54 protein-coding genes (1 of these 54 running past the window's edge) are annotated in these 57,671 nt (G+C 55.3%); 27 read left to right on the top strand and 27 right to left on the bottom strand.

Annotated features, from left to right (window positions below; genetic code table 11):
- A partial coding sequence (locus RO22_RS25385; RefSeq protein ID WP_411906771.1) for an IS3 family transposase occupies positions 1 to 66 on the top strand: 66 nt, incomplete at its 5' end.
- Between the two features lie 320 nt (positions 67 to 386).
- On the opposite strand, the gene RO22_RS23895 is transcribed toward RO22_RS25385, so the two are convergent.
- Genes RO22_RS23895 through RO22_RS18285 form a run of 4 tightly spaced genes read right to left on the bottom strand, consistent with a single transcriptional unit; the run spans position 387 to position 4,064 of the window.
- Positions 387 to 1,154, bottom strand: coding sequence for a GntR family transcriptional regulator (locus tag RO22_RS23895; protein WP_009286024.1), 768 nt, complete (start codon positions 1,152 to 1,154; stop codon positions 387 to 389).
- Positions 1,151 to 2,656 (bottom strand): tripartite tricarboxylate transporter permease, encoded by a 1,506-nt coding sequence (locus tag RO22_RS18275; protein ID WP_035537878.1) that lies wholly within the window; start codon positions 2,654 to 2,656, stop codon positions 1,151 to 1,153. The genes RO22_RS23895 and RO22_RS18275 overlap by 4 nt, the downstream gene beginning before the upstream one ends.
- Before the next feature lie 8 nt (positions 2,657 to 2,664).
- Entirely contained in the window at positions 2,665 to 3,141 is a 477-nt protein-coding gene (locus RO22_RS18280; protein WP_039857435.1) for a tripartite tricarboxylate transporter TctB family protein, read from the bottom strand.
- A complete protein-coding gene (locus RO22_RS18285) occupies positions 3,138 to 4,064 on the bottom strand; it encodes a tripartite tricarboxylate transporter substrate binding protein (protein WP_041159008.1) in 927 nt (308 codons plus the stop codon). Before RO22_RS18285 ends, RO22_RS18280 begins: the two co-directional genes overlap by 4 nt.
- A gap of 119 nt (positions 4,065 to 4,183) precedes the next feature.
- Here RO22_RS18285 and RO22_RS18290 point away from each other — a divergent pair, with 119 nt between their 5' ends.
- On the top strand, positions 4,184 to 6,634 hold the full coding sequence (locus RO22_RS18290; protein WP_152618921.1) for a DUF3604 domain-containing protein: 2,451 nt from the start codon (positions 4,184 to 4,186) through the stop codon (positions 6,632 to 6,634).
- 427 nt (positions 6,635 to 7,061) lie between these two features.
- Here the strand turns inward: RO22_RS18290 and katG are convergent, their stop codons facing one another.
- The 6 genes from katG to RO22_RS18320 all read right to left on the bottom strand — a co-directional run bounded on the left by katG (position 7,062) and on the right by RO22_RS18320 (position 14,493).
- Positions 7,062 to 9,215: a catalase/peroxidase HPI gene (gene katG / locus RO22_RS18295; RefSeq protein ID WP_041159009.1), complete on the bottom strand. Its 2,154-nt coding sequence runs from the start codon at positions 9,213 to 9,215 to the stop codon at positions 7,062 to 7,064.
- 273 nt (positions 9,216 to 9,488) lie between these two features.
- A complete protein-coding gene (locus RO22_RS18300) occupies positions 9,489 to 10,493 on the bottom strand; it encodes an aldo/keto reductase (protein WP_041159010.1) in 1,005 nt (334 codons plus the stop codon).
- Between the two features lie 28 nt (positions 10,494 to 10,521).
- The gene (locus RO22_RS18305; RefSeq protein WP_041159011.1) at positions 10,522 to 12,288 is read right to left on the bottom strand and encodes an ABC transporter transmembrane domain-containing protein; all 1,767 of its coding nucleotides are present in this window, start codon (positions 12,286 to 12,288) and stop codon (positions 10,522 to 10,524) included.
- Positions 12,289 to 12,468: 180 nt separating this feature from the next.
- Positions 12,469 to 13,269: a molybdopterin-binding protein gene (locus RO22_RS18310; protein ID WP_051051784.1), complete on the bottom strand. Its 801-nt coding sequence runs from the start codon at positions 13,267 to 13,269 to the stop codon at positions 12,469 to 12,471.
- Positions 13,262 to 14,143 (bottom strand): cytochrome b/b6 domain-containing protein, encoded by an 882-nt coding sequence (locus tag RO22_RS18315; protein WP_052475685.1) that lies wholly within the window; start codon positions 14,141 to 14,143, stop codon positions 13,262 to 13,264. The genes RO22_RS18310 and RO22_RS18315 overlap by 8 nt, the downstream gene beginning before the upstream one ends.
- Positions 14,144 to 14,208: 65 nt before the next feature.
- Positions 14,209 to 14,493, bottom strand: a complete 285-nt coding sequence (locus tag RO22_RS18320; RefSeq protein WP_052475686.1) for a pentapeptide MXKDX repeat protein — start codon at positions 14,491 to 14,493, stop codon at positions 14,209 to 14,211.
- A gap of 175 nt (positions 14,494 to 14,668) precedes the next feature.
- Between RO22_RS18320 and RO22_RS18325 the strand changes: the two genes are divergently transcribed.
- Positions 14,669 to 15,385 (top strand): response regulator transcription factor, encoded by a 717-nt coding sequence (locus RO22_RS18325; RefSeq protein ID WP_052475687.1) that lies wholly within the window; start codon positions 14,669 to 14,671, stop codon positions 15,383 to 15,385.
- A complete protein-coding gene (locus RO22_RS18330; RefSeq protein WP_041159012.1) occupies positions 15,382 to 16,893 on the top strand; it encodes a sensor histidine kinase in 1,512 nt (503 codons plus the stop codon). The genes RO22_RS18325 and RO22_RS18330 overlap by 4 nt, the downstream gene beginning before the upstream one ends.
- Positions 16,894 to 17,107: 214 nt before the next feature.
- On the opposite strand, the gene RO22_RS18335 is transcribed toward RO22_RS18330, so the two are convergent.
- The gene (locus tag RO22_RS18335; protein WP_027958301.1) at positions 17,108 to 18,550 is read right to left on the bottom strand and encodes an NAD(P)(+) transhydrogenase (Re/Si-specific) subunit beta; all 1,443 of its coding nucleotides are present in this window, start codon (positions 18,548 to 18,550) and stop codon (positions 17,108 to 17,110) included.
- A 16-nt stretch (positions 18,551 to 18,566) separates the two neighbouring features.
- Entirely contained in the window at positions 18,567 to 20,138 is a 1,572-nt protein-coding gene (locus tag RO22_RS18340; RefSeq protein WP_041159013.1) for a Re/Si-specific NAD(P)(+) transhydrogenase subunit alpha, read from the bottom strand.
- A 407-nt stretch (positions 20,139 to 20,545) separates the two neighbouring features.
- Here RO22_RS18340 and pqqA point away from each other — a divergent pair, with 407 nt between their 5' ends.
- The 5 genes from pqqA (at position 20,546) to pqqE (ending at position 23,980) form a co-directional block, all read left to right on the top strand.
- The gene (gene pqqA / locus RO22_RS24280; RefSeq protein WP_009722990.1) at positions 20,546 to 20,617 is read left to right on the top strand and encodes a pyrroloquinoline quinone precursor peptide PqqA; all 72 of its coding nucleotides are present in this window, start codon (positions 20,546 to 20,548) and stop codon (positions 20,615 to 20,617) included.
- A gap of 78 nt (positions 20,618 to 20,695) precedes the next feature.
- Positions 20,696 to 21,619 (top strand): pyrroloquinoline quinone biosynthesis protein PqqB, encoded by a 924-nt coding sequence (gene pqqB, locus RO22_RS18345; protein ID WP_041159014.1) that lies wholly within the window; start codon positions 20,696 to 20,698, stop codon positions 21,617 to 21,619.
- Positions 21,620 to 21,647: 28 nt separating this feature from the next.
- Complete coding sequence (pqqC, locus tag RO22_RS18350) at positions 21,648 to 22,451, top strand: pyrroloquinoline-quinone synthase PqqC (RefSeq protein ID WP_041159015.1); 804 nt, start codon at positions 21,648 to 21,650, stop codon at positions 22,449 to 22,451.
- Between the two features lie 16 nt (positions 22,452 to 22,467).
- A complete protein-coding gene (gene pqqD / locus RO22_RS18355) occupies positions 22,468 to 22,752 on the top strand; it encodes a pyrroloquinoline quinone biosynthesis peptide chaperone PqqD (protein ID WP_041159016.1) in 285 nt (94 codons plus the stop codon).
- On the top strand, positions 22,745 to 23,980 hold the full coding sequence (gene pqqE, locus RO22_RS18360; protein WP_052475688.1) for a pyrroloquinoline quinone biosynthesis protein PqqE: 1,236 nt from the start codon (positions 22,745 to 22,747) through the stop codon (positions 23,978 to 23,980). Before pqqD ends, pqqE begins: the two co-directional genes overlap by 8 nt.
- Before the next feature lie 24 nt (positions 23,981 to 24,004).
- Here pqqE and RO22_RS18365 read toward each other — a convergent pair whose 3' ends face one another.
- The 3 genes from RO22_RS18365 to RO22_RS18375 all read right to left on the bottom strand — a co-directional run bounded on the left by RO22_RS18365 (position 24,005) and on the right by RO22_RS18375 (position 27,267).
- Positions 24,005 to 24,601, bottom strand: a complete 597-nt coding sequence (locus RO22_RS18365) for a rhodanese-like domain-containing protein (protein WP_052475689.1) — start codon at positions 24,599 to 24,601, stop codon at positions 24,005 to 24,007.
- Between the two features lie 7 nt (positions 24,602 to 24,608).
- On the bottom strand, positions 24,609 to 25,295 hold the full coding sequence (locus tag RO22_RS18370) for a pentapeptide repeat-containing protein (protein WP_052475690.1): 687 nt from the start codon (positions 25,293 to 25,295) through the stop codon (positions 24,609 to 24,611).
- A gap of 70 nt (positions 25,296 to 25,365) precedes the next feature.
- Positions 25,366 to 27,267: a methanol/ethanol family PQQ-dependent dehydrogenase gene (locus tag RO22_RS18375; RefSeq protein ID WP_041159017.1), complete on the bottom strand. Its 1,902-nt coding sequence runs from the start codon at positions 27,265 to 27,267 to the stop codon at positions 25,366 to 25,368.
- A gap of 386 nt (positions 27,268 to 27,653) precedes the next feature.
- Here RO22_RS18375 and pedF point away from each other — a divergent pair, with 386 nt between their 5' ends.
- The 7 genes from pedF (at position 27,654) to RO22_RS18410 (ending at position 36,745) form a co-directional block, all read left to right on the top strand.
- Positions 27,654 to 28,058 carry a cytochrome c-550 PedF gene (gene pedF / locus RO22_RS18380; protein ID WP_041159109.1) on the top strand — a complete coding sequence of 135 codons (405 nt, stop codon included), beginning with the start codon at positions 27,654 to 27,656 and terminating at the stop codon, positions 28,056 to 28,058.
- Between the two features lie 20 nt (positions 28,059 to 28,078).
- Complete coding sequence (locus RO22_RS18385) at positions 28,079 to 28,906, top strand: quinoprotein dehydrogenase-associated SoxYZ-like carrier (RefSeq protein ID WP_052475691.1); 828 nt, start codon at positions 28,079 to 28,081, stop codon at positions 28,904 to 28,906.
- The gene (locus RO22_RS18390) at positions 28,903 to 29,847 is read left to right on the top strand and encodes a quinoprotein relay system zinc metallohydrolase 1 (RefSeq protein ID WP_041159018.1); all 945 of its coding nucleotides are present in this window, start codon (positions 28,903 to 28,905) and stop codon (positions 29,845 to 29,847) included. Before RO22_RS18385 ends, RO22_RS18390 begins: the two co-directional genes overlap by 4 nt.
- Positions 29,848 to 29,860: 13 nt before the next feature.
- A complete protein-coding gene (locus RO22_RS18395; RefSeq protein WP_041159019.1) occupies positions 29,861 to 31,636 on the top strand; it encodes an alpha/beta hydrolase family protein in 1,776 nt (591 codons plus the stop codon).
- Positions 31,637 to 31,732: 96 nt separating this feature from the next.
- Positions 31,733 to 32,896, top strand: coding sequence for an alcohol dehydrogenase-like regulatory protein ErcA (gene ercA / locus RO22_RS18400; protein ID WP_041159020.1), 1,164 nt, complete (start codon positions 31,733 to 31,735; stop codon positions 32,894 to 32,896).
- Positions 32,893 to 34,590, top strand: a complete 1,698-nt coding sequence (locus tag RO22_RS18405) for a NahK/ErcS family hybrid sensor histidine kinase/response regulator (protein WP_041159021.1) — start codon at positions 32,893 to 32,895, stop codon at positions 34,588 to 34,590. The genes ercA and RO22_RS18405 overlap by 4 nt, the downstream gene beginning before the upstream one ends.
- Complete coding sequence (locus tag RO22_RS18410) at positions 34,583 to 36,745, top strand: insulinase family protein (RefSeq protein WP_052475692.1); 2,163 nt, start codon at positions 34,583 to 34,585, stop codon at positions 36,743 to 36,745. Before RO22_RS18405 ends, RO22_RS18410 begins: the two co-directional genes overlap by 8 nt.
- A gap of 6 nt (positions 36,746 to 36,751) precedes the next feature.
- On the opposite strand, the gene RO22_RS18415 is transcribed toward RO22_RS18410, so the two are convergent.
- Complete coding sequence (locus tag RO22_RS18415; RefSeq protein WP_041159022.1) at positions 36,752 to 37,414, bottom strand: response regulator; 663 nt, start codon at positions 37,412 to 37,414, stop codon at positions 36,752 to 36,754.
- A gap of 105 nt (positions 37,415 to 37,519) precedes the next feature.
- The gene (locus RO22_RS18420; RefSeq protein WP_041159023.1) at positions 37,520 to 38,473 is read right to left on the bottom strand and encodes a LysR family transcriptional regulator; all 954 of its coding nucleotides are present in this window, start codon (positions 38,471 to 38,473) and stop codon (positions 37,520 to 37,522) included.
- A 163-nt stretch (positions 38,474 to 38,636) separates the two neighbouring features.
- Here RO22_RS18420 and speB point away from each other — a divergent pair, with 163 nt between their 5' ends.
- Positions 38,637 to 39,539, top strand: coding sequence for an agmatinase (speB, locus tag RO22_RS18425; protein ID WP_041159024.1), 903 nt, complete (start codon positions 38,637 to 38,639; stop codon positions 39,537 to 39,539).
- Between the two features lie 69 nt (positions 39,540 to 39,608).
- Here the strand turns inward: speB and RO22_RS18430 are convergent, their stop codons facing one another.
- Positions 39,609 to 40,232 carry a hypothetical protein gene (locus RO22_RS18430; RefSeq protein ID WP_041159025.1) on the bottom strand — a complete coding sequence of 208 codons (624 nt, stop codon included), beginning with the start codon at positions 40,230 to 40,232 and terminating at the stop codon, positions 39,609 to 39,611.
- A gap of 338 nt (positions 40,233 to 40,570) precedes the next feature.
- On the bottom strand, positions 40,571 to 41,845 hold the full coding sequence (locus RO22_RS18435; protein ID WP_041159026.1) for an O-acetylhomoserine aminocarboxypropyltransferase/cysteine synthase family protein: 1,275 nt from the start codon (positions 41,843 to 41,845) through the stop codon (positions 40,571 to 40,573).
- A 382-nt stretch (positions 41,846 to 42,227) separates the two neighbouring features.
- Here RO22_RS18435 and RO22_RS18440 point away from each other — a divergent pair, with 382 nt between their 5' ends.
- Positions 42,228 to 43,217 (top strand): HipA domain-containing protein, encoded by a 990-nt coding sequence (locus tag RO22_RS18440; protein WP_022521509.1) that lies wholly within the window; start codon positions 42,228 to 42,230, stop codon positions 43,215 to 43,217.
- 1 nt (position 43,218) lies between these two features.
- On the top strand, positions 43,219 to 43,959 hold the full coding sequence (locus tag RO22_RS18445; protein WP_022521508.1) for an HIRAN domain-containing protein: 741 nt from the start codon (positions 43,219 to 43,221) through the stop codon (positions 43,957 to 43,959).
- Positions 43,960 to 44,051: 92 nt separating this feature from the next.
- On the opposite strand, the gene folE2 is transcribed toward RO22_RS18445, so the two are convergent.
- The 6 genes from folE2 to RO22_RS18475 form a co-directional block, all read right to left on the bottom strand.
- On the bottom strand, positions 44,052 to 44,954 hold the full coding sequence (gene folE2, locus RO22_RS18450; RefSeq protein ID WP_041159027.1) for a GTP cyclohydrolase FolE2: 903 nt from the start codon (positions 44,952 to 44,954) through the stop codon (positions 44,052 to 44,054).
- Positions 44,951 to 46,066 (bottom strand): CobW family GTP-binding protein, encoded by a 1,116-nt coding sequence (locus tag RO22_RS18455; RefSeq protein WP_041159028.1) that lies wholly within the window; start codon positions 46,064 to 46,066, stop codon positions 44,951 to 44,953. Before RO22_RS18455 ends, folE2 begins: the two co-directional genes overlap by 4 nt.
- A 6-nt stretch (positions 46,067 to 46,072) precedes the next feature.
- Positions 46,073 to 46,552 carry an RNA polymerase-binding protein DksA gene (gene dksA, locus RO22_RS18460; RefSeq protein WP_084625482.1) on the bottom strand — a complete coding sequence of 160 codons (480 nt, stop codon included), beginning with the start codon at positions 46,550 to 46,552 and terminating at the stop codon, positions 46,073 to 46,075.
- A 123-nt stretch (positions 46,553 to 46,675) separates the two neighbouring features.
- Positions 46,676 to 47,338, bottom strand: coding sequence for a DUF1826 domain-containing protein (locus RO22_RS18465; protein ID WP_235270529.1), 663 nt, complete (start codon positions 47,336 to 47,338; stop codon positions 46,676 to 46,678).
- Positions 47,339 to 47,411: 73 nt separating this feature from the next.
- On the bottom strand, positions 47,412 to 48,245 hold the full coding sequence (locus RO22_RS18470) for a metal ABC transporter permease (protein ID WP_022521503.1): 834 nt from the start codon (positions 48,243 to 48,245) through the stop codon (positions 47,412 to 47,414).
- Positions 48,235 to 48,981: a metal ABC transporter ATP-binding protein gene (locus tag RO22_RS18475; protein ID WP_022521502.1), complete on the bottom strand. Its 747-nt coding sequence runs from the start codon at positions 48,979 to 48,981 to the stop codon at positions 48,235 to 48,237. The genes RO22_RS18470 and RO22_RS18475 overlap by 11 nt, the downstream gene beginning before the upstream one ends.
- 118 nt (positions 48,982 to 49,099) lie before the next feature.
- Between RO22_RS18475 and RO22_RS18480 the strand changes: the two genes are divergently transcribed.
- Positions 49,100 to 50,161, top strand: coding sequence for a zinc ABC transporter substrate-binding protein (locus RO22_RS18480; RefSeq protein WP_041159029.1), 1,062 nt, complete (start codon positions 49,100 to 49,102; stop codon positions 50,159 to 50,161).
- Here the strand turns inward: RO22_RS18480 and RO22_RS18485 are convergent.
- Both RO22_RS18485 and RO22_RS18490 read right to left on the bottom strand, forming a co-directional pair.
- Positions 50,158 to 50,802, bottom strand: coding sequence for a hypothetical protein (locus RO22_RS18485; RefSeq protein WP_041159030.1), 645 nt, complete (start codon positions 50,800 to 50,802; stop codon positions 50,158 to 50,160). The genes RO22_RS18480 and RO22_RS18485 overlap by 4 nt on opposite strands.
- 303 nt (positions 50,803 to 51,105) lie before the next feature.
- Positions 51,106 to 52,503: a PLP-dependent aminotransferase family protein gene (locus RO22_RS18490; protein ID WP_022521499.1), complete on the bottom strand. Its 1,398-nt coding sequence runs from the start codon at positions 52,501 to 52,503 to the stop codon at positions 51,106 to 51,108.
- A 359-nt stretch (positions 52,504 to 52,862) separates the two neighbouring features.
- Here RO22_RS18490 and RO22_RS18495 point away from each other — a divergent pair, with 359 nt between their 5' ends.
- The 7 genes in view from RO22_RS18495 to RO22_RS18525 are tightly spaced (at most 41 nt apart) and all read left to right on the top strand, a layout consistent with a single transcriptional unit that may run on beyond the window.
- Positions 52,863 to 53,345: an MSMEG_0572/Sll0783 family nitrogen starvation response protein gene (locus tag RO22_RS18495; RefSeq protein ID WP_022521498.1), complete on the top strand. Its 483-nt coding sequence runs from the start codon at positions 52,863 to 52,865 to the stop codon at positions 53,343 to 53,345.
- Between the two features lie 14 nt (positions 53,346 to 53,359).
- Entirely contained in the window at positions 53,360 to 54,352 is a 993-nt protein-coding gene (locus tag RO22_RS18500; RefSeq protein WP_235270530.1) for a Nit6803 family nitrilase, read from the top strand.
- Positions 54,345 to 55,439 carry an MSMEG_0568 family radical SAM protein gene (locus RO22_RS18505; RefSeq protein ID WP_041159031.1) on the top strand — a complete coding sequence of 365 codons (1,095 nt, stop codon included), beginning with the start codon at positions 54,345 to 54,347 and terminating at the stop codon, positions 55,437 to 55,439. The genes RO22_RS18500 and RO22_RS18505 overlap by 8 nt, the downstream gene beginning before the upstream one ends.
- Positions 55,440 to 55,472: 33 nt before the next feature.
- Complete coding sequence (locus tag RO22_RS18510) at positions 55,473 to 56,081, top strand: MSMEG_0567/Sll0786 family nitrogen starvation N-acetyltransferase (RefSeq protein WP_041159032.1); 609 nt, start codon at positions 55,473 to 55,475, stop codon at positions 56,079 to 56,081.
- On the top strand, positions 56,078 to 57,079 hold the full coding sequence (locus RO22_RS18515; RefSeq protein ID WP_041159033.1) for a sll0787 family AIR synthase-like protein: 1,002 nt from the start codon (positions 56,078 to 56,080) through the stop codon (positions 57,077 to 57,079). Before RO22_RS18510 ends, RO22_RS18515 begins: the two co-directional genes overlap by 4 nt.
- 2 nt (positions 57,080 to 57,081) lie before the next feature.
- Positions 57,082 to 57,366, top strand: coding sequence for an MSMEG_0570 family nitrogen starvation response protein (locus tag RO22_RS18520; protein WP_041159034.1), 285 nt, complete (start codon positions 57,082 to 57,084; stop codon positions 57,364 to 57,366).
- A 41-nt stretch (positions 57,367 to 57,407) separates the two neighbouring features.
- Positions 57,408 to 57,671 carry the beginning of an MSMEG_0569 family flavin-dependent oxidoreductase gene (locus RO22_RS18525; protein ID WP_041159035.1) on the top strand. Its footprint extends 1,020 nt past the window's final position, so the window shows 264 of its 1,284 coding nt (coding positions 1-264); it begins with the start codon at positions 57,408 to 57,410; its stop codon lies off the right edge, out of view.

Consider the following 57,671-nt stretch of genomic DNA (forward strand, 5'->3'; position numbering starts at 1 on the left):
CGGATTAAGACCAAATTAAAAGGCCTGAGTCCGGTGCAGTACCGAAATCAGGCCTTGGCTGCTTAGTTTTTCACTGTCCAAGTTTATGGGGTCAGTTCAGCTTGGGTGCCTTTTAGCTTAAAGTTCGTAAACTTTCGTGACCAATATGCAAAAGTATATAGAGAGTTTCACTGGCATAGCATTCATACCGCCGAACTTAGTTCACCTCCCTGTAAAAGATCACGCTGCTCATGCCATAGCTCCTTAATGAAGCCCCTGCTCTGTTTCGCCCAAGAAACCTATGATCTGCTCTTCGCTGAAAAGCCTGTTCATTATGTTCAACCCCTTTGTGAGCATGATTGAACTCTTAAGTGTGGCGCCCATCAAGTTGGGGCTATTCAGTGCTTTTAAATTTCTAATATTAACAAGTCAGAAGGTGCATAGATATCCTGATAGTAGAACGGGCTACCATCGCCTAGTGATGTACAGGCTGTTACACAGAATGTCGCGTTATCAGGCCGCATTTCAAACAAAGCAGCATGACGGAGAGAGAGGTGGTTTATTGCAATGAGCGTATTTGCTTGATGAGAGCGTTGCCCCAAAAATGCTTCAAGGCAGATGCGAAGATTGACGCCTTCTAATTCACTCAATTCAATATCATCTATATTTATCAGTCTCTGCGGTAAGTACATTTCTGCACCAAGGTTGATGTTATCACCAGTGAGACGTCGACGAATGACAACGTAAGGCCCGGGGCCCAAGTGTTCGCTCCAGGGGCCACGTTCATTGGTGCGGAGTACCTCGACCTTGACCTGTGTCAGGCGTAGTGGACGATTTGTGGCGGCAACACGGAAGCGGAAATGCCAAATATTAGGGCCTAGCGGTTCTGCATCCGCTATGCGAGTGCCGTCTCCGCGTCGACGCACGATTAACCCCAGATCCTGCAACTGACCCAGTGCGCTTTGCACTGTGCCGAGTGAAAGCTCAAGGCTTCTCGCCAGCTCGCTTTCTGATGGTAACCGTTCTCCAGGCTTGACCTTTCCTTCCCGTATAGCTGCCATCAAAGCTAGCCGCAGTGCAGTACGCTTGGTTTCTTGTGGATTGCGGTGACGCTCTTCTTTTAGTTTCTGTATTAATAAAGAGCACAGGGCAGCATCCTGATTTTTTTTAGTCATGCCGATTTGTTACTCTCCTTTTGGCTTCGCCATATTGCACGTGAAAGAACGGCGATTGTAAGTAGCAAGAATACTAGTGCTAATGGGCTCGCCAGAATTGAGATCCCTTCTACTTGATGAAGCAAGAGAGCTTGGCGTAAAGAAGTTTCAAACATTCCTCCTAATAGAAAACCGATGACAGTGCACACAATTGAAATTCGCGCACGAGTAAAAAGAATACCTAGACCCGCAAAAGCTAACATTACACCGACGTCCCAAAGCGATTGGGTCGGAAGGTAAATACCAAAGATACAAAACATGAGCACTGGCGGCAAAATCAGGCGACGTGGATAACGAGCAAACTGCACCCATAGTGATAAACCCGCCCGGCCAATTATAAGGTGGAAAATATTCGCCAAAATCATGGAGGCGAAGAGTCCATAAATAAGCTCCCCATGCATGCTCAGCATGAAAGGCCCCGGTACAACACCATGCATAACTAGGGCGCCAACAAGTAATGCTGCCGCGATATTGCCAGGAATGCCAAGTGCGATTGTTGGAATCAGGTTAGAACCAACCACAGCGCTATTGGCGCTTTCTGTAGCAATGATACCCTCGGGCTCTCCTTTACCAAAGTTATCGCCGTTTTTGGAAGCACGTTTAGCGGCTGAGTAAGATAGAAAAGAGGCTAAGGTTACGCCTAGCCCTGGTAGCATCCCAACAAGAGAGCCAGTCAATGCCCCTCGGATTAGCGTGCGCCAGTAAGAGAAAAATTCACGTGCAGAAACAGATCGGCCTGCTTTCGTATCAGCTTGATTCGAGGCGAAGTCATCTTTTTCACGCCGGGTGATGAGATCAGAAAGCTGAATAACCACAGATGAGAGTGCAAGCGCGCCGATTGCCAAAGCTGACAGTGAGAGGCCATCTTCTAATTTAAGTTGACCAAATGTGAAGCGAGAAGTGGAGGCAACGGGGTCAAGGCCTATCGTTGAGAGTAGAATACCAAAGAAGATACCTATTCCACTTTTTAAGGGTGAATCTCCTGCAATTCCAGCAATTAATGCAAATGAGAATAACAATACAGCTGTATATTCTACTGGCCCAAACTGCAATGCGAAGGCGGCAAAAGGCACAACAAGGACGATGAGTAGTAAATCAGAAATCGTATCGCCGGTAACCGATGAAAAAAGCGAGAATTTCATTGCACGAAAAGCTTCTCCGCGCTTAGCCATAGGGTAGCCATCCCAGGCCGTTGCTGCTGCCTCGGGTGAGCCGGGAGAATTTAACAGAATAGCCGGAATGGCCCCACCGGATGTCCCTCCTTTATTGACTCCTACTAGGAAAGCAATGGCAGCTAACGGGGACATGTAAAAGGTTATCGGTATCAGTACCGCCATGGCGGTTACGCTGCCGAGTCCAGGCAAAACACCAATCACAATGCCTAAGGCAATTCCTAAAGCGATGAACAGTAAATTCATCGGCTCTAACGCTGCTGCGAATGCCTGTAAGATAATATCTAACATGGATGACCTCAGGGCAGTTGAATATAAAAGGCATGCCATGCGAGTTGCTGAAGGGCCAGCGGCAGTAATATTGAGCCTAGTGCGCATCGGATTAAATAGCGGCGCTGGCCAGCTAATACGATGCCCGTAAAACATGATACGGCGGCGGTGACGACGAATCCTACATACATGAGTAACAACATTGTGGCAATGGCCCACGCAAGCCAAGCGAGAGTTTCTAGCAATATACGGGAGCCGTTATGAGGAATTCGTCGGAGCGCCCAGTGGCGATTCTTAAACATTAGCATCGCGCCAAATAGCCCAATGAAAATGCAAGCCAGTTTAGGAAAAAAACCAGGAGAAAGCTGGCTGTGATACGTGGTCGTTTCCACACCGACTGGAATCAGCAAGAAAATAACAAACAGCGCGAAGCTGACGGTAATTGCACCTATTAAAAAATCGAAACGATCAGAAGCATCTTGTGTACAAGTTTTCTGATCTATCATGGCGCAGTCTCCTCATAAATGGCTGCCAAATCTTCATTAATGGTCATTAGTTCTGCCGTTAATTGGCTTCCAGTTAGATCCGCTAAAGGAAAACCGAGCGTGTTCATCATTAAGTCATTGAAGGCTTCGGAATGAGCGGCGGTAATAGCAGCCTCTGTTAACTTGGCGCGCAATTCTTCTGACAATCCGGCTGGAGCCCATATAGTCGCGCCTCCAGGCATGGAAACACCATATCTTTCTTGCATGGTTGGCACTTCGGGCATCGTTTCCTGAGGGGCTGCTGTCATGGAGAGAACAACATTCATTTGATCTAAGTAACGGTTATGGGCCCCGCCAGACCATGCAAAATTCACCTTATTCCCTAACAAAAAGGGAACCATTTCACCGCCGCCTTTAGTTGGCACTGCTACCCAAACAACCTGTTCACGCATGGCAATGTAATCAACAAAGGCGCGCGAGATTGAGTTCTGATCAGCATAACTCATGCTTTGTGCAGCAGAGAGTGCAAGCAAGTCTTCGAACGTTTCAATGCCTGAGCTCTTAGACGTAACGATTGCCTGGGGAAGGTCTGTAACCCTAATTATGGGGTCAAAACTACTCAGCGAATAGTTCACGTTTTCAGCAATAGGGGGCCACAGGACGGTAGACTCTGGCGCAAATAATAATGTATAGCCATCCGCTATAGCACGAGATGCAGCGGTCGTGCCGATCTTTCCGCCTGCGCCAGGCTGGGTTCTGACAAGCACATTTATATTCAATTCATTACCCAGTTCTTCGGCAAAAACACGCGCCATGGTCTCCATAGATCCCCCTGCCTGATAGGGAACAATGAGCGTGATCGGTTTTTCTGGATAGTCGGCCAGAGCAGCAAAGGGCAGAGACATCATAGTGAGAATGAAAATTGTTTTAACAAGCTTACGCATCTCAGTACTCCTGTTTATCGTGTTATTACTATGAAGTTTTGTGCGAATTTTAACCAACCTCATAGCCGGTGAAGCATAAATTGACGCCGAATGGGCATTTTTTGCTACGCGGAGTTGGCGTGAGTGTGCTGACTTATTGTTATTACTTCACAGTAATAGAAGGCTTTGCGGGCATATGTCAACAAAAATTTGCTATTCTGACTTTTTTATCCCTATATTACTATGTAGTTTTAATTGGACTCAAAACAACTCATCAAAGGTTCCCCATGCCAAGAAGACTCGATATAGACCCTGAAATGATAGGTGAATCTAAGCTCCTAACGACACCGGGCACTGATCCTGCCTTGTTTGGCACCGCGGTGATGAGTGGGCCTGAACATGTTGAAGTGCGTAGCTACCAAACTTTTCGTATTCAATACACGACTGGCAAGCTGGGCCTGGACGATACAGGCGCGATACGCTTGGCCCTTAGGTTAATCTCAGACGCTGGGTCACTACAGACGACCGACCCAACCGCTCCAAATTACGTTACGGCGCGCTCATCCGGTGATGGACAGCTGTTTCTAAAATATGACCGTAACGGGGGACAGCGTCCATGGAATGAAACCCTTACGATTTACCAGCGAGGCGGCTACCTCAAACCTGGTGAGACGATTGAGATTGTGCTGGGCGACACGACTGAAGGTTCTCCTGGTCTCTTAATGTCGACCTTCTATGAAGGCGCAAGGGTTATCCGCGTAATGGCAGACGTGCAGGCTACGGGCAATTTTATTCCGTTGCCTGATACTCATTTGGCGTTCACGGTTGGAGCAGGACCAGCGCATCGGTATTTAGCAATTTTGCCGACGCGCCGACGCTTAAACGACATCTTCTGCCTTGGATTAAAAGCCGAGGACCTTTGGGGCAACCCGACATCAAAAGGCAGTACACGCTTTGCTATTGAAAGCTCGTTACCCGTCGAAGGCCTTCCGAGTGTCATTGATTTCGCTTCAGCCAGTGGAGCGATGCGCATTGAACCTCTGCGAGTAGCCGCAGAAGAGGGGATATTGAGGATTTGGCTTACTGCTGAAGACGGAACCGTTGTAGAAGCTGGGCCGATGCAGGTTCTTACTGATGGGCCAGCACATTTCTGGGGGGATCTACACGGGCAGACCGGTGAGACCGTCGGCACCAACTCCATAGAGCACTATTTTGATTTCGCTCGAAACAAGTCGTTTCTGGACGTGACAGCCCACCAGGCTAATGATTTCCAAATTAAACCGGCTTTCTGGAAAAAGCTCAATCATTTGACAGAAACATTGAATGAACCCGGTGTTTTTACTGTGTTACCAGGTTACGAGTGGTCTGGCAATACAGCAGTGGGTGGCGATCATAACGTCTTTTTTAGAAAGGAAGGGGCGAGAATATATCGCTGTTCTCACGCATTGGTTGCGGAGCATGATGACCTTGACACTGATGCACATACACTGACTGACCTTTATAACAGGCTTCATGACGAGCCAGTGGACTCCGTCATGTATGCCCATGTTGGAGGCCGCTATGCCAATATTCATTTCGATCACGATCCCCGGTTAGAAGCAGCGGTGGAGGTACACTCTGCGTGGGGTAGTTTCGAATGGATATTAACCGATGGTTTCCCTATGCGTCGTCGAGTTGGGGTCGTTGCGAATTCTGATGGACATAAAGGTCGCCCCGGTGCCTCTTATCCAGGCGCTTCATTTTTCGGTGCCTATGGCGGCTTGACTTGCTTTCTGATGAAAGAAAATACACGTGATGCTGTCTTTGAAGCGATTCTCCGTCGCCATACCTACGGCACCTCGGGCCCGCGTGTAGCCATAGACATTAAGGCAGAGCTGACCGCTGGTGGAACACTGTTTCACCGCAACCCTATCGCTGAGCCTGATTGTGCAACCGAAAAAGTCTTTGTCTGCACTATGGGTGATATTGTGCAAATAACGGACAAAAAGGTGAAAGTTTCAGTATCAGTGGACGCCCCCGTCGGTATTGAAAGCATTGAATTGCGTCGAGGCACAAGCACGGTTGCCCTATGGCGTGGTTACGAAGACAAAAACCTTGGTAATCGTTTGCGTCTCATGTGGTCAGGCGCAGAATATCGTGGCCGTGGCCGTAATACTCGCTGGCAGGGGCGAATATTAATCAATGGTGGTTGTATAGAAAGGTTTTCACCAGTAAATCGCTTAAACCCTGAGCAAACCTTAGAACAAGTCGGGTCAAAAAGTGTGATTTTCAATACGATTACCACTGGCAATCGGATGGGATGTGATATTTGGCTTGAAGAAGAGAGCTCTGAAGTTGAGGTGACAACCAATCATGGTGCGCTTTCACTTACACTTAAAGAGATGGATGGCAAACCGGTAATAATGAGTGCAGGAGGGCTTGAGCGGAAATTAATAGCCCAGCGGCTACCTGCAGGCGGATTAGCTACTTCAGCGCACTTTCAAAAAGAAATAGAGATCGAAGAAGACGGTGATACCCCAGTTTGGCTTTGCGTTAACTTGGAGGACGGTAACCAGGCTTGGACTTCCCCTATATATTTGTTCCAAAAATAATTGCCATGGCTGCGTCGAAACCAGGCGCGGCTTATGCATTTATGTCAGCATCTCCCCCTCTGTAGGCGGCTATCCTGAGGGATGGTAGGAGAAGTTGTATCAGCGGGCTTAGCTAAAAAATGGCAACCAAGGTCAGCATAATGGAGTTTTACACAGGCATGCCACGTGAGATGGAAGCGCATAGAATCCGGCCCGTTATCGGTAAGGCTATGATCGCGTAACGATGTTTGCCCTCTAAAAATGGGGAATTACCCTGGCTACTTTGTTTGTAAAAACGCCTTTTCCTTTTTGTTGCATCAGAAATTCTGAGTTAGCTTAAACCCGGCATAAAAGGGCTATTGTTAATTCAAAACACCACTATTATTCGCAAAAAAACCCCGCATCCGAGGATGCGGGGTTCGCTTGCTTTCAATAAATTTCGATATATTTAAGCGATGTCAAAGCGATCCGCGTTCATCACTTTCGTCCAGGCGGCGACGAAGTCTTTGACAAACTTCTCGTCGTTATCATCCTGGGCGTAGACTTCCGCGTAGGAGCGCAGCAGCGAGTTAGAACCGAACACCAGGTCAACGCGGGTAGCCGTCCACTTCACAGCATCTGTTTGACGGTCGCGGATCTCATAGGCATTTTTGCCCACCGGCTTCCAAGTGTTGCCCATGTCGGTCAGGTTGACGAAGAAGTCGTTGGTCAACTGGCCTTCACGGTCGGTGAATACGCCGTGCTTGGTGCCACCATAGTTGGTGCCGAGTACACGCATACCGCCAAGTAGCACGACCATTTCCGGCCCTGTCAGCCCCATCAGCTGAGCGCGATCCAGCAACAGCTCTTCCGGCTTCACTACATAGTCTTTCTTCTGCCAGTTGCGGAAACCGTCAGCCAGCGGCTCTAGCGGCTCAAACGATTCACCGTCGGTCATCTCGGCAGAAGCATCGCCACGCCCTTTCAGGAAGGGTACGCGAACGTCGTAGCCTGCGGCTTTGGCGGCTTTCTCAATGGCGAAACTACCGGCCAGAACGATCACGTCGGCAAGGCTTGCGCCGGTGTCGGCAGAAATCTTCTCGTAAACTGCTAATACGCTGGCGAGACGCGCAGGCTCGTTGCCTTCCCAGTCTTTCTGAGGCGCTAAACGAATGCGGGCACCGTTGGCGCCGCCACGCATGTCAGAGCCGCGGTAAGTGCGAGCACTGTCCCAGGCGGTGCTGACCATGTCACTGATGCTCAGGCCGGCTTCGGCGATTTTCTGCTTAACCACTTCTTCGCTGTAGTCGGTGCTACCAGCCGGAATAGGATCCTGCCAGATCAAGTCTTCAGCGGGCACTTCCGGGCCGATGTAGCGCGATTTCGGGCCTAGGTCACGGTGGGTCAGTTTGAACCATGCTTTAGCGAACGTTTGCTTGAAGTACTCCGGATCCGCCATGAATTTTTCACAAATGGCGCGGTAGGTCGGATCCATTTTCATGGCCATATCCGCATCGGTCATGATCGGATTGTGACGGATAGAGGGGTCGCTGGCGTCAACCGGCTTGTCCTCTTCCTTAATGTTTACCGGCTCCCACTGGTGAGCGCCTGCGGGGCTCTTACGCAGCTCCCACTCGTAGCCGAACAGCAGATCGAAATAGCCCATGTCGAACTGCGTTGGATTGGTTGTCCAGGCGCCTTCAATGCCAGATGTCACGGCATTACTCGCTTTGCCACCCATGGTTGGGTTGCCCCAGCCCAAACCCTGATTTTCAACGTCCGACGCTTCGGGCTCAGCACTCAGTGCTGCCGCGTCACCGTTACCGTGACACTTACCCACGGTGTGGCCACCGGCGGTAAGCGCTGCGGTCTCTTCGTCGTTCATCGCCATACGAGCGAAGGTTTCGCGTATCTGCTGGCCGGTCTTCAGCGGGTCGGGCACACCATTAACACCTTCAGGGTTAACGTAAATAAGACCCATCTGAACCGCAGCTAGCGGATTTTCCATGGTTTCCGGCTTTTCAACGTCCGCGTAGCGCTCGTCGGAAGGTGCCAGCCACTCTTTCTCATCGCCCCAGTAGATATCTTTTTCCGGGTGCCAGATATCCTCGCGACCAAACGAGAAGCCGTAGGCAGGCAGTCCCATTGATTCGTAGGCAACAGTACCGGCTAGAATCATCAGGTCGGCCCAGCTGATCTTGTTGCCATACTTTTTCTTGATCGGCCACAGCAGACGGCGCGCTTTATCAAGACTAACGTTATCCGGCCAGGAGTTGAGTGGTGCAAAACGCTGACTACCGGTACCGCCGCCACCGCGGCCGTCGGCCAGACGATAAGTACCCGCAGAGTGCCACGCCATTCGGATCATTAGACCGCCGTAGTGGCCCCAATCGGCAGGCCACCAGGCTTGGCTGTCGGTCATCAGCGCGTGAACATCTTGCTTGAGCGCGTCAAAATCGAGCTTTCTAACCTCTTCCCGATAGTCAAAATCAGCATCCATCGGGTTCGTTTTGCGGTCATGCTGGTGCAAGATATCCAGGTTAATTCCTTCCGGCCACCAGTCTTTGTTAGACGTGCCCGTGGAGGTATTACCACCATGCATTACAGGACATTTACCACTCATAGCTCTCTCCCTCTAACTTCATTGTGTCTTAACAGCTTTTGTCTTGGTTGCGTTCGTCTTGGGTATGTTGAAAAGAGCGGCTACCAAGTCGACTGACGGTGAGCCCCCTAACGCTTACGATAGTGCTAACGCTCTGCTCGTAGCGCAGTATAAGGACGCTTCACTCACTTGGTACTGTTTTAAAGCAGATCCCTCATAGGCACAATTTGCTTTTTGTGACTACTCTAATAGTTTTTATCCATCACTGCTGTTTGTACCCGCTGCTTAACTCTGCTAACGGGTGAACTCTTCGGTGTCGATATCCGCTTGCTGCACCTCGCTGTAGCGAGCCCCTGCGACCTGCTCTGGCGTCATCATGGCATCCAACTGCTGCACTGTGGTGACATCGAGGTGCAGCGTTTCCGCGGCTAAATTTTCGCGCATGTGGTCAGCGGAGCGAGTGCCGGGAATGGGGATAATATCGCCGCCTTTGGCTTTCAGCCACGCCAGTGCCAGCTGCCCCGGCGTGACGCTTAAGGCCTGCGCCAGCGACGCAAGGCGTTCAAATAGTTTTAGATTATGCGGGTAGTTTTCGGCGCTGAAGCGCGGCATATTACGGCGCATATCGCCCTCTTCGAGACGCGAGGGATCTTGAATGGCACCGGTTAAGAAGCCTCGTCCCAGAGGGCTAAACGCGACCAGGGCTGCTCCCACCTCGCGGCACGCATCGATCAGGGCGATTTCCGGGTTGCGCGTCCACAGCGAGTATTCCGACTGCACCGCGGCAATGGGATATTCGGTGACCGCGCCCCGCAACGTTAGCGCAGAGACTTCAGATAACCCCACGCCACCAATCTTGCCTTCTTCCACCAGGCGCCCCAGCGCACCCACGCTCTCTTCAATGGGGACTTGGCGATCCAAGCGGTGCAGGTAGTAGAGATCTAAATGGTCGGTACGCAGGCGCGCAAGGCTCGCTTCGCACTGTTTTCGCAGGGTTTCCGGGCGGCCATCAATGACCCGCTTGCCTGACTCAGGGTCCATCGCCATGCCGCATTTACTGGCCAGAAAGAGTTGGTGCCGCTTGCCCTCCAGGGCGCGCCCGACCACTTTCTCATTGGCCGTGGCGCCATACAGCGTGGCGGTATCGAAGTGGCGATAGCCCATATCAAAGGCCTCATCCAGCGCCCGTAGGGCTGCGCTTTCCGGCACGATGCTGCCGTAACCGTGGGAGAGATTCATACAGCCCAGACCAATCGAAGGGGCATTTACGGCATTAAGGCGCTGAAAGAAGCTCGACATCGGTATTCCCATCATTAAAAGAATCGTTTTATAACGTTTCACCGCCAAACTGCAACGCGGCTAAATGACGATAGAGCGCGCTGGTGGTGAGCAATTCCGCGTGAGTGCCCGCCGCTACCAGTTTCCCACCATCAAGCACCAGTAAGCGGTCAGCGGCGATGACAGTCGCCAGCCGATGGGCGATCACGATGCTGGTGCGCCCGACCATCAGCCGATCCAGCGCGTGCTGCACCAGCCGCTCACTCTCCGCATCCAAGGCGCTGGTGGCTTCATCCAACAGCAGTACCGCAGGATTTTTGAGCAGCGCCCGAGCAATAGCGAGCCGCTGACGCTGGCCTCCGGAGAGCTGCACACCACCGGGGCCTAGGGGCGTGTCAAAGCCTTGGGGCAGCGCATCGATAAAGTCGAGGGCGCTGGCATCCTGAGCGGCAATGCGTAATCTATCGATATCAGCCTCAGGATCACCATAGCGAAGATTCTCGGCCACAGAGCCGCTAAACAGCACCGGCTCCTGCGCCACTAACCCCATGGCACTGCGTAAGGCGGCAAGATCTAGCGTACGGACATCCCTATCATCCAAGGTAATGCGCCCCTGGCTGGGGTCATAAAAGCGTAGCAGCAGCGCCAACAGCGTGCTTTTACCTGCCCCGGAAGGCCCCACCACCGCTACTCGTTCTCCCGGCTTGATATGTAGATCAAACCCGTTCAGCGCTGGGGTTTCCCGACCAGGGTAGGTAAAGGTGACGTTCTCCAGGGTAATCTCACCACGCGAAGGGCTTGGCAGGCTCTGCGGATTTACCGGCGACTGGATAGCGGGCTGGGTATCGAGCAGCTCCAATAAGCGCTCGGCAGCGCCTGCCGCACGCTGTACATCCCCTGCCACCTCGGCCAGGGTGGCAATGGCCCCTGCTGCCAGCACGGCGTAAAAGATAAACGCCGATAGCTCGCCCGCACTCATGGTTCCGTTTAGCACCGCCTGACCGCCCTGCCAGAGCATTAAGCCAACCGCGGTAAACACCACCAGCATGGCGATACCGGTTAACCAGGCGCGCTGCTGGGTGCGCTCTACAGCGCTGCCAAAGGCCTGTTCAACCCGCTGGCCGTAGTGGCTTTTATCCATCGCCTCGTGGGTAAATGCCTGAAGCGTTTTAATACCGCTCAGCGCCTCCTCAGCATAGCGACCTAGTTCGGCCACGCGATCCTGACTGGTGCGCGAAAGCCGCCGCACCCGGCGGCCGTACCACACGATGGGCAGCAGAGTGGCGGGGATACCTATCAGCACCATTGCCGAGAGCCACGGTTGAGTGACCAGCATTAGCACCACGGCGCCCACCAGCATGACCAGATTACGCAGCGCCAGCGAGACTGAAGAGCCAAACAGGCTCTGTAGCACACTGGTATCGGCGGTTAATCGTGAGGCAATCTCTCCGGCGGCACGGCCGTCGCTTGCGCTCTCGAAAAAGCTGGGTTCTAAGGTGAGTAAATGATCAAACACTCGCTGGCGAAGGTCGGCAGCCAGGCGCTCGCCAATCCAGGTCACTTGGTAGTAGCGCAGTGCGGAGGCAAACGCCAGCACGGCCACTACCACCAGCATCAGAGCCAGTGTTTGCGCTAGCGCCTGCGCATCCGCGTCCAGAAAACCGCGGTCGATGATTAAGCGCAGCCCATTACCCAGCAGTAGCACGCTTCCCGATGCCATGAGTAGCGCTAGGCCAGCCAGAGCCAACCGCGTGCGGTAGGGGCGCAGTAGACCCAACAAACGCAGCAGCACTCGGGGATTGGGGCGTTGATTCATAGTAGCGATTGCTCAATACATAAGGGGGTATTCGACCATAGCAGGAGTAGCAGTACCCTGCACAGAATCTAGTCGGCCCAGCCGTCGAGCGGAAGTATCGGGACCTCAGGCAACAGATAGCATGTTAAAGATTGTACGACGAGCCTAAAGTGAAGCCCTCAAGCGCTCGGCGGTCATCGCCTAGATGCCCGCCCACCAGTCATACCCCCTATCCTCCCAATATCCTCCCTTGCCGCCGTGGAGCTGTTTGAAGCTTTCCACCAGTTCGACGCGCATCACGTACTTGGCCTGCTTGTAACCCAACTGACGCTCGGCGCGCAGACGGATCGGCGCCCCATTGGCCACCGGTAGCGGTTCGCCGTTGAGATCGTAGGCAAGCAGCGTCTGCGGATGATACGCCTCGATCATGTCGAGGCTCTCGTAATACAGATCCGACCCACCGTAGGTGTGATCTGCACAGTGAAAAACCACGAAGCGCGCGGTATCTGCCGGACGCACCCGATCAAGCAGATCCGCCAGAGGAACGCCGGTCCACTGCCCGATACAGCTCCAACCCTCGACGCAATCGTGACGAGTGATCTGGGTTCGTGAGGCCATTTCCCGAAGCGCCAGCAATGACAGCGTCATCGGCTCTTCGACCAGACCGTCGATGGTCAGACGCCAGTCGGCGAATCCATTCTCGACCCAGGCACGATAGTAATCCTCCTGCGGGTTGGTGGTGCCATTGGGACGAAACACCGGCGCGATCTGACTCTCGTCGAACTCCTTGGCGAGTGCCTGGCGCGAGGCGATCAGACGCTGGGCCTTGTAAGAGAGTTGCTCGACGTTACTCAGCGCCGCGCGCACGGGCGCGCTTTCCGACAGTCGATCGCAACCGGTGAGGAAGGTGCCAGCCCCCAACGCGCACAGGCCACCCAGTAGTCGCCGTCGAGCGCGGTCAGGCGCTGGTGATGTCGAGAGTCTGGTGTTTGAGTCAGTCATGCCTAGGCTCCGATCCGTCATGCGCTTCTACCTGGATACGGTAGCGACCGCTTACCATCGAGCGCAGGTTGTTGAAAACGCCGGATACCAGTACCAGCGCGATGTGCACGATGAAAAAGCCAATGAGGGCTGTTGCACAGAGAAAATGAAAGGTGCGAGCACTCTGTCGTCCGCCGAAAAGTTCGGTGAGCCACGGCCAGGCGGCGTTGACACTGGGTGCCATGGTCAGCCCCGACAGAATCATGACTGGCAGCAACCCGAACAGCACCAGAAGATAGGTCAGCTTCTGGATACCGTTGTAGTCAGCTTCGTGATGAAAACGCAGCCGCGCATGATCAAGTAGCGTCCGCGGAATGTTCTTCAACTGCACCCACGTTGGAAACAGCGCCCGTCGTCGTTGGGGCACCAGCAGGGTATAGAGCAGATACGCGACAACCAGCGGCACGAAGATCCACGCAGCCAGAAAATGCCAGTTGCGCCCCATCGTCAGCCACTTGTCCCCCGGCAGCGTCGCCCAGCGGGGGAAGGCCCGTTCGCGTAGCTGGCCGTTGTCATCGGAAAGCCCCAGTACACCGGTGGTGTCAAACGCCTGCCCAGCGATGCGAACCACGCCCATGCGCTCGCCATCTTCGGCGGTGCGCGCATGTATCGCGATGAAAGGGTTGGCGAAATCGGATTGCTCCCCCCAATAAAGCGCGGGGTGTGCATTGAATATCTGCAAACCGCTCATCAGCAACACGATCAGGCAGACGAGATTCGTCCAATGCCACAGACGAGTCGCTACCGTATGTCGTTTGATCACTCGTGTGGCCGGCGCACCGGGCACATTACCGGTCGAGTCACTATCGATCGTAGCTTTGACAGACTCAGACATGATATTGACCTCGAAACGAAAGCGTCCGGCAAACCAGACAGCGCCTGGTTGCCGGACCGCAACTTTTAGTTGGCATGCTCCATGGAGTCGCTGCTCATTTCGTCATGGCTCATGCTATCGTCGTGGCTCATGCCATCGTCGTGGCTCATACCATCGTCGTGGCTCATGCCATCATCGTGGCTCATGCCATCATCGTGGCTCATGCCATCATCGTGGCTCATGCCGTCCTGACTCATCGAGTCCTGGGACATATTGTCGGTCTGGGCACTGGCGAGCGTGGTGAAGGCAAGGCCGCCGCTCAGCAGTACAGCACTCAAGGCGAGTAGATATTTGGGTGTCGTGCGGGTCATGATTCTCTCCTGATTTATCTAGGCAAACCGTGTCCGGTCCGACACGGCTTGCCCAAGATAAACAGGAATTGCAGCTCAATCATCACGGAATCATAACGTTCGGTGATAACGTTTCCGTGATGATTGACGAGGTACACTGGGCTAGGATTCACAGCTCACTTAAAGGAGAACCGATATGTCGTGCCCGATACTTTGCGTCGAGGACGATCCCGATATCGGTCGGCTATTAACGAGCATTCTCGTACAGGCGGGCCATCAGCCGACCTGGGTTTCGACCGGGGAAGAAGCCTTGCATCGATGGCGGAATGCCTCGCTCGTCGTTCTTGATCTGATGTTACCGGGCATCGACGGTCTCGCCGTGTGTCGAGACATTCGCACTCACGACGCCACCATTCCGATCATCATGCTGACGGCGCTCGCCGGAACGCGGGACGTGGTCGTCGGTCTGGAAATCGGTGCCGACGACTACATCACCAAGCCATTCGACACCGACATCCTATTGGCGAGAATCCAAGCGCTTCTGCGTCGTCGAAAGGCGATGGAGGCGCGTACGTCGTCGACGCTTATGAAGATAAAGGCGCTGGAGATCGACATCGACGGCTACAGCGTCAAATTCGACGGAAACATGATTCAACTCACGACCCGGGAGTTCGCCCTACTGGTGTTCTTTGCCCGCCACCCTGGTAAGGGATTTTCCCGCAGCGAGTTGCTCGATGCCGTATGGGGCCCGGAATTCGACGGCTTTGATCACACCGTCAATACGCACATCAATCGGTTGCGCAGCAAGATAGAGCCAGACCCGGCACAGCCCGAGTACATTCTCACCGTATGGGGCACCGGTTACCGGTTCACCGACGCCCCGGCATCAGCCTCCGACGAGAACGCCCCATGAGCCTCGGCCAATCGCTGCGCAGAACCTACCGCAGCCTGTTCGCGCGCATCGTGTTCGTCTATCTGGTGAGCATGATCGCACTCTCCACCACGACCACGCTGGTGGCGGTCGATCAGTTCAACCAGTTGGGACGCGAATGGCTGCAGCGCAATGAGATCGACATGGCCCATCACCTGACCCGCGTACTGCAGGATTCGCTCGACGACGGCGTCGACGCCCCCTCGACTCGAGCGGCCGTAGAGCAGGTCATGACCATCAATCCGGCGCTCTCGCTCTACGCGCTCGACACCGACGGAACGGTGGTTGGCGCTTACGACCCCGACCGCTGTGGACTCGGCCGCCGGATCGACCGGGGTGCTATCGACGAACTGCTTTCCGACATGCCCATGCTGCCGGTCTACGCAGACATGCCCTGCCGGGGCGACGAGGGCGTTTTTTCGGTTGCCCCGATCACCTACGGCCCACAGCAGCAATCGGGCTATCTGATGGTGCAACTGGAGGCGAACACAGACGTCTCGATGGCCAACATCTGGCAAACGAGCAGCATCTCGCGCACGCTGCTCATCGCAGGCTGCGTGGCGTTGGCATTGACGCTGGCGGTGGGGCTGGCCCTCTTCGCTTTTCTGACGCGACGCTTTTCCCGGCTGACCCGCACCGTCCAACACTTTGCCGAGGGCGATTACCGGCAGCGCAGTCCCGAGTCGATCGACGACGAAATCGGCCGGGTCGGGCGTGCCTTCAACGACATGGCGGCCACCATCGAAGCCCAGGTCGAGGCGCTGCACGATACCGACCGCCAGCGTCGGGAACTCATCGCCAACCTGTCCCACGAATTCCGTACGCCGATGACCTCTCTGTTGGGCTACGCCAAGCAGTTGGATCGCAGGCCTCTCGACGATGAAACACGCAGCGGTCTGGATGCCATTCGCGCCAACGTGGAGCGACTGGCCCAGTTGGCCGACCAGCTCTCTCAGATGTCTCGCGCCAATATCGCTGGCCGACCGCTATGCCCAAGCACGTTCTCCTTCGCCGAACTGGCCAACGACATTCTAGGTAAATTTCACCCTCGCGCGCTGGAGAAAGGCATCGAGCTTCGTGTGGAAAACCAGGCGGCGATAGCCGAGGTCTCCGCCGACATCGAACTGATCGATCACGCGCTGACCAATATGGTCGACAATGCCATCACCGCCACCAACACCGGCGGCACGGTCTCGATCCGGATTCTCGAGTTCGACGATACCCGACTCAAGATCGGAGTCAGAGATACCGGTGTCGGCATCCCCGAAAAAGAAATCCCCCTTATCTCACAGCGCTTCTATCGCACCACGATTGGACGTGAGCGGGGTGAAGGCACCGGGCTGGGACTCGCTATCGTCTCCGAAGTGCTGAAGCGCCACGAGTCCCAACTCGTCATCGAGAGCAAACCGGGAAAAGGCACCTGTATCTGGTTCACGCTGCCGAAGACGATACTCGATGAGAGAGCAATCCGCCATCGCCGCCTGGGCTGACGAGTAGGCACTCATCTCGCCCGCTATGCGGTTAATACGCTGGAGGAAACGCGACATGGACGCTGAACTGATCGGCATCGATTCATGGGCAGTCGCGCAACTAAAAAGCCCGCGATTGCTCGCGGGCTCAGTACTTAATGGCTCTTAGTAACCTAGCGTCTAGCTAAGTTGCATGGGTAGCCAAGTTGCATGGATAGCTAAAAGTTGCAAAGGCCTAATCAATCAACGGCAGCAGTGTATTCAGGCTATCCCGGGCATCGCCATAAAACATCCGCGTGTTCTCTTTGAAGAACAGCGGGTTTTCGATACCGGAGTAGCCGGTGCCCTGGCCGCGTTTACTGACAAACACCTGCTTGGCTTCCCATACCTTCAATACCGGCATACCAGCGATGGGGCTATTGGGGTCTTCCTCGGCCGCAGGGTTCACAATGTCGTTGGAGCCAATCACGATCACCACGTCGGTGGTGGCGAAATCGTCGTTGATTTCATCCATTTCCAACACGATATCGTAAGGCACCTTGGCTTCTGCCAGCAGTACGTTCATATGCCCTGGCAAGCGACCCGCGACCGGGTGGATACCGAAGCGCACGGTCTTGCCCGCTGCACGCAGCTTACGCACTAGGTCGCTCACTGCGCTTTGCGCCTGAGCCACCGCCATGCCGTAGCCCGGCACGATAATCACGCTATCGGCATCGTTCAGGGCGCTCGCTACACCACCAGCGTCAATCGCCACCTGCTCGCCTTCGATCTCCGCCGCTGGCCCAGTGCTTCCGCCAAAGCCGCCTAGGATCACATTGACGAAGTTGCGGTTCATCGCCTTACACATAATGTAAGAAAGAATCGCACCGGAGGAGCCCACCAGCGCACCGGTGACAATCAGCAGGTCGTTGGAGAGCGTAAAGCCGACCGCCGCCGCCGCCCAGCCGGAGTAGCTGTTAAGCATGGAGACCACCACCGGCATATCGGCACCGCCAATACCCATAATCAGATGGTAGCCAATAAAGAATGCCAGCGCTGCGAGCACTAGCAGCGTCCAGAAGCCTGCGCCGTTGAGGTACAAAATCGCCAATAGCAGTGACAGCACGGCCGCCCCGGCGTTGAGCAAATGGCCGCCGGGCAGTTGGCGTGGTTTACCGTCGACTTTACCTGCCAGCTTGCCAAACGCTATTACCGAGCCGGTGAAGGTCACCGCGCCGATAAAGATGGCGAAAACCACCTCAATTTGCAGAAAGGTAAGTTCGTCTGGGGCCTTGGTGGCCACCAGCGCGGCAAAAGCGGAAAACTCCTGTGCGGCGCCATCCACTGCCTGCGCCGCCATGACTCGGCGGCGCTCTAAGTCCGCGCTCCAGGCCACAAACACCGCGGCTAAACCGACAAAGCTGTGCAGCGCCGCCACTAGCTGGGGCATTTCGGTCATCTCGACCTTGCCCGCTACGTACACGCCGATGCCTGCCCCAATCACCATCATCGGAATCAGCCACCAGTAGCCGCCAATACCCGGGCCTAAAGCGGTAAAGAACACCGCCACCGCCATGCCCACAATGCCGTACCACACGGCTCGTTTGGCTTTTTCTTGGTTACTCAGGCCGCCCAGCGACAGAATAAACAGCACACTCGCCGCGATTGCCGCGGCAGATACGAATCCTTGTCCTAACATATCGTCTCTCCGCCGCTTAAGATTTTTGGAACATGGCCAGCATCCGGCGTGTCACCAGGAAGCCACCCACAATATTGATTGACGCGATCAGCACCGAAATCGCCGCTAATATGCCCACGATCACGCTACTCGTGCCAATCTGCAAAATAGCACCGAGAATAATGATGCCCGAGATCGCGTTAGTCACCGCCATTAAAGGCGTATGCAGCGAATGACTCACGTTCCAAATCACCTGGAAGCCGATAAAGCAGGCCAGCACAAAGACAATAAAATGCTGCATAAATGAGGTCGGCGCCACCTGGCCAAGCAGCAGCATGAGCGCACCGCCGACAGCCAGCAATCCGATTTGACGCTTGGTTTGCGCCTTGAACGCCGCATGCTCGGCGGCTTTTTTCTCCTCCGGCGTGGGCTCCTTCTCTTTCTTTTTCGGCTTGGCCGCGCCAATCGCTTTCACTTTAGGGGGCGGCGGCGGGAAGGTGATTTCGCCACCGTGAGTCACCGTAGCGCCACGAATCACGTCATCTTCCATATTATGATTGATCACGCCGTCTTTCTCGGGCGTCAGATCGGTCAACATATGGCGGATATTGGTGGCGTAGAGAAGCGATGATTGCGTTGCCATGCGCGAGGGGAAGTCGGTGTAGCCGATCACCACCACGCCATTATCCGACACCACCCGCTCGTCTGGCTTGGTGAGATCGCAATTGCCGCCTTTCTCAGCCGCTAAGTCGATCACCACCGAGCCTGGCTTCATGGCCTCGACCATATCTTCCAACCACAGCTTAGGTGCGGGCTTGCCGGGAATCAGCGCGGTGGTAATCACGATGTCCACATCGGCCGCCTGCTCGCGGAAACACTCAAGTTGCTTTTCGCGGAACTCCGGGCTTGAGGGCGAGGCGTAGCCACCGCTTTCGGAACCGTCCTGGCTATCTTCGAAATCGAGGAACAGAAACTCCGCGCCCATGGATTCGATTTGTTCAGAGACCTCGGGGCGTACGTCAAAGGCGCGCACTACGGCGCCCAGGCTGGTGGCCGTGCCGATCGCCGCCAATCCCGCCACGCCAGCGCCAATGACCAACACCTTGGCCGGGGGCACTTTACCTGCCGCCGTTACCTGGCCAGTGAAGAAGCGGCCAAAGTTGTTGCCCGCCTCTATCACCGCCCGGTAGCCGGCGATATTGGCCATGGAGGAGAGCGCGTCCATTTTCTGCGCCCGTGAAATACGCGGCACCATATCCATAGCAATAACGGTGGCGCCCTGGGCCTTGCACTTCTCGAGCAGCGCTTCGTTTTGCGCTGGCCAGAAGAAGGCAATCAAGGTTTGGCCTTCCCGCAGCCGCTCGGCCTCTTCATCAGAGGGCTCTCGAACTTTAATGACCACCTCAGCGTCGTTCCAGAGCGCATCAGCCCCGTCCACGACGGTAACGCCTGCATCACGATAAGTGTCGTCATTAAAGCCCGCTGCCAAGCCAGCGCCGGTTTCTACCAAGCACTCGTGGCCCAGTTTTTGGATCTGCTTCGCGCTCTCAGGGGTCAGCGCGACGCGCGCTTCCCCCCGGGCACTCTCTTTCGGTGCGCCTATTTTCACTCGCTTTCTCCTTTGTTTTTTTCTGCTGTTACCTTCCTACAGTTACCTTACTACAGCGCCGCCACACAGCAGGTAAGCACTGCCCATTTTCGACCTTCGTCATAAACGCCTGTTAGCAGTCTAGGATCTAACGGGGCGGCTGCCAGATACTATTCAACCTTTGATTCAACTGGGTTGTTTAACTACAACATGGGCTGGTTGAGGCTTCAAGCCCCACCGAAAAGAGCGAGAAAACTACTTCCAAAGTACCGCAGGCAGTTGTCTTTACCTGTGCTTAACTGAAGAAGCGGGTATGGCAATAACGCTGAACCGCTGATAGTACCTGCATCAACACAGGTAGTAACACTTGTAACGACAGTTGCAATACCACTCACGACAACATACTTAACAACGCAGGAGAGTTCCTTATGTGGACGAAACCGACCTATCAAGATATGCGCCTTGGCTTTGAAGTAACGCTCTATATCTCTACCCGCTAAGTCGTGCCCCCTGTCTATATCAGCTCGCTCATACTAGGCAGGGGCTTTCACCGCAACACCAACTTAAGAGGCCAGCCTATGCAGGTGATAGTTCTTGGGGCTGCCGCAGGGGGCGGTTTTCCTCAGTGGAATTGCAACTGCCCGAACTGCTTCCACGCTCGCCAAGGCAGCGGCGACCATCAATCACGCACTCAGTCATCCATTGCGTTAAGCGTTGATGGCAAACAGTGGCTGCTATGCAACGCCTCCCCTGACATTCGCGCCCAGCTCAACGCCAACCCGGAATTATGGCCAAACGAACTGCGTGGCAGCGGTATTCGTGGCGTGCTGCTGGTGGATGCCCAGATCGACCACGTCACCGGGCTACTTTCCCTAAGAGAGGGCTGTCCGCTGGATGTATGGTGCACGCCCAATGTACATGACGATTTATCTACTGGGTTTCCACTGTTCCCAATGTTGGAGCACTGGGGCGGGCTGCGCTGGCAGCCGGTTAGCTTGAAAGAGCATCAGGAGGTTGTCGAGTTTTCGATTTCCTTCCTGCCGGATATCGCACTTACCGCCTTTGCGCTACACAGCAATGCCCCGCCCTACTCACCACGGCGCGGAGCTACTTCCTGTGGCGATAATTTAGGGCTGTATATGGTCGACCGCCGCAGCGGTAAGTCGCTGTGCTACGCCCCAGGACTTGGCAACCCCACGCCACTGGCCATGCGCTTCTTACACGCTGCCGATGTGGTGATGGTGGACGGCACCCTGTGGGAAGACGACGAAATGCAGGCACTAGGCGTTGGCACCTCAACAGGCCAACAGATGGGACACCTCGCGCTCAATGGCAGCGGCGGCATGTATGAGCTACTTAAAGAACTACCCTGCAGTACGCGGCGCATTTTAATTCATATCAACAACACCAACCCGATTTTAGACCGCACCAGCGAGGCGGCACAAACACTTCAAGACGCAGGCATCGAAACGGCTTACGACGGTATGAAACTTACGCTATAGCCCTATCGCCAATATTAGGAGATTGATCATGGCGCTAACCGCGATAACACCCTGCGCTGCTGCCACCCCGCTCAATCGGGAGGCGTTCCGTGAAGCGCTGATGAGTAAAGGGCAGTACTACCATCTTAACCACCCCTTTCAGCAGGCGATGGCCAACGGAGAACTTAGCCGAGAACAGTTGCAGGGCTGGGTGGCTAACCGCTTTTACTACCAACTGATGATTCCCCAAAAAGACGCCGCGCTACTGGCCAACTGCCCGGATGCAGCCACCCGCAGGCGATGGGTACAGCGTCTGTTAGACCACGACGGCCACGCTGATGATGAAGGTGGGATTGAAGCCTGGCTGGCCCTCGGTGAAGCCGTGGGATTACACCGCCATACGCTGCTTTCCCAGGAGCGCGTGTTACCCGGTGTGCGCTTTGCGGTGGATGCCTACCGCCACTTTGTAGCCCAAGCCCCCTGGCAGGAGGCCGCGATCTCATCGCTTACCGAGCTGTTTGCTCCGCTAGCCCACCAAAACCGCCTGGACACCTGGCCCCAGCACTACCCGTGGATTAACGAGCAGGGCTATCGCTACTTTCGTAAGCGCCTCAGCGAAGCCCGCCGGGACGTTGAGCACGGGCTGGAAATCGCCTTAAGCGTGTGTACAACGGTGGCGCTGCAGCAGCGTGCGCTGGACATCCTGCAATTCAAGCTCGATGTGCTGTGGAGCATGTTGGATGCGATGACCATGGCCTATCAGTTAGACCGCCCGCCTTACCACACCGTCACCCGTGAAGCGGTATATCACCGTGGGCTTGAGCACTCACTTTACTCGACCTTGATTGACTAGCGCCGGGGAATTCAACATGGCACAGCAAGACATTTACCAACTGCGACGCGGCTGGCGGTTACAGTGGGAGGCCATTCAGGGTTGCCACGTCATTCTTTACCCCGAAGGTATGGTCAAACTCAGCACGACTGCCGGAGCGATTCTTGAACAGGTCGATGGCCGCCAATCCGTCGCTGACATTATCGCCACCCTACAGCGGCGATATCCAGGCGCCGAGACCTTAGCAGACGATGTCGTGCAGTTTATTGAAGAAGCCCGCAGCAACGGCTGGCTGACCGTGAAGGAGGTGCACTGTGGTTAATGGTAATACGGTTAATCAAAACAAAGCGAATCCAACCGCCGAAGCTATCTCACCGCCCTTATGGCTGCTGGCAGAACTTACCTACCGCTGCCCGCTGCAGTGTGCCTACTGCTCTAACCCGCTGGCATTTACCCGCTACCAAAACGAGCTGGATACCGAAGCGTGGCTTAGCGTGCTGCGTCAGGCGCGGGCCATGGGGTCGGCTCAGTTGGGCTTTTCCGGCGGCGAACCGCTGATTCGCCAAGATCTGGAAGCGCTCGTCAGCGAAGCACGCAAGCTAGGCTTTTATACCAACCTGCTGACCTCTGGCGTGGGCCTTACTGCTCAGCGGGTAGACGCTCTGGCAGAGGCAGGACTGGATCATATTCAGATTAGCCTGCAGGCTGCCGACCCCGAACTGGCCCAGGCGCTGGCCGGCTCTACCAAGGCCCATGCCAACAAGCTGGCCATGGCCAAAGCGGTCAAGGCCGCTGGCTACCCTATGGTATTGAACGTGGTGCTGCATCGGCACAATATCGATCAAATTGGCGAGCTGATAGCCCTCTGCGATGAGCTAGGCGCGGATGCGGTTGAACTGGCCAACTGCCAGTATTACGGCTGGGCATTTTTAAATCGCCAAGCGTTGATGCCTACCCGTGAACAGTTGGTACATGCCGAAGAGGAAACCAACCGCTGGCGGGAAACACTGGCGGCACGGGGCCGCGATATGTCGTTGCTGTTTGTAGTACCAGACTACTTTGAGCAAGCGCCTAAAGCGTGCATGGGCGGCTGGGGCAGCATCTTTATGACCGTTGCTCCGGATGGTGCCGTGTTGCCCTGCCATAGCGCCAGGGAGCTGCCGATGGCATTTCCCAACGTAAAAGAGACATCGCTGCAGGACATTTGGTACCAAAGCGATGCCTTTAACCGTTTTCGCGGCACTCAGTGGATGCCCACGCTCTGCCAGCAGTGTGACGAGCGCGATAAAGACCATGGCGGCTGCCGTTGCCAGGCTTATTTGTTAACCGGCGATATGAACGCCACTGACCCGGTGTGCCAGCACTCCCCCCAGCATGGGTTGCTAGAGAGCCTTATCACAGAAAACGCCCAAAGCAAGCCTGAGCAGGCGACCCTAATTCCCCGCAATGCCCGCCAATCAAAGCAGTTGCAAACAAGGCAGTTACAGAGCCAGGATGGTTCAGCGGAGCCTTCGCCCCGCCAAACGCCCGAGCTGATTTATCGGCAATAAACCTATTTATCAGTAATAAACCCATTAAGGCTCGCAGGTGGCTCGCTCAGCATGGGCAGGCAGCTGCGGGCAAACAGCTGCTAATGAATGACCGCTCGCTTGCCAGCCATCCACCCCATCGGGGTACCAATACAGCTCTTCATAGCCCATTGCCTCAGCACGCCGGGCAGCATTCCAGGAAAGCCAGCAGTCGCTGCGGCAAAAGAACACCAACGGCGCTACCTCTGCGTTCTCACGCTGCGCATCGAGTGTTTGCGTGAAGTAATCACGCCATTCATCTTCCAAAGTAGGGGCGCCCACGTTAGGCAGCCAAATACTGCCGGGGATCGTTAAGTGAGGGCTATCCTGCAGAAAAAGGCCGTTATGCCAAGTTAGCGCGTAGACATCCACCAGGATGACCGACGACGATTCCAGCAATACTTGAAATGTATCGTCATCTAACGTGGTCACCCCGGGTAGCGGTGCAGTGACGGGTGCTTTAAATGGCGGTAACCGATAGCCTTGTTGGTTAAACGCCGCGGCAGGCACGTCAGCCTCCGCCACGCCGCTAACTATTCCACTTATCCACACCAAACAAATGATATAGCGGCGCACAGAGTGCGCCGAGTGTTGTGTCGACATGATGGTATCACTCCCAATCAAACGGGCAGCCGGTACATCCCTCCATTTGAGCCATTTGGAAGTTACCGTAGTGGATACGTGCACCGGTCATATCGGCATCGTTAAGACGGGCAATGTTCATTTTGACTTCTTGCAGGTTAGCATCGCGCAGATCAGCCCCTATCAGGTTGACCTTATTCATCCAGGCCATTTCCAGGTTGCTGCCCATCAGCTTCGCTCCCTGCATACTGGCCCCAGACAGTCGGGCGAACGCCAAATTGGCCCCCGTCAGGTCAGCATGATCAAACGTCGCTCCCTGGGCATAAATACTCCAACTATCCAACCCAACCAAACTGGCGTGGGAAAGGTCGGCACCACGCAGGTGGGTGTTGGGCATACGCGCGCGATTAAGGTTAGCGTTGCGGAGCGATGCACCTTCAAAATCGACGCTGCGTAGATTGCTGTGGCGGAAATCCGAGCCGTCTAAATTGCTGCCCGCAAAGTTAGCGCCTTGCAAATCAAGGTTAGCAAAGTCACCGCCAGATAAGTCCCTATTGGCGCACTGGGCGCCTGGCACCAGCTCGCAGCCGTTATGCACTGGCGGTTGATACGCTTCAACATAGTCATCGGCAACGACACTGCCTATCACGCTAAGGTAGAGAAACATCGCCGTTATTTGACGGCGCCATAAAGGCACAGTATGACGAGTTATCATTATTGTTCTCCATTACCGTTATCTTCATTCAAAAAAGGGCGGCAAAGGCCGCCCAAGAGGTGTTAATAACTTAACGGTTCGCCAGCTCTTTAACGAAGGACGGTAACTTGAAGACCCAGAACGAGCCGCCCTGAGCAATCGGTCGCGTCAGTTCAGCCATATCACCGCCCCAAAGCGGAACTGCGCCGCCATAACCGGCGGTGACACCGATGTACTGCTCACCGTCCATTTCCCAGGTAACCGGTGGTGAAATGATGCCGGTGCCTACCTGGAACTTCCAAAGCTCCTCCCCGGTTTCAGCATGGAAGGCTTTGAAGTAGCCATCCCCCGTACCGGTAAACACCAAATCACCGTGGGTGGCTAGCACGCCTGCCCATAGCGGCATAGGCTCTTTATGCTCCCAAGCATATTCGCCGGTCACCGGGTCTATGGCGCGCAGAATACCCACATGATCGTCGTACATACGCTTGATACGGAAGCCCATACCCAAGTAAGCGGCGCCTTCTACATACTCGACTTCCTCGGTCCAGTAATCCTCTTTCCAGTGATTACCCGGTACGTAGAACAGCCCGGTATCTTCGCTATACGCCATGGGGTTCCAGTTTTTACCGCCCAGGAATGGAGGCGATACTTCAACAGGCTCCGAGCGGGTTTGGCCCTCTTCCAATCGCGGTGGGCGCTGGCCTTCAGCCTCAACCGGGCGGCCGGTTTCCAGATCGATATGGGTCGCCCAGGTGATGTTATCGACAAAGGGAAAGGCGTTGATAAGTTCGCCGTTGGTGCGGTCAGTGACATAGAAGAAGCCATTACGGTCAGCGTGGGCGCCCGCATTCACCGTTTGGCCATTCTCATCTTCGTATTCGAACAGTACGATTTCGTTATTGCCCGAGAAGTCCCAGGTGTCGTTGGGCGTGTGCTGATAGAACCACTTCACTTCGCCGGTCGAGGGGTCGATACCCAGTTGACCAGAGGTATAGAGGCTGTCGTAGTCAGACGGGTCGCCGTCTTCAGAGGTGCGTGCCCAGCCATTCCAGGGGGCCGGGTTACCCGCGCCAATGATAATGGTATTGGTGTCAGGGTCGAAGCTGGCGCTCTGCCATGGCGCACCGCCACCTTGGCTCCAGGCCTGTACTTTGCCGGTTTCGCTGTCTGGGTCATCGGGCCAGGAGGGCGCGCTGGCATCACCCGTCGGGGTGCCCTCCTCACCGTTCAAACGCCCCATATGGCCCTCAACAAAGGGGCGCATCCAAATCTCTTCACCGGTATCAGGGTCACGGGCATAGAGCTTACCGACAATACCGAACTCATCCCCTGACGAGCCATGAATCAGCAATACGCGGCCCGTTTCGCTATCCTCTACAATCGTTGGCGCGCCAGTCATGGTATAACCCGCGCGGTGGTCACCAAAGCGTTCGCGCCACACTACTTCCCCGGTATCTTTATTGAGCGCCACAATCCCCGCATCCAGCGTACCGAAGAACACCTTGTCGCCGTATATGGCCGCGCCTCGGTTCACCACGTCACAGCAGGGGCGAATATCGCTGGGCAGTCGATGGTTATAAGACCACAGCCTCTTTCCAGTACGTGCATCAATGGCAAAAATACGTGAATAGGAGCCGGTAACATAGATAACGCCTTCATGGATCAGCGCCTGTGACTCCTGGCCACGCTGCATTTCATCGCCAAAGGAGTGAGACCATGCAGGGGTCAGCATCTCTACATTGTCTGCGTTAATTTGATCAAGCGGGCTGTAGCGCTGGGCTTTCACGCCCATGCCGTACATCAGCACCGTTTCAGTGGTGTTATGGTCATTGAGAATATCGTCCCAGGTCACCTCACTGGCGTGGGCTGTCAGTGCAACGCTTCCAATACCTAGAGCAGAAGCATAAGCAACAGCGGCAGTGAGGGTACGCAGGCGAAAGGGCCACGAAATTGTGCGGGCTGACGTGTTGTTATTGATAGCGTATGTCATGGGTTTTCCATCCGAGTAATGATCACAATGCAATGGCTGCAAAGCGGCCAAGCTACTGCTTGCGTGGTGCCAGCAAGACTAAACTCAGCTTAGAAGCCCGGATCAAAAACCCATCTACCCCTCCAGTCGCGTTCTCATCCTAAATTAGCACTACTTCCAAAGGAGGAGGCTAGCGATACCTAAGGTGCTATAGGTTCGGCATGTGCGCCTGCCTATGCTCACTCAGGTGACGATACATTGATCCCCTGAGGAGCTATTCCATGACAACGCTTACAAAAACCATCTCAAACACCATCTCAAAAACCCACTCAAAAACAGTCACAACGGCCATCTCAAAAACGGCCTCTACCAAAACACCCATAGGCCAAGCGGGGGCTATCGCCCTTATGGCTTTGCTGGCTGCACCACTGGCATGGTCTCACGGCAGCGTTACCCCGCAAGCCGTTGATATTAAAGATCTCGAGCGCTTAGGTGACGAATGGCGGGAAGAGAACCCTTATCGTGATCACCCCCAGCATGATCTAGCCGTGGACATTGGCGCCCGCGCTTATAACAGCAATTGCGCCGCTTGCCACGGCCTGGAAGCGAAATCCGGCGGCATCGCCCCCGACCTGCGCGAGCTGGAGAACGGCCCATGGGGCGATGAGTGGTTCAAAGAGCTGGTTACGAACGGATCCGAGCGCAACGGCCGTGTACTCATGCCGCGTATGTCCGACTACGTCAGCCAAGAAGGGCTGTGGGCCATCCGCACCTGGTTAGAAACGGTCAGCATCGAAACGACCAGACAGTAATCCCTAAGCTGGGAGGCACTATGGCAACCCCAACACCCATCAGCACGTTACAACAGCTCACCGAGGCTCTCACTGCACTCCTCGCGGCGTTTATCTGGTTAATAGTTATGTTGCCCTCCACCGCGTTGGCCGCAGTGAACAGCGCTGAACAGGATCCGCTTAATTCCTTTATGTGGCCTGTATACCGCGAGCGCTTTTTGGGCGACGCCCCCGTGGTGTTTGATGAGCGGGTCATTGTTAGCGCGCCAAGTTTCGCCGAAGACTCAGGCCAAGTGCCCATTGAGTTAGACGCCAGCGGATTAGAAGCCAGCGGCGAGCCGATAACCGACATCATCGCCTGGGTGGATCTCAATCCTATTCCCCGCCTATTTCACTACTCACCGATGAGCCATGGTCTCGCCAAGCTTTCGTTAAATATTCGCTTGGAACAAGCTTCCGCGGTACGCGTAGCAGTGAAACAGGGGGCTACCTGGCATGTGGGCGGCACCTACATTGAAGCAGAAGGCGGCGGCTGTACCACGCCGGGTATTGCCGGCGCTGACAACGACTGGGAAAACACCTTCGGCGAGCTGCAGGGTCGGCTGTTTGCCAATGAGAGCGAACAGCGCCTGCGGGTGCGCCTTTCTCACCCCATGGACAGCGGCTTAATCCCCAGCCAACCCGCCTTTTACGTACAGTCGTTTGAGCTGCTGGATCAGCAGGGCCAGAAAGTGGCCGCGCTGGATATCGAAGCGTCGGTGAGCGCCAACCCCACCCTAGGGCTTCATATGCGTCCCTCTGCGGAAGGCTATGTCATTGGCGCCCGGGACAACAACGGCAACCGCTTCTCTATTGGTCTGAAGCCATGAAAATGCGCTTACTGGCGAGCATAGCGTCGCTACTAACCACACCGTTAGCGGCCAACGAGCCGGTCATGTTCTGCGAACGTGCGCTAACTGCCCAGCCAATTGCAGAGAACACCTGGATGGTGGAAGGCTTAAGAGAAGAGCTTTCCACCAGCAACTGCGGCCATATCGGCAACCAAGCATTTATTGCCACGCCTAACGGCACCATCCTCATCGACAGCGGCAGCAGCCCACGCTTTGGCGAAGCACTAAAAAAACTGATTGCTCAGCACACCTCCCACCCCGTACGCTGGGTTTTGAATACCCACCACCACCCCGATCACTTTTTCGGTAATGCCGCCTTCGACGAGGCAGAGCACCTCACCTTAGCCAGCACTCGTGCGCTGAAGGCCCGCGACCGAGCAGCACTGATCGATAACGTAGAGCGGCTGACCGGACGCAGCTTGGCGCGCACGCATACTGCCCTACCCGACACGCTTGAGGCAGGCGAGGTAACGCTGGGAAGCTACCCACTCACGCTATACGCCATGCGCGGCCACAGTGGTGGTGACCTGGTCATTATGGATCATTCCACCGGGGTACTGTTTTTGGGCGATATGGGCTTCTACCAGCGTGCTGCCGCCACGGCTCATAGCCCTGGCTTGCAACAGTGGCAGGAAGAACTTAACGATCTTCGTGCTCTCAACGCCAGAATCGCCGTGCCCGGCCATGGCCCCAGCGCGCCGCCCAACACGGTTTTAGAGCAAACCGCTCACTACCTCGCATGGCTAGACCAGCACCTCAGTAACGTGGCTAGCGAAGGGCTGGGTGCCAACCATGCCTTGGCCGTCGAGATTCCTGATACCTTTAATACCCTAGCGCTTACTGAATACGAGTTTACCCGTAGCGTGATGCAGCTTTATCCTCACTATGAAACACGGCTGCTGTGGGATACCCCACAATAAGGAGCACACACCTATGCGGCTTACCCTGGCAGATGCCGCCGAACCCACTGACACATTGGGCGAACTGCACAGCGACTCCCAGGCCGTTTACTGGCTGGCTCGCTGCCCGCAAACGGGCGACATGCAGCTTTGGCGATGGGCGGCTGACAGCAACGAGGCGCCGCAATGTTTGGTAGATGACGCTGTGGGCAGCCGCGTGAACCAGTACGGCGGCGGCAGCTATACGCCACTGCTGGAGGGCATCGTTTGGGTGCGCCAGCACGACCAGGCGATTATGCACCGCGACCACCACGGCGCCAGCCACTGCTGGCAGAAGCGGCCACAAACAGCCTACGGAGGGCTGTGCGCAGACCCTAAGCGCCAGCGTGTATTAGCGGTTGAGGAAGATACCCATGGTCAGCGTCTGATCGCCATCACTGCCAGCCATCGGCAGGTATTGGCAGAAGGCGCCGACTTCTACGGCGCGCCGATATTAAGCGACGACGGCAACTATTTAGCGTGGGTGAGCTGGTCACTGCCTCATATGCCGTGGCAGCGTAGCCAATTGCACCTCGCACAGGTGATGGCTAACGGTAGGCTTGTAGCCTTTGAGCGCTGGGACTTCGGCGCAGCGATTAGCCAGCCGCAGTTTGGCCCTCATAACGCGCTGATCTGCATGAGCGACCACGCTGGCTGGTGGCAGCCCTGGCAGGTAAACCTGGCCACCCCCCTTTGCCTGAGCAGCGCCTCGGTTGATCACATCACCACACCGTGGCAACTGGGTGAGCACCAGCACGCTTGGAGGGGCAATCGGCAGGTTTACTGCCAACTGCACCAGGGGGCGGCTCAGCTTTACCGACGCTCCGGCGAGCAGGTGGAAGCAGTGCTACCTACCCCTGGTCGTGTGGTAAGCATCACGCTGGCAAGGCACGGTGAATACGCTATTGTGCAAAGCGCTACCAGCGCCGCCCAGCTGATACGTTTTACCGGAAATTGTCCACACCGCTGCCTAGCGGGTAACGTTGTGGATAACGTAGCGGGTAGCCTAGTGGCCAAAAATTCCGCCATCGCGCAATGGCTGGAAGCCCCCGTTGGCAACGAAGGCGAAACGGTGCACGGCTTTCTCTACTCAGCCTTAGTCAACCGCGCTGCACCGCTGATTGTCCGCGTTCATGGTGGACCTACCGCCGCCACCTACCCTATTTACGACCCGCTGGTAGCCTATTGGCAACAGCAGGGCTTTCATGTGCTGGATATCAACCCACGGGGCAGCGGCAACTTTGGCCGCCGCTACCGTGAGTGTTTAGCGGGCCAGTGGGGCATTAGCGATACTGACGATGTGATCGCCCTGGTTAATGCCGCCTGCGAGCGCTTTGCAATAGATACAGCGCGCTGCTTTATCCGTGGCCAAAGCGCTGGCGGGTTTACCTCCCTCAATGCCCTGGCCACCATGCCCCTGTTTGCTGCGGCCACTAGCCTGTACGGGGTAACCGATGCGTTATCGCTATCAGCAAAAACACACCGCTTTGAATCCGGCTACTTGGCCTGGCTAATCGGAGACGAGACCCAGCTCGCCCAGCGCAGCCCTGCTTACCACATCACCCGTTGCCAGCGCCCTTTGCGGGCACTGTTTATCCAGGGTGGCAAAGACGCTGTAGTGGTGCCAGAGCAAACTCATGCAATGGCGCGGCATATCGAACAGCAGGGCGGCGAGGCGCAAACACTGCTATTCAGTAACGAATGCCACGGCATTCGCCACCCTCAAGCGCGCCAAACCATGCTGGCTCGCGAGCTGGTCTTTTATCAATAAGATGACTTGCCCCCTAACGACGGCACCAAGGTCGTAACGCAACAATCTCCTAAGGTGCTTAAGATAATGGTTAACAATTATAAACGAGACCGCCCCATGACTTCGCCACTCACGCAACTTCGTAAGTTTGTCGCGCCTGAAATTATTTTTGGCGACGGTGCCCGCCACGCGGCAGGCAATTACGTCTCTACTTTTGGGGCAGAAAAGGTACTTCTGGTCTCTGATCCTGGCGTACTGCTGGCAGGCTGGGTGGCCGATATTGAAGCCAAACTGCTGGAAGCCAACATTGCCGTTGAGCGTTTTACCGCCGTCTCCCCCAACCCCCGGGTAGATGAGATTATGGCCGGTGCCGAGATCTATCGTGCAACCGGCTGCAAGGCGATTGTGGCGATAGGCGGTGGCAGCCCGATGGACTGCGCCAAGGGGATTGGCATCGTCACGGCCCACGGCGGGCACATTCTCGATTTTGAAGGCGTTGATACTATTCGCGTGCCGATTCCTCCGCTGATTTTTATTCCTTCAACGGCGGGCACCTCGGCGGATATTTCCCAGTTTGCGATTATTTCTGATCAGCAGCGGCGCATGAAATTCTCGATTATCAGCAAGGCCGTCGTGCCGGATGTGTCGCTGATCGATCCTGAAGTCACCATGACCATGTCGCCCTACCTGACCGCTTGTACCGGGGTCGACGCGTTAGTGCATGCCATTGAAGCGTTCGTTTCAACCGGCAGCGGCCCGCTCACCGACACCCACGCCTTGGAAGCCATGCGTTTGATCAGCAGCCATCTTGAGGCGCTGGTGGCGAACCCTACCGATGGCGAGCTGCGCGCTCAGGTAATGCTGGGCAGCATGCAAGCGGGCTTGGCGTTCTCAAACGCTATATTGGGCGCAGTACACGCTATGTCGCATAGTTTGGGCGGCTTCTTGGATCTCCCCCACGGTTTGTGCAACGCTATGCTGTTAGAGCATGTGGTGGCCTATAACTATGATGCCGCCCCCGATCGTTTTAAGCGGGTCGCCGAAGCCGTCGGTATCGACTGCCGAGGGCTGTCACAGCAGCAGATCAAAAAATCGCTGTTCCGGTACTTAGTCGATTTAAAACATGCGGTTGGTCTGGGAGGCACGCTTAGCAAGATGGGCGTCTCACGCAGCGACGTGCCGTTCCTCACCAACCACGCGCTGGGCGACCCTTGTATTTTGACCAACCCGCGCCGTTCCAACTCAAGGGATGTAGCGGTGGTGTACGAAGAGGCGCTATGAAAAAAGCCAACGATCCTTCGGGCTTTTCGGTCAGCGATCTGCTCGGGCTGGGTCAGCAGTCGGCGCGCAAAAGCTACTATCGCGAGCTTTCAGTGCGCTTAGAAGAGCTTGAAGTTGAGCGCAATCGCTATAAATGGCTGTTTGAAAACGCTCTACACGGCATTTTTCAGGCATCGCTCTCTGGCAAACTGCGCGCCGCCAACCCGGCACTTGCCGCCATGCTTGACGATAGCAGCGTAGCGCATACCCTGGAGCGCTGTGCCCGCTTTGACGCGCTCTTTGTTAATGCTACCACTGGGCAACAGCTGCGCGACCTGCTGCTCATTCAAGGGCACGTAACAGGCCAAACCACCTTGCTGCAAGGAGCTTCTGATCACCAAGTTCCCGTCGCCATTACGCTGATCAAAAAGCCCGCCGAGCTTGCCGGAGACGAAGACCTGATCGAAGGCTTTGTGGCAGATATTACCGAGCGTGAGCGCGCCCGCCAGCACTTAGAAACACTCAACGCCCACTTGGAAGCCCGGGTAGCTGATCGCACCCAGGCACTTGAACGACTCAATGAGGAGCTTAGAAGCGCGCGCGATGCTGCCGAGTTTGCCAACCTCAGCAAAGACCGCTACCTAGCCGCCGCTAGCCATGACCTACTGCAACCCATGAACGCTGCACGCTTATTGGTGGCCTCACTACAGGAGCGCTTGAACGACAGCGATAATCTAGCCCTGGTTGAGAGGGTGCAAAACTCGCTGGAAGGCGCCGAAGCGATTCTTTCCGATCTCTTGGATATTTCAAAACTGGATCACGGCCAGGTACAGCCGCAACTACGCCACTTTAATCTCGACGATATTCTTAGCAATCTCGCTGACGAGTTTGCCCCCGTGGCGCAACGAAAAGGGTTAACGCTGCGCTATGTGCCCTGCCATCAAGCGGTGACCAGCGACCCTCATCTACTCAGCCGTATTGTGCGCAACTTTCTGGCTAATGCTTGCCGCTATACCCAGCGTGGCGGCATTTGCCTAGGCGTACGACGCCACGGTGACACCAGCCTGGCTATAAACGTCGTCGATAGCGGTATTGGTATTCCCGAAAGCGACTACCAGCTTATTTTCCGCGAATTTCATCAACTCAATGCCACCCGCGCGCGCGATCGCCAGGGCGTTGGCCTAGGGCTTGCGATTGTGGAACGGATTAGCCAGCGCCTTGAGCACCCGCTTTCTGTGCGCTCTGCACCCGGCCAAGGCTCCTGTTTTGCGGTTAGGGTGCCCCGTGCCAGCGCTGTTTCCTTTAGCCAAATACCCACCCCCAGCGCGCCGTTTTCCGCTGACGCCGAGTTCGAAGGGGTGCGCGTACTGATCCTGGATAACGAACCAGCCATTCTTGAAGGCATGGCGCTGTTGCTAAGTGAATGGCAGGTCAGTTGCGATACCGCGCTGGATATGGTGGCCGCCAAAGCCTGCTTGGAGGCGCCGGATATGTTGCTGGTCGACTTGCACTTAGACGATAGCGTGACCGGGTTGGAGGCCATACGACAACTTCGCCACCATTGGCATGACCCGCACTTACCCGCAGCCATTATCAGTGCCGACCGCTCTGATCACTGGCAAAGGCGGTTACGCAATGCCGGCGTGCCGCAGTTAAACAAGCCGGTACGCCCCGGCAAACTGCGCGCACTACTACGCAGCCTGCTCAATGGCTAACCTACGCTTCCCACAGACCTGCATCTCCCTGCCTAACGGCGTGCAGGGCATGCTGGCCCACGCACCCCATTTAACCCATGCCCACGTTAGCATCACTATTGCAGCGGGCTATTTGGATGAGCCTTCCACCCTACCAGGTCTGGCCCACTTACTGGAGCACGTGCTCACCACTGCACCACTGACAGCCTCCTCTAACACCAGCCTGCTCACTTGGTTTGCCCAGCACCAGGGCAGCCTGAACGCCCACACCGATGACTACGTCACCGATGTGCATCTCTCGATCCCGGCAGACAGCCTAGAAGCGGCGGCTCTCACTGTTGCCAGCCAGTTGGCCACGCCCACTATTTCGCCGCCGACCATTCGCACCGAAGTCGCCGCCATTGACGCCGAATGGCAGGCCCGCCAACACAGCTCGGCAATGCAACGGCTATCAGCCATCGCCACGCTCAGTGACCCGCAGCATATCGGTGCTGGCTGCCGCCACGGCAACGCACAAACGCTGGGCCATCACATTTGGTTGCTTCATGAGGCGCTGACCACGTTTCACCGCAACCACTACCACGGCGGCCGCGTTAGCATTGCAATTATCAGCCCCAGGGCCACAGAAGCGGTGACCCGCCTTATTCAACGCATGGCAACGCTGTTTAACCCGCTACCACCCAACGCTCCGGCGCTTGCCATTACGCCCCGCTGGGGCAGCCTGCCCCGCGCGAAGGTGGTCGGGACGGCCCACGCCGTTGAGCTATTGTGGCCGCTACCATCGTCCGTTTCACGTCATCAGTTTAACGCCCTTAGCGACGTTGCTGATTCGTTAAACCAAGGCTACCTGGTGGATCAGTTAGCTAACTCGATTATCGACTACCACGCGACTGCCGCCCCAACCGGGGCTACAGACACCTTCAGCTTGGCGTTAACCGGTACCGCGCCGCAGGAGCGACTGGAAGTGCTTGAGGCTTTCCTCAGCGAACGTCTAGCAGCCCCGCTCGCGACGGCCCCTATTGATCACCGCACCGTTTGGCGGCCCCCTGCCGGTACCGTGCAACTGGCGGCGGCGTGGTTTGTCTATGCGCGCCAGCAAGCATTGGCGCGGCGGCTTGCTGCCAATACAGCAGCTCAACCATATTTCCCCACCAGGGATCGCTGGCCAGTTCCCCACTGGCTAGTTTATAGCGCGCCTACAACGTTCCAGCATGCTGACGATGCAGCACACTTGGCGGCCGTCCCACATGTGCAGCGTTGGTGCGGCCAGTATGGTGTCAGCGATGATTTCGCCTCACTTGCCGACACCACCTGGGCAGCCTGTTTTATACCCAACGCAATGTTCCTTCCCGCCCCTCTGGCTGCCAAACGGTGCGCACGCAGCGGCGTGATATGCCAGCACATGCAACTAGCCCAGGGCAGTTGGGTGATAACCGTGGGGGAGGGAGCGACAGTTGCCATGCAAACCTTGCTGAAAGAAGCGAATGTTAATACGGCAATTGTCCCCCAAGGGCTTCTGGCTCAGCGGTTGGTACAGCGCTTAACACCGCTGCCTGCCACGCCTGCGGTATGGGTTTCCCATGAAGCAGATGCAGATGTCGTTTGCCACGCGCTTGCAGATTTGGCCAGCCGCATAGCAACACGTTCTGTGCAGACGCCTTCTATCAATGGGTCGGCCAGCACAGCCATCATGCGCACACTGAGCTTACCGGGCACGCCCACCCAGCGCTGGCTATTAGTCCTTGCTGAGCAGCACCACAGCGCGGCCTTTTTTCAGCAGGCGCGGTATGACCATCACTTGGGGTATGTCGCGGCGGTACGCAGAAGCGACGGTGCGCCCTGCTCACTTGGCTATGTGGTGCAAACCAGTGAAGACGCTGAACCTGTAGGGAAAAAACTACTCTCCATCACCGATGCCCTGTGGCAAGCGGCGGAAGATATCCTACAGACGCCAACCTCTCTTAAACACTCTCTAACACGGCCTGAAACGCCCCTCGCCGCGCTGATTACCCAGTGGCAAAGCCTCTTGTCAGGCACTGATCAGCCACTGCATCGGCTTGGGCAGCAAAGCACCAACTCACAGGCGCTTAACGAGTTACTCACTCTGATAAACACCCACGGCCACTGGCAAACCCACTGGTTAGATAGTACTGGCCACTATCGCGTCAACGATTGAGGCGAGTCAGCGCTTGAGGAACTGAGAAAAATCGATATCGTTGGCCGATAAAATTGCTTGTACGCGGCTGGTCACACCCAGCTTGCGCAAGATCGCCGACACATGGGCTTTCACCGTGGTTTCCGCGATATTGAGATGATAGGCAATCATCTTGTTAGATTCACCGCGGGTCATGTGTTCCAACACCTGTAGCTGTTTGCGGGTCAGTTGGCGCAGCTGTTCCGCAGTAAAACCCTGCTCCTGGTGGCGACGCTTACGAATACTGTCCGGCGCGCGCATGGCATCGGCAGGTAGAAAGATATTGCCTTCCAGCACCTGGGCAATGGCATGGCGCATCTGATCACGGGGCAATGATTTGGGGATAAACCCCGCTGCACCACAAGAGACCGCCTGAAGAATAATCTGCTTATCCTCTTCCGCAGAAACAATCACTACTGGAATCGTAGGCTGCTCGTTACGCAGCCGCAAAAGGCCCGTAAACCCATTCATGCCAGGCATATTTAAATCTAGCAATATCAAGTCAAGATCAGGCTCTTGCTGGGCATGAGCAAGAGCCGCATCAAAATCTTCCACCTCGACAATCTCAGCATCTGCGTAAGCTTCACGAATCACGCGCGCCATAGCGTCACGTACCAGGGGGTGATCGTCGGCAATCAGGAGTTTATACATTGCTGTCATTATTATGGTTGCCTGTGGTTTAGCTAAATCCCGCTTACTGCGTCTTTGCTGACACTCTACTAAGTCACTCGCCTTTATTGAAGCTACTTCCAACCATCAAGCGGGCCGCAGTGCCCCTGAAGAGGCTTGCTGCCGGAATGTGTCGGCGAACTCGATCAGTGATTGAGTTAGCCAGATGAGAGCAGGCTCATTGGCAAACAGCCCATGCTGGATCAGAGTCATTTTCAGCGTTGGGAGCTCTTTGGGCGGCTCCACCATACGCACCGGCAGCATCATGACAAAGCGCTCAGCCATCTGACGTGGCAGCGTCATGATCGCTTCCGTCAGCGCCACCACCCGCGCCGCGGCGATGTAGTTGAGATTTTTAGAGATGACACGGCGGGTTAAGCCGTGTTGAACCAAGCAGCTATCGATATTACTGGGGCGCAGTCCGCTAATATCCGCCAGCTCCACATGGAGCGCATTCGCAAACTGACCAATATTCAGCCCATCGCCCACGCGATCATTATGGGTAGCAGCCAAGCAGACCAGCTCCTCATCCATCCAGGGGGTCTGAATCACGCCACTGGGCAACGCGCTTTGGCTATCCAGCCCTACCACCATATCAATTTGGCGCTGTTCCAACCCCTCACTCAGCACATCCGGGGTAATCAGCTCAATGGAAAAGCTAATGCCCGGCGCATAACACAACAGCTGACTTAAAAAGAGCGGGTACATGACCTCTTCAAAGTAATCCGTGGTGGCGAGCGTAAAGCGTCGTGTGCTGTTGGCAGGCGTAAACATCGCGGGGGGCGCAAGACCTTGGCGTAGCATCGCTAGCGCCTGTTGCACCACGGGCAGCAGCTCAAGTGCTCGGGGTGTCGGCTGCATACCGTTTTCGGTGCGCACTAGCAGTGGATCATCCAGCGATTCACGCAGCCGTTTTAAGGCATGGCTCAAGGCTGGCTGGCTTAAATGCAACGTTTCTGCCGCGCGAGTGACGTGACGCTCGTGCATCAGCGCCTCAAATACCAGCAGTAGATTTAGGTCGAAATGGCGTAGCGAGCGCATAGCTTCTCATTATTCATATCACGAATGGTTAAATTCTAAACATTCATTTAATTTATCACTGGTAATTGCTTATTGTCTGCTGCTTATTCGCCACACGCGACTATCAACGATAATCCAGCACGCAAGGAGAAGCACACCGGTGACCCACCCACAAACACAAACCATGCCCAGCCTTTATGGCGATGTGATTTCTACCTTTATGGGCGTAGCAAAAGCAACGGATCCTAAGGCAACCGACGCCGACGTTGTGGTGAGTGGCGTTCCTTTTGACCTTGCTTGTTCTGGCCGTTCTGGCACCCGCATGGGGCCGAATGCTATTCGTCAAAGTACCGCTAACCTGATCTGGGAAGGCAAGCGCTGGCCATGGGACTTTGCTTTGGAAGAGCGCCTCAAGGTGTGCGATGCAGGCAACGTTGATTACGCTTATGGTGAGCCCGAAAGTCTAGTCGATAACCTGGAGACTCACGCCAATCGTTGGTTAAGCGCGGGTAAAAAGATGCTTACCCTGGGTGGCGACCACTACATTAGCCTGCCGCTACTGCGCGCCCACGCCCGGGAACACGGCCCGCTGGCGCTGATCCATTTTGACGCCCACACAGACACCTACGAGCAAGGCACGCGCTTTGACCACGGCACCATTTTTCACCACGCCCTCAAAGAAGGACTAGTTGTGCCCGAGCACTCGCTGCAAATTGGCATTCGCACCAGCTACGACCGCCACAACCACCCTTACGAGGTGCTGGATGCGGACTGGGTCAATGACCACGGTGCCGCGGCCGTGCTTGAGCGCATTCGTGCCCGCGTCGGTTATCACCCGGCCTACGTTACCCTGGATATTGACGGCCTCGACCCCGCCTACGCCCCTGGTACCGGTACACCGGTGTGCGGCGGCATGTCCACCGACCTGATGCTGAAAGTGATCCGTGGCATGGTAGGCATGGAACTGGTCGGTATGGACGTGGTGGAAGTGAACCCCGCCTACGATCACGGCGACATTACCTCGCTTGCCGCCGCGACATTAGGGCTGGAATTTTTGTATACGCTGGCAGCATCTAAGAGCGCTTGATGGCTGAACGTAAAGGGCGCCATTAGTGCTCTAGCACCTGCTATTGGGTTATCGATCGCCTCAGCAATGCTAGCGACCGGCTTGTTCACGCACTGCGTCGATATCCCAACTGCGCATTAGCTCCACCGCCATATCCTGGGATGCCAAGTTCTCCCCCTCCACCTGGATCAGAATGCGCCCATCAAGCAACATGGTGACCTCAGCTTGAGAGCGGTTGGGCTCCCACTTGACGATGGCCGATTCACGGCCCATGCGAACCCGCTCGGTATTAGGTTGGGCGGTCAACATGGCCGGGTTGTTGAACAGTGCAGCCATGCCCTGAACCATGGGGTTGTCGATCATTATGCTTGCCTTAAGCCGGCCACTGCCATCGCTTTCACTGTACTGGCGTTCAAGCATGGCTCCGCCGCCCATCATAGCCGCGGCGCCACCGCCATCGGATTCGGCATCCTCAGCCTCCCAACCTTCAGGCGGCGTGGGGAAGGTCTCGGCGAGACGGCCCGACTGCAGTTTGCGAATGTCGCTTATCGCGAACTCGAGTTCGGTGAGGGCGCCGCCATAATCCTCTTCCTGATAGAGTTCAAGACCCAACTCGATCTGTTCGACGACCTCATCGGCCACCGCGACAGTCGATACGGGCAGCACCAAAGCACTAGCAAGCAGCATCCCGCAGTACGAAGGTAGCTTTTTCATGGCATTTCTCCTTGTAAATTAACAGTCATCTCGAAACCGCGCAGCTCTTCCGCTACAACTTTCTCGTTTGAAGTACTGGCCATTAGTTCGAATTCAGCACCGAAAGAAACTTCATCAACTCAAACGTCGCAATAAGCATTGTACATATGCTAAAACGAGCAGAACTGGCTCGAGATACTGGTCGCAGTCGAGCAGATGCTAGCGCCAGGCAGAGTTGATTGCGGAGGTTAAGCCAGCTTAATGATTCTAACTATTGTAAGCTGATGTCGTAAACAACATGACGCTAGGCCTACACCTAACGCCACTTGTTATTGGACGGGTTTTGAATCAGTTCTGCGCTACCCTTGAGAGGCCGCCAGCGCTTGATCAATATCCGCCAGCAGATCGTCGATATGCTCGATGCCGATCGATAGGCGCACCATATCCGGCGTGACACCAGCGGCTTTTAGTTCCTGCTCGTTGAGTTGGCGGTGCGTGGTAGAGGCGGGAATGGAAGAACAGCTTTTGGCATCGCCGATATTCACCAGGCGAAGAATCAGCGCCAGCGCATCGTAGAAGCGCTCACCAGCGGCCTGCCCACCTTCAATGCCAAAACTAAGAATCCCCGAGGCATGGCCGTTCATATAACGCTGGGCCAGCGCATGATCGGGATGGTTTTCCAAGCCAGCATAATGCACCCAGGTGACCAACGGATGACTTTCCAGATGCTTGGCAACCGCTAAGGCATTGGCACAGATACGCTCAATCCGTAGTGACAGCGTTTCCAATCCCTGGAGCAGGTTCCAGGCCGCTTGAGCAGAAAGCGCCGCGCCCATATTACGTAGCGGCACCACCCGGGCGCGGGCAATAAAGGCCGCATCGCCCACATCACGGGTATAGCTCACACCGTGATAGGAGACATCAGGCTCGTTGAGTAGCGGAAAGCGGCTGGCATTCTCGGCCCAGGGAAAGGTGCCTGAATCAACAATCACACCGCCCACCGTGGTGCCGTGGCCGCCGATATATTTGGTCGCCGAGTGGACGACAATATCCGCCCCGTGCTCAATCGGCCGACATAAGAACGGCGTCGCCGTGGTGTTATCAACTATTACCGGCACCCCATGACGATGCGCCGCTTCGGCGAGCTTTGTTAGGTCGACCACGCCACCCGAGGGGTTACCAATGCTTTCGCAGAAAACCGCTTTGGTACGCTCATCGATCAGCGCTTCGATGCCATCAATATCGTCTTTGTCGGCAAAACGCACCTGAATGCCTTGGCGCGGCAAGGTGTGGGCAAACAGGTTGTAGGTACCGCCATACAGCTCGCTGATCGAGACAATGTTATCGCCCGCTTCAGCAATGGTCTGAATCGCATAGGTGATCGCTGCCATTCCCGATGCCACCGCTAGCCCAGCGATACCGCCTTCCAACGCGGCTACCCGTTGCTCCAACACGGCGCAGGTCGGGTTCATAATGCGCGAGTAAATGTTTCCTTCGACTTTAAGATCAAAGAGATCCGCCGCGTGCTGCGCGTTGTCGAAGGAAAACGACGTGGTTTGATGAATCGGCACCGCCACGGCGTTTTGTGAATCAGGCGAATAGCCATGGTGGAGGGCAATGGTTTCTGGCTTCATGAGAACGGCTCGCTAGTTTTTGTTGAGATCCGCTATTGATCCTAAACAAGCGCTGCGAGGAAGGCCAACAATCGTTCGTCTCCGATCTACCAGGCGAGACCACACACGTTAACCAACACTACTCACTGCGCGCCACTGCATTGTTGGCGTGCAAGCTTCCCGTATGCACAACCTTAAGCTGTATCCCTGGCTACGCTAGGCATCTAACGAAGCGTTTTATTCCTCCGCCTTGCGGCGTCTGAGGGTATTTCATGGTTGTACGCTATATGTTTAATTTAGTGTTTAAGTGAGGTTAAAGGTATCGTGCCCTCGATCAGTTGATCTGCAATATGGTGAAGCTACGGGAGGACTTTTTTATTTTCAGGTGAAGAGGAATGACACCATGATTAACCGTGAAGACATTCATCAACGACCAGACCAGGTGATTGACATCACAGGCTGGGATGTTCACCAAGATTATGAAGTCTTCCCAGTAGGCGCTCGTGACAAATCACTCCGCGTCTGTCCCGACCCCGCCCCATATGATTTCTGTGTTCCTGGACATCGATATTTATTTAAAGAAGCTATTAAAAGCGCGAAAAGCTCTGAGCCACGATACCCCGATCAATATTGGGCGGAGGTAATCGCTTTTCATATCGGCCGATTAATGGGCCTTACCCTACCACCCGTTTTTGTTGCCTTTGACTCGTCTCGAAACGAGCCAGGTACAGTCAACGAGTGGTTTATTGGCTATGCCGATAGCAGGGAAGATCGCTATGTTGCTGGCGTAGATTACTTGCAACGGCTTATACCAGCGTTTGATATAGATAAAGGCAGGCAGCATAATTTAACATCCATTATCGAACTAAGCCGTGTGCTAGAGAGAGGCGGATGGCTTACCCATGATTGGCGACAATACTGGGGGCTTTGCCTATGTTTTGATGCGTTAATTGGCAACACTGATCGCCATCAAGAGAATTGGGGATTGATTTGGGGAGAAAACGGCCCAACTGCCCGTTACACGCCCTACTTTGATAATGGCACCAGCCTCGGTCACGAGTTGCAGCCCCAGAAAATGCAGCGCATGATGCGCGACCATAATGAATTCAATGCCTACCTTAACAGAGGGCAGCACCACATGCGCTGGGCCAAAGGCGACAAAAAGCGCCTGCCGCTTATTCAGGGTGTTACTCAGTATTGTCAGCAATTCCCTGCTATTCGACCAATACTGATAGAACGCTTACAACGTTGGTGCGATGATGACCTTAGAGACATCCTGAATGACTTAACTTACTTTGACACCCCACATCCCATTACCCAAGAACGTGCTGACTTCATAGCGTTTTTGACTCTGACAAGGAGAGAGCGCCTTTTACAGGCTCTGGAGAACTGATATGACCCGCTTAATCGAACACTTGGTGGAACCACACCGGCTGCTGCTTTATTGGCAGGCACGCGAGAGCAAAATGCGCTCTCGCTATCTAGTGGGAGAATTGGTCAAGCGGGACAATAACGTGGTTCTGGTGTATGCCCTGGATAGCTCAGAGATGGCAGAAGCAAAGCTTTTGGGCTTTCGAGGCTACCCGGCATTTTCTATGAGGCAAGCAGAGCACAATCATCAAGTATTGGAAGCTTTCACTCGCCGCTTGCCGCCACGCAGTCGTCGTGATTTTGGGCGTTATCTGGAACTGCGCGCTATCCCAGAGGATGCCAACATTAGCGACTTCGCTTTACTGGGTTACAGTGGCGCCAAGCTACCCAATGACGGTTTTGAACTTGTTCACCCTTTCGACAACCCACCTGAAACCTTCGAGGTATTAATCGAAATAGCAGGCTTTCGGCACGAATCACAGCTTGAGATAACAGATTTACAGGTAGGCAGCAGTGTTCAATTTGTCCCCGAACCTGAGAACCCTGTGGATGCTGATGCTATCCGCATCGAAAGCGCTGGGTGCAAACTGGGCTATGTCCCGAGAGGAAACCTCGACATGCTGCACCGCATGTTAAAAGAAGGCGCGACCCTCGAAGGGGAAGTATTTCGCACCAACGGGACATCAGAACGCCCGCTTGTCTATATTCTGACGCGTATTTTAAGAGGCGACCTACCCTTTCAAGCGCTAAAAATGCAAGCTTAGACCCATTGATGCTGAATACTCCATTATCTGGAGCTCCCCTTGCTGCTTGCGCTTTGTATAGCGCGAGTAGGCCAGAAACAGTCCAAACACGTTTACCAATTCCACTCACTGCGCGCCACCGCGTCATGGGCGTGCAGGCTTTCAGCATGCACGACCTTGAGCTGAAACCCAGATACCCCCGGCGCTTGCCGTAGTGCTTTATCCAGCCGCCTGGCCGCGTCTTCACAGAACATCAGGTTTTGTCCATTGGCGAGGGCAAAGGCCTGTTCATCGATACGTTTTACCGCGGTTTGCAGCGCGGTACCGAGTGCTCGCTCGATACGGTCAATCGAGTTTTCAATAGAATCCGCGAGGGGCCATTCTCCGTTTTCGCTTTCAGATAACCGCAAACTGCATTCGACACTGCTGCGCTGACTATGGGGCGTTGCGAGTATCCCTTCTTCGCTACCTAGCCACGCAGATACCGCAGATTTGGTTAACGGGATTTCCGCAAAATCTTCCTCAAAGGCCTGCTGAATCAGCTGCCTTGCCAGCGCCGCCGAGCAGGGGCAGGTGGACGAATACCACACTGTAAGGTCGAGTTCAGCCTGAAAGCCAGCGTGCGTTAATTGGCAGCGCAAGGTGAAGGGGTAACTTTTCCACCCGGCTAAAGGGCTGATCAAGGCTTGCCGCTTAAGCGGAAGCTCGCCTTCGATGCTTAGATAAGCATGCTGCGATAAGCCATCTTGGCTGGTTAAAAATGCATTCAATACGCCCTTAACCACTGGAAGTGTCAGCGGTGCTTCTTCAAGCGGTGCCAACGCCAAATACAGCCGGGACATATGGATTCCCCGTGCATCAGCGTCATCCAGGCTGACCCCTGCGTTGAGTTTGGCCGTCACACTGCGGCTGCCTAGTCGGATGGGGAGTGCGATGCCCTCCATGCCTACCCAGGTCAAAGCGGCCGGTGAGCGGGCGGTTTGTCTGGCTACATCAGGCAGGGTTAAAACAGTCATTGGGCCACCTCTTGGGATGCATGAAAAAAGCGGTACAACTCAGCCTCTGTTTCCGGCGTCACGTTTTGGGTAATAAATACAAAGCGAGATACACGGTCTCCCACGCTGTTCTTGGGCAGCGGCGCGGGTGGATGAAAAATATGTTGCACACCGTGCAGTGCGAGTGGCGTATCCCTGTCAGTAAGATGGACAATGGCTTTAATGCGCAGCATTTTATCGCCCATTAGCGACATCAAAATATCCAACCAATTTTCCAGCACCTCAGGCTCAATAAGCTCGTTAACACTAAAGCAGAACGATTTAATGTTGTCGCTGTGGGAGTTGCCTTCGGGCTGATAAGAACCGAGCGGCGCGCCGGTGAGCAGCCGGGGCGTTAAAGGCGCTGCTTGATGCACGGTGTAACTGCCTGCTTTGAGCCACTTCTCGACCTGATACGCCTGGGCATCCTTGTGAGCGTCGTTGCCCGTGTCGGCATCAGGAGCATGGCGGGCCAGCCCTGCCCCCACTAACAAGTCCGCCGAAAGTTCGCCGTTGATTACCTGCCACTGCTCAGCCGCTGGGTTGAGTCGAGCCAGTCGATTAGCCAACTGGGAAACCGTCTCCTCGCTGGCCAGGTCAGTTTTGGTGATTAATAGCTTTTCGGCCACCGCCACCTGCTGCTGCGACTCCCGGTGTGCATCAAGAGTCCCCATGCCGTTCGCCGCATCGACGCAGCACACCACACTATCCAGCTTAAAGCGGTGCGCCAGCCAGTGATCCGTCATCAATAGTTGCAGCAGCGAGGTAGGCGATGCCAGCCCGGTGGTCTCGATCACTACCCGAGACGGTAGGGCTTTGTCTTGGGCCTCCAGATCTTCCAATGCTTGTTGTAGCGTGCGACTAAGGTCGCCCCGTAGCGTGCAGCACAAGCATCCGCTGCTCATTTCGATCACCGCCTGCTCATCGCTTTGGGTAATCAATTGATGATCCAACCCGATGGCGCCAAACTCGTTAATCACCATCAGGGTATTGGCCATGGAGGTTTGGTGTACCCAGCGGTTGAGTAGCGTGGTTTTTCCACTGCCGAGGAAACCGGTCAGTACATTGATCGGGATTAATGGTGGCTCCCGCATAACGGCTCACTCCCACCTGGCTTTACGATAGTGGTGTTCTTTACTCTCCTGACGCTCTTTGGCTTCAATGCATAGTTTCGCTGTAGGCCTAAAAAACAGCCTTGGGAGCCCGATAGGTTCGCCGGTCTCTTCGCAGTAACCGTACTCGCCGTTCTCAATTCTTTTTAATGCCGCCTCAATGTTGCTAAGCAAGCGGCTTTCCCGATCGGCTTGGCGAAGAGCTAGACGCAACTCCTCTTCAAACGAGGCTTGATCCGCTTCATCGCTATCTCGCTCATGGGAGGCAATTGCGGTCTTGATCTCTTTTAAGTGCACCTCAAGTTCACTTCGCTCGGCAAGCAGACGATGACGAAAGAACTGCAGCTGTTCATCGTTCATATAGTCACTGGTGGGCATGGCTAATAGCTTGGCTTCCCATGCTTTTTCAGATGACTCATTCTCCCAGTCAACGTTGACCGCCTTTTCATCCGTATTTTGGTTACTCATATGTTGCACATTCATACTTTGGTTACCCATTCATTGTTCTCGCGATATTGACCTGATCAAGACATAACTGCACTCGTCGATGATCGTTCCCAGTGGTCGAGATAGCTGCTGAGATAGCGGCTATTAAGCAGGCTCAATGGTCATGAGTAGTCGTTTGCTACCGTTTTCCAGCGCAGGGCTTCTATGCACCAGGCCCCGCTCTTCGCAGCCTACCCAGCCGCTTCCTTTGATTAACGCTATGTCCCCCGGCGAAAGGTGTTGAATAGCGCTGGTATCGGTTGCGATATCGGGTCGCTCGGGGTGCGGCGCGCCCAGGCCCTCGCGGTTAATGGCGTGCTCGGGCAGCCATTCGCTGCCCGGCCCAAAATAGGTAGTCACCATGCGCACGGGGAGGTTATCGCAGTGAAAGCGCGGGCACATGGCGCTATTGAGCAGGCGCAGGCGAATGCCGACGGTTTGGGTGTCAAACAGAAAGGCGATGGCTTCGGCGATCGTCGCCATATCCTCAATCAGCGAGGAAGCCGCGTCCGGGGCGGGCATGTGACGGCGCAAATCGGCGATGAAGGCTTCATCGGGGTGACCAAGCCAGCTATATTGCCAGGCACGATCCGTTTGGCACTGCGCCTGGGCGCTAAAGGCAATATCGGTGGGCAGCGGGCGCTGGAAGATCGCGATGTTAATGGCGTCTTCAAAGATACGCGGCAACACGCTGATGTCGTGACCCCTGGCGGCATGGTCTGGCAACGTCAATTGAGCAGCAGGTACTGCAGGCATAAGCGAAGACATCAATGACTCCATAAGCGCTGTTAATGAACTAAGGGGGTATACGGCAAAGGAGGTTGTCACTGCTTCCACCGCACTATTTACCGGAATGACAGGACGCGGGCTGGAGGCGCTGACGCAATAAGCGCCAGCCTTGGGTCACAACCGTCGCCAGGGTAAACAGCACAGCGGCGAGCGTGACTATCGTTGGGCCGGTCGGGGTATCCATCACATATGCAGTTCTCAGCCCTGCTGTCACCGCCAGCATGGCGACCCCGGCGGCTACCAATGCCATGACTTCTGGCGTGCGGCAAAATGGCCGGGCGGTGGCCGCCGGGATGATCAACAAGGCAGCTATCAGCAGCACGCCCACCACTTTCAGCGCCACGGCGACGACCACCGCGAGTGCCAAAGTGAGCACTAACTGTTCGCGCCGGGGCTGGATGCCACTGGCATAGGCCAGCTCGTCGCTCAACGTGGCGGTCAATAACGATGACCAGCGCCAGAAAAGCAGCGTCAGCACCAGCGCCACTCCGCCGCCGATAATCCAGATATCCGTTTTCCCAACGGCCAGAATATCGCCAAACAGATAGGCACTCAGGTCGATGCGTACGCCGGCCAGAAACGACACGGCGACCAGGCCGATGGCCAGAGCCGAGTGCGCCATTACCCCGAGCAAGGTATCCATGGCATAGCCACGCCCACTGAGCATTGACACACAGCTTGCCATCACAAGGGCGACCGTCAGTACGCCTAAGAAGATGGAGACGTCCAATAACAGCGCTAACGCCACGCCCAGAATGGCGGCGTGGGCGGTCGCATCGCCGAAGTAGGCCATACGCCGCCACACCACGAAACACCCCAACGGGGCGGCGGCCATGGCCACTAATACACCGGCGATCATCGCCCGCCACATAAAATCATCCAGCATTGGCGGCCTCCTCATGCTGATGGTGGCGGTAGAAGGCTAAGGTCTGGGCGGTCTGATCGCCAAACAGCGCCTGATAGTCCGGCGATGAGGCCACCTGCTCGGGCTTGCCCTCGCAACAGATAACACGATTCAGGCACAGCACATGATCGGCGGTACGCATCACGACGTGGAGGTCGTGACTGACCATCAGTACAGCGCAGCCGTAGCTGCGGCGCACGCTTTCGATATGCTGGTAGAACTCAGCGGTACCTCGGTGATCAAGCCCTTGTGTCGCTTCATCGAGAATCAGAATATCGGGTTTTGCCAGCAGCGCCCGGGCTAACAGCACGCGTTGGAACTGGCCGCCCGATAGCTCGCTCATTGCCGCCTTGATCAATGCCTCGGCGCCGGCATCTTCCAGCGCCTTTTGCACACTGCGATGGGGGTGGCGACGGGGCAAGTTGATAAAACGCTTGACCGTCATGGGCAAGGTAGGATCCAGGTGAAGCCGCTGGGGCACATAACCGATGCGCTGCTGCGGGGCGATGGTCACCTGGCCGGTGGTGGGCGTTACCGCACCGATCAGCGTTTTCACTAGTGTGGATTTCCCCGAGCCATTAGGGCCAATCAGGGTCACCACCTGTTGCCGATATAAATCGAGATTGATGTTCTCGAGGATATGCTGTCCGCCGAAACGAACGTTCAGTTGGCGAACGTTCAGAATCGCATCGTGATCAGGAGGCTGAGCAAGCCGCATAATTGAAGGTCGTCTTTTCTGTATTTGTTATGTTATAACATGTCTATATCGCATAGGCGAGTGTCGATGCCTATGTTCGAACCCAGAAAAGCCATAGTTGATGATGAGGAGAACCCTGATGAATAACCGTTTAGCTCGTTTGTCTTGGCCGCTATTAGCGGCTTTCCCGCTGGTTGCCGCCGCAGAAGTGCCGCATGTGGCGGTGGATATTCCGCCGGTGTATTCGCTTGTCGCTAAGGTGATGGGGGAGCGCGGCGATCCTGAGCTGTTTATTCAGCCCGGTGCTTCGCCGCATGGTTATTCGCTACGCCCTTCTGAAGCACAATCCCTCGATGATGCGGACCTGGTGGTATGGGTAAGCGACGCGCTGACGCCCTGGCTATCCGGCGCCATCGACAGCCTGGCGGGTGATGCACGCCACCTTGAGCTAATGGATGTGCCTGGCATCACCACATTGGAATACCGCGAAGGCGCGACCTTTGCGCTCAACGATGGGGATGAACACGGTCACGGGCACCATGATCATGACCACGACCACGACCACGACCACGACCACGACCACGACCACGACCACGACCACGACCACGACCACGACCACGACCATCATGAGCATGATCATGATCATGGCGATCATGAACACCACGGTCATAATCACAGCCATACCGGCATGAACCCCCATGCCTGGCTGGATCCTGTCAATGCCCGCCGTTGGCTGGATGCCATCGCCGAGCAGTTAAGTGAGATCGACCCTGATAACGCAGCGTACTATCGCGACAACGCCGCCCAAGGGAAAGAGGACTTAACCAGCCTTCAGGAACATATTCAGGATCGTTTGGCCAACAGCGCCGACACCCGCTTTATTGTTTTCCATGATGCTTACCAGTATTTCGAGGAGGCCTTTAACGTCCAAGCGGCCGGGGCTATTTCCATCGGCGACGCATCGTCACCCAGCCCGGCACGTATTGAGGAACTGCAAACGCTGGTGAATGACGAAAATATCCAGTGCGTTTTCAGTGAACCTCAGTTCAATCCGCAGATGGTCCATAACGTGTTTGGGGATACGTCGGCTTATATCGGCGTCATGGATCCCTTGGGCGTGGGTCTGACGCTGGATGCTGGTCTTTACGATGCGCTACTGGAACAGCTGGCTAATGAGATTGCGCGCTGCACCGATGCCTAAACAGCTTTTTTCTTAAACAGCTTTCCAAGTTGATAAAGGTCGTGCATATACCTATCAAACTTTGAAACAAGCAGCGACATAAAGATAAAGGCATAAATAACCAGCATGATGATCAGGGGGTCGTTAAGCCAGGCCAGAAAAGGAGTCGATATCGGATAGCTAATCGTGTAGACAGTCATGGCCGCTAATAGCTGAACCAGGAAACAATTAACAATCACCAGGGCAATCAACGCTGCTCGTATATTGATATGTGGCAGCGTTGTTTTCCAAAACGGTAAATGGCGTACTTCTATGCGCTGTCGCTCTGCACCTTCTCTAACGCCGTTAAAGCTCAATCTTTTTTTACGCCGCAGTAAGGGGATTGCATAGCTGCCTGCCTCCTCTTCAGAAAACGCTGCCAAGGCGATATCCCGATTGAATTCAGCACCCAAGGCATTGGCCGCCACTTGATCGAAATCTGCCCACGCATGGTTTTGTTGAGCGGTTTTAGCTTGGTCAGAAAGCGTTTTTAAGCGGTTTTTATCGGCCTTCGACAACTTCTTATCATTGCCGACGTTTATATTGTAATGAATTTCGTATACCTGATATAAAGCAACGGTCACACCCACAAAAATCATAAAAAAGACAATGTATATCAACATATTAACAGACACCTCCTAAACAAAACCGAACCTGCTAGGCGAAAAACAGCTTTGTTAGCGTTCAAACTAACTTAAAGACTATGCCTGCGCACAGCTGACAAGTACAGGCTCAGAAAGCCTCAAAAAAGCCGGATCAGACTACGGATCGCAAATTCCCACACCGTGGTAGTGCCCCACAGCGTGCATTAAACCAGGGAGATGAGGACTCCTGTCATTCATCGCCGAAGATAATGGGCGTTAAACCACTTTTGCTATTCGTCTGGCTAATCAATACCAAACCGTCACTAGGACAGTTGACCAAGGTTACATCGTCAGAGATGACAGATAGGCAGGTTGGTCGATGATATCCGCCACATAATGCAGCCTTTCCTCCCAGTCCTCTCTTGTCAGTTGACCACCGAAGCACAAGCGCAGAGCTTCAGGGGGATGGTTGTCGGTACTAAAAGCAGCGCTGGCAACCGCACTAACGCCATGTGAACGTAATTGCACCGCCAGCTCTGAAGGGTTCCAGCCAGAGTGCTTGGGCAGCTTGAGCCATAGGTGGAAAGCACCTTTGGCAGACACGATGCGCTGACGTCCCAGAATCTTCTCGGCTATTTCAAGGCGGGCAATGGCCTCGATACGGATCGCTTTAAGCATGGCATCTGCCGTCCCATCGGTTATCCACTCAGTGACCAGGGCGTCAATCAGCGGGCTGGACATCACCGAGGTGGCTCGAAGCGCCCCAGCGGTTCTCTGCGCCTGTCGCTTGGTGGGGGCGTGTAGGAATCCTGATCGCAAACCGGGGCCAAAACACTTGGCAGTCCCCGTCAGATAGTAAGTGAGCTCAGGGGCCAAGTTAGCAATAGGGACGATCTTCTCTTCGCTGAGCATGGTGTAAGCATCATCTTCAATAATCGGGATGCTATAGCGCAAGGCAACATCGGCCAAAGCTTCACGACGCCCCAAGGGAATAGTCGTCGTCGTGGGGTTTTGGATGGTGGGATTAATGTACAAAACGGCCACTTGACCCTGCTTACAGATATCCTCGAAGGAGCGAACAAGAGGGCCATCGGAGTCACGCTCCAATGAATGCAGGGTCAGCCCGAGCTGGGCCGCAATAGCCTTTAGGCCGGGGTAGACCAGGCTTTCGACACAAATTAGTTGACCTGGGGCTACCAACTGCATCAGTAGCCCAACCAGGCCGCTGTGAATACCGGGGCATATCAAGACCTGTTCCAGTGTCGTGTTGTCCAGCCGCCGATCCAGCCATTGGAGCGCAGCCACACGGTCATGATGGCTGCCACCAAAGGTTTGATAACGCAGCAGTGAGTAAAGATCACGCTGGGCCAACACCGAGATAGCGCTATCGCGTACTCGTTCAATCAACGTCGGTATCGCGGGCTCAATCATTAGGTTCATGGTCATCTCATAACCACTGCTCGGCTTCACTGACACTGCCTTACCTTTAATAAAAGTGCCCGAGCCCGGATGCGAGTCAATCAAGCCTCGCAGCTTAGCTTCGTTATAGGCACGCGCCGCCGTCGTGTAATTGATACTCAAAGCCCCCGCCAGTTCTCTCAGCGGGGGCAGTCGCTCGCGGGGCTGCAGCCGACCACTACCGATATCTTCAGCAATCAATTCAGCGACCAGACGATAAGCTGGCTGGCTGACCTCCTTGTCTAAACGTTTTCGCCAGCGTTCCAGCTCAGATGTATGCATATCTTCCCCGTCGTTAAATAAACATTGTTACCTACTCTTCTTATCGACCAAAACTTATCACTGATGGGCTAAAGATTGCACAAATAAAAAATTGATTGCATATGTACTTAATGGTGCAAAACACACTTTTATTGCACAAATAAGGTGAAAAACACAGTTTTTTTGAAACATTAGCCTTTTATTATTTTTTTAGCCTAAAAATTTGGTCAATTTTTAGGCTTAGAGCGACCTACATGATCGACAATTGATTGGATCAATAAGCATATCAATTGGCACGTCGATTGCTCCGTATTGATCGTACCGCTTGTGTAAGCACGGCGGTTAACGACTCTCCCACTCGCAATAAACGGAGCTTAGACATGCCTACAGTGACGCAACCACTCAACAAGAAAGGCGATTTTCTGGTCGACTACGAAGAGAAGGTTTTTGAAGACGTAAAAGCGAAACCAGGCGAAAAAGCCCTGGTAACTTTTCATACGGTTGCCTTTGAGGGGTCGATCGGCTTCGTGAATATGCTGCAAGCAACGCGCTTGCTGCGTAAAGGCTTTGAAACCTCCATCTTACTGTATGGCCCCGGGGTCACTTTGGGCGTACAGCGGGGCTTCCCCACCCTGGGCGATGAAGCGTTTCCCGGCCACATGAACTTCAACAATCAGTTGACCAAGTTTATGGCCGAGGGAGGCAAGGTCTACGCCTGCCGCTTTGCTCTTCAAGCACTCTATGGTCATGGCGAACCGTCACTCATTGAGGGCATCCGCGCGATCAATCCACTGGATGTGCTTGACCTTAAGCTGCTTCACGTGCGCGACGATGCACTGATCATCGATACCTGGACGGTCTAAGGGGAGCAGCGGCCATGGCACAAGCAAACATGACAGAAACCACCATAGTGCGGGCCGCTGCCGCTCAGCTTTCTCCCGATCTTGAGAGTGTTGGCGGCACGCTGGTCAAGGTACTGGATGCCATCGACGAAGCGGCCAGCAAGGGGGCTGAGCTGATCGTGTTCCCCGAAACCTTCGTTCCCTACTATCCGTACTTTTCATTTGTCTACCCCGCCGTGGCCTGTGGCGCCGAGCACTTACGGCTGTATGAACAGGCCGTGGTGGTACCAGGCCCAATCACTGATGCTGTCGCTGAGCGCGCTCGCACCCTGGGCATCGTCGTCGTGCTTGGCGTTAATGAGCGTGATCATGGCACCCTCTACAATACTCAACTGATCTTTGATAGCGACGGGCGTCTGTTGCTGAAACGCCGCAAGCTCACGCCGACCTACCACGAACGCATGATTTGGGGCCAGGGCGATGCCTCGGGCTTGAAGGTGGTGGATAGCGCCGTGGGCCGTGTTGGCGCCCTGGCCTGCTGGGAGCACTACAATCCGTTGGCACGTTATGCCCTGATGACCCAGCACGAGCAGATCCACTGCAGCCAGTTTCCTGGCTCGCTGGTCGGCCCAGTCTTTGCGGATCAAATTGAGGTAACCATCCGTCATCACGCCCTTGAAGCGGGCTGTTTCGTGGTTAACGCCACCGGCTGGCTAACCGACTCCCAAATCGAATCCATTACCCCCGACACCACGCTACAACGTGCTCTGCGTGATGGCTGTAACACCGCCATTATCTCGCCAGAAGGTAAGCACTTGGCCGAGCCGCTGCGCAAAGGAGAAGGCATCGTCATTGCCGACCTGGATTTCGCCCTGATTACCAAGCGTAAGCGAATGATGGATTCGGTGGGCCACTATGCGCGCCCTGAACTGTTGAGCTTAGCCATTAACGATATGCCCGCCCACTGCTTCCAGCCACTGGCCACTTCCGCTCAGGGCCATAATGCCCAAGGAGATGAAGATGAGTAAGCTCGCCGATCGCTCACGCTTGTTCACCGAACTTCAAACCCATGGCGTACGCCTGCAGGATGCATCACAAGAGCATGTCAGCCGACGGGGCGGCGCTGGCCCTTCTGACCATCAGGCAATAACCATCGATGGAATCACTATGATGGTGCCCGTCTATACCCAGTCGGCATGGCGTTCACCGTTTAGCGTAGTGTCAGGTGATGAAGGGCATAGGCTGACTGAAAACACGATTCCTATGGCCGATATTACCTTTGCAGATACGCCCCACTTCTACGACCTGCAAACCGCTGACGGCGTCCCCTACACGCATATCGCCACCTTGCATAGCCGCGATGTACTGGCCACGACGGTACTGCAAACATGCATCCGCTATGAGAGCAGGCGCAAAGCCTGCAAATTCTGCTCGATTGGTCAATCACTCCAAGCCGGGCGCACCATTGCGCATAAGTCCCCAGACCAACTGGCCGAGGTGGCTAAGGCCGCTGTCGAGCTCGACGGTGTCAAACATATGGTCATGACTACCGGAACGCCAGCCACGTCTGACCGAGGAGCCAGCGTCCTTTGCGAAAGTGCCAGGGCCATCAAAGCGGCCGTGGATCTTCCGCTGCAAGGGCAGTGCGAACCACCGAAGGATCCCGTTTGGTATGTCCGCATGAAGGAAGCTGGCATTGACAGCCTGGGCATGCATCTCGAAGTGGTCACACCTTCGCTAAGAAAAACGCTAATGCCAGGCAAGGCCGAGGTTGGCATCGAAGAGTATATGCAGGCGTTTCGCGATGCTGTTGACGTCTTTGGCCGCGGGCAAGTCAGCACTTATATTCTTGCCGGGCTCGGGGATACCCGCGAGGCCATTCTGGAAACCTGCCAACACCTAATCGAAATCGGCGTTTATCCCTTTGTAGTGCCGTTCGTGCCGATTAACGGCACGCCATTAGAAGATCATAAGCCGCCCAGCGCCGACTTTATGGAGTCGATCCTGGCGCCGTTGGGCAGACGTCTCAAGCTCGCAGCGCTGCGCTCTAGCGATATCAAAGCGGGCTGCGGGCGTTGCGGTGCCTGTTCAACGTTGTCTGAGTACGAGCGCTAACAGCACGCGAAACGCTTAATAGAGGAGTGCCCGATGATGTCAACATCCGACGCCTATTCGGCCTATTCCAACTACCGGATCAAGTGGGTGAGCCTGCCTTGGGAAACCGATGAAGCACTGGCATTGCGGCGGCGCGTTTTCTGCGATGAGCAGGCAATATTTGATCAGGACGACCGAGATGCCATCGATGAATCAGCCCACCTACTCGTCGCTTTAGGGTGCACAGGAGGATGGTATGAGCAAGTGGTGGGGACAGTGCGTATTCACGAATCAGAACCTGGACTCTGGCATGGTTCGCGTCTTGCTGTTGACCCAGCCTTCCGCGCCCAAGGCCGCCTAGGCTCCACGCTGATTCGGCTGGCCGTCTCCAGCGCTCATGCATTGGGCTGCCAACGCTTTTTGGCCCGGGTACAGGCCCAGAATGAGGCTCTTTTCCAACAGTTGCACTGGCGAAGCATTGGAGAGGAGTTAATCCTTGATCGACCTCATGTCGTCATGGAGGCCGACCTTACCCACTACCCCCCTTGCCACTCTCCTCTTAGCGGCTTTGTTGTGCCTGGGCGTCAACGCCAACCTCTCGCTGAGCTGGCGCCTGGGCTGCTTAAGATCCTTTCAGCCCCCGCACTGAGACAAGCATCATGAGCCAAAAGCAACGACTCGACCTAACAGAACTGCTCCAGAAAGTGCACGATTATAGTGGTCTTGCCCATAAGGCCGATATCGCGCGGATCGCTCCCAACCTGACAGCACTGCCCGATGGCTGGCATCCCAACGGCGACGATACCGCGGCCATTCCCAGCGGCGAAGGCTACACACTGTTGGCGATGGAAGGGCTACTTACCGCCTTCGTCGCCGAGGATCCTTGGTTTGCTGGCTGGTGTTCGGTGATGGTTAACGTCAGTGATATCGCCGCAATGGGCGGGCGGCCCCAGGCAATCGTCAATGCTCTATGGAGCCATGACCCAGAAAGCGCTGAACTCATTGCCAAAGGCATGCGTGAGGCCGCCGACACCTTCCGCATTCCCATCGTCGGTGGCCACACCAACCTGCGCTCCAATCAGCCGCAATTGGCGGTCGGCATCCTGGGTCGAGCCCAATGCCTGCTGAGCAGTTTTGCGGCGCGGCCTGGGCAATTATTAGTGGCGGCTATCGACCTGCGCGGCGCCTATCAAGCGCCCTATATGAATTGGAACGCGGCCACAACGGCGCCCGCTGAGCGTTTGCGTGGCGACATCGAACTGCTTCCCTGTATTGCTGAAGCGGGCTTGGCTATCGCCGCTAAAGATATTAGTCAGGCCGGTCTCCTCGGTACCACCTTAATGCTCATGGAGAGCGCTGATGTAGGTGTGAGCATTAACCTTGACGCCATCCCGAAACCCGAGAAAGTCACTTGGGAAGACTGGTTATGCACCTTCCCTAGCTTCGGTTACCTGCTCACCACGGGTAATGAGCACCTTCCCATGCTGCTAGAGCGCTTCCGTGCCCGTGGCATCGCCGCCGCGCAGATCGGCGAGATCGTTTCCTCACCTCAGCTCTGGGTAGAAACCGACAATGATCGCCAGTTGTTCCATGACCTTGCAACGACTCCATTAACCGGACTGAGTCGCCCCCAAATGCCCATTCCCCAACAGGAGCTTTGAGCATGCCAGCCATACACTTCCACGTTCGCTGGCCAGATGGCAGCGAAGACCAGTGTTACTCACCCTCTACCGTCGTAAAGGAGTACTTCCAGGTCGGCGAGCGTCTCAGCGTCGATGCTTTTGTGGAGCGCGCCGACACAGCCTTAGAGGCGGCCAGCCAGCGCGTCGAACAAAAATTCGGCTTCTTCTGCTCCAGTGCCATTGATCAGTCGACGGTCATCAAGGCCAAAGCCCTGCAGTTTGGCAATAATCCGCAGGACATGGTCGAAATTATCCGCATCGACTAGCACATCAAACATCTCATCAATCGTTGCAAAGAGAGAGCGATATGAAAGACCTACGTAAGCACTACTCTGCCATTATCATCGGTGGCGGTCAGGCGGGGCTATCCGTCAGCCACTACTTTCAACAACAGGCAATCGACCATCTCGTTATAGAGAAACACAGCTTAATGCATAGCTGGCAGACAGCGCGTTGGAATTCATTCACCTTAGTGACGCCGAATTGGCAATGCCAGCTACCCGATCACCCCTACGACGGGGATGATCCTAAAGGCTTTATGAAACGAGACGACGTCGTCGCTTACCTTGAC

The sequence above is a fragment of the Halomonas sp. KHS3 genome (genome assembly GCF_000830495.1).
Lineage (GTDB): Bacteria > Pseudomonadota > Gammaproteobacteria > Pseudomonadales > Halomonadaceae > Vreelandella > Vreelandella titanicae.

Coding starts and splice junctions, on each gene's coding strand:
- RO22_RS23895 (WP_009286024.1), bottom strand. CDS start 1,154: ATGACTAAAAAAAATCAGGATGCTGCCCTGTGCTCTTTATTAATACAG.
- RO22_RS18275 (WP_035537878.1), bottom strand. CDS start 2,656: ATGTTAGATATTATCTTACAGGCATTCGCAGCAGCGTTAGAGCCGATG.
- RO22_RS18280 (WP_039857435.1), bottom strand. CDS start 3,141: ATGATAGATCAGAAAACTTGTACACAAGATGCTTCTGATCGTTTCGAT.
- RO22_RS18285 (WP_041159008.1), bottom strand. CDS start 4,064: ATGCGTAAGCTTGTTAAAACAATTTTCATTCTCACTATGATGTCTCTG.
- katG (WP_041159009.1), bottom strand. CDS start 9,215: ATGAGTGGTAAATGTCCTGTAATGCATGGTGGTAATACCTCCACGGGC.
- RO22_RS18300 (WP_041159010.1), bottom strand. CDS start 10,493: ATGTCGAGCTTCTTTCAGCGCCTTAATGCCGTAAATGCCCCTTCGATT.
- RO22_RS18305 (WP_041159011.1), bottom strand. CDS start 12,288: ATGAATCAACGCCCCAATCCCCGAGTGCTGCTGCGTTTGTTGGGTCTA.
- RO22_RS18310 (WP_051051784.1), bottom strand. CDS start 13,269: ATGACTGACTCAAACACCAGACTCTCGACATCACCAGCGCCTGACCGC.
- RO22_RS18315 (WP_052475685.1), bottom strand. CDS start 14,143: ATGTCTGAGTCTGTCAAAGCTACGATCGATAGTGACTCGACCGGTAAT.
- RO22_RS18320 (WP_052475686.1), bottom strand. CDS start 14,493: ATGACCCGCACGACACCCAAATATCTACTCGCCTTGAGTGCTGTACTG.
- RO22_RS18325 (WP_052475687.1), top strand. CDS start 14,669: ATGTCGTGCCCGATACTTTGCGTCGAGGACGATCCCGATATCGGTCGG.
- RO22_RS18330 (WP_041159012.1), top strand. CDS start 15,382: ATGAGCCTCGGCCAATCGCTGCGCAGAACCTACCGCAGCCTGTTCGCG.
- RO22_RS18335 (WP_027958301.1), bottom strand. CDS start 18,550: ATGTTAGGACAAGGATTCGTATCTGCCGCGGCAATCGCGGCGAGTGTG.
- pqqB (WP_041159014.1), top strand. CDS start 20,696: ATGCAGGTGATAGTTCTTGGGGCTGCCGCAGGGGGCGGTTTTCCTCAG.
- pqqC (WP_041159015.1), top strand. CDS start 21,648: ATGGCGCTAACCGCGATAACACCCTGCGCTGCTGCCACCCCGCTCAAT.
- pqqD (WP_041159016.1), top strand. CDS start 22,468: ATGGCACAGCAAGACATTTACCAACTGCGACGCGGCTGGCGGTTACAG.
- RO22_RS18365 (WP_052475689.1), bottom strand. CDS start 24,601: ATGTCGACACAACACTCGGCGCACTCTGTGCGCCGCTATATCATTTGT.
- RO22_RS18370 (WP_052475690.1), bottom strand. CDS start 25,295: ATGATAACTCGTCATACTGTGCCTTTATGGCGCCGTCAAATAACGGCG.
- RO22_RS18375 (WP_041159017.1), bottom strand. CDS start 27,267: ATGACATACGCTATCAATAACAACACGTCAGCCCGCACAATTTCGTGG.
- pedF (WP_041159109.1), top strand. CDS start 27,654: ATGGCTTTGCTGGCTGCACCACTGGCATGGTCTCACGGCAGCGTTACC.
- RO22_RS18385 (WP_052475691.1), top strand. CDS start 28,079: ATGGCAACCCCAACACCCATCAGCACGTTACAACAGCTCACCGAGGCT.
- RO22_RS18390 (WP_041159018.1), top strand. CDS start 28,903: ATGAAAATGCGCTTACTGGCGAGCATAGCGTCGCTACTAACCACACCG.
- RO22_RS18395 (WP_041159019.1), top strand. CDS start 29,861: ATGCGGCTTACCCTGGCAGATGCCGCCGAACCCACTGACACATTGGGC.
- ercA (WP_041159020.1), top strand. CDS start 31,733: ATGACTTCGCCACTCACGCAACTTCGTAAGTTTGTCGCGCCTGAAATT.
- RO22_RS18405 (WP_041159021.1), top strand. CDS start 32,893: ATGAAAAAAGCCAACGATCCTTCGGGCTTTTCGGTCAGCGATCTGCTC.
- RO22_RS18410 (WP_052475692.1), top strand. CDS start 34,583: ATGGCTAACCTACGCTTCCCACAGACCTGCATCTCCCTGCCTAACGGC.
- RO22_RS18415 (WP_041159022.1), bottom strand. CDS start 37,414: ATGTATAAACTCCTGATTGCCGACGATCACCCCCTGGTACGTGACGCT.
- RO22_RS18420 (WP_041159023.1), bottom strand. CDS start 38,473: ATGCGCTCGCTACGCCATTTCGACCTAAATCTACTGCTGGTATTTGAG.
- speB (WP_041159024.1), top strand. CDS start 38,637: ATGCCCAGCCTTTATGGCGATGTGATTTCTACCTTTATGGGCGTAGCA.
- RO22_RS18430 (WP_041159025.1), bottom strand. CDS start 40,232: ATGAAAAAGCTACCTTCGTACTGCGGGATGCTGCTTGCTAGTGCTTTG.
- RO22_RS18435 (WP_041159026.1), bottom strand. CDS start 41,845: ATGAAGCCAGAAACCATTGCCCTCCACCATGGCTATTCGCCTGATTCA.
- RO22_RS18440 (WP_022521509.1), top strand. CDS start 42,228: ATGATTAACCGTGAAGACATTCATCAACGACCAGACCAGGTGATTGAC.
- RO22_RS18445 (WP_022521508.1), top strand. CDS start 43,219: ATGACCCGCTTAATCGAACACTTGGTGGAACCACACCGGCTGCTGCTT.
- folE2 (WP_041159027.1), bottom strand. CDS start 44,954: ATGACTGTTTTAACCCTGCCTGATGTAGCCAGACAAACCGCCCGCTCA.
- RO22_RS18455 (WP_041159028.1), bottom strand. CDS start 46,066: ATGCGGGAGCCACCATTAATCCCGATCAATGTACTGACCGGTTTCCTC.
- dksA (WP_084625482.1), bottom strand. CDS start 46,552: ATGAGTAACCAAAATACGGATGAAAAGGCGGTCAACGTTGACTGGGAG.
- RO22_RS18465 (WP_235270529.1), bottom strand. CDS start 47,338: ATGTCTTCGCTTATGCCTGCAGTACCTGCTGCTCAATTGACGTTGCCA.
- RO22_RS18470 (WP_022521503.1), bottom strand. CDS start 48,245: ATGCTGGATGATTTTATGTGGCGGGCGATGATCGCCGGTGTATTAGTG.
- RO22_RS18475 (WP_022521502.1), bottom strand. CDS start 48,981: ATGCGGCTTGCTCAGCCTCCTGATCACGATGCGATTCTGAACGTTCGC.
- RO22_RS18480 (WP_041159029.1), top strand. CDS start 49,100: ATGAATAACCGTTTAGCTCGTTTGTCTTGGCCGCTATTAGCGGCTTTC.
- RO22_RS18485 (WP_041159030.1), bottom strand. CDS start 50,802: ATGTTGATATACATTGTCTTTTTTATGATTTTTGTGGGTGTGACCGTT.
- RO22_RS18490 (WP_022521499.1), bottom strand. CDS start 52,503: ATGCATACATCTGAGCTGGAACGCTGGCGAAAACGTTTAGACAAGGAG.
- RO22_RS18495 (WP_022521498.1), top strand. CDS start 52,863: ATGCCTACAGTGACGCAACCACTCAACAAGAAAGGCGATTTTCTGGTC.
- RO22_RS18500 (WP_235270530.1), top strand. CDS start 53,360: ATGGCACAAGCAAACATGACAGAAACCACCATAGTGCGGGCCGCTGCC.
- RO22_RS18505 (WP_041159031.1), top strand. CDS start 54,345: ATGAGTAAGCTCGCCGATCGCTCACGCTTGTTCACCGAACTTCAAACC.
- RO22_RS18510 (WP_041159032.1), top strand. CDS start 55,473: ATGATGTCAACATCCGACGCCTATTCGGCCTATTCCAACTACCGGATC.
- RO22_RS18515 (WP_041159033.1), top strand. CDS start 56,078: ATGAGCCAAAAGCAACGACTCGACCTAACAGAACTGCTCCAGAAAGTG.
- RO22_RS18520 (WP_041159034.1), top strand. CDS start 57,082: ATGCCAGCCATACACTTCCACGTTCGCTGGCCAGATGGCAGCGAAGAC.